The organism is Pseudomonas sp. P1_C12 (assembly GCF_056406435.1).
In genome coordinates this window covers 173,014-230,684 of sequence record NZ_JBFUAE010000011.1, presented here as the reverse complement: position 1 = coordinate 230,684, position 57,671 = coordinate 173,014, and the positions used below count along the sequence as shown (strand labels likewise).

54 protein-coding genes and 2 pseudogenes (2 of these 56 only partly in view) are annotated in these 57,671 nt (G+C 58.2%); 34 read left to right on the top strand and 22 right to left on the bottom strand.

Features of this window, described 5'->3' with window-relative positions; genetic code table 11:
• The 5 genes in view from AC1D19_RS19875 to AC1D19_RS19855 are tightly spaced (at most 49 nt apart) and all read right to left on the bottom strand, a layout consistent with a single transcriptional unit that may run on beyond the window.
• Positions 1–308: the 5' portion of a cytochrome C oxidase subunit IV family protein gene (locus AC1D19_RS19875; protein WP_477754581.1), read on the bottom strand. The gene continues 10 nt to the left of window position 1, outside the view; only the first 308 of its 318 coding nucleotides appear in the window; it begins with the start codon at positions 306–308; its stop codon lies off the left edge, out of view.
• Positions 309–321: 13 nt separating this feature from the next.
• Entirely contained in the window at positions 322–1,035 is a 714-nt protein-coding gene (locus AC1D19_RS19870; RefSeq protein ID WP_477764255.1) for a heme-copper oxidase subunit III family protein, read from the bottom strand.
• Between the two features lie 6 nt (positions 1,036–1,041).
• The gene (locus AC1D19_RS19865; RefSeq protein WP_477764254.1) at positions 1,042–1,734 is read right to left on the bottom strand and encodes a cytochrome c oxidase subunit 3; all 693 of its coding nucleotides are present in this window, start codon (positions 1,732–1,734) and stop codon (positions 1,042–1,044) included.
• Positions 1,731–3,506 (bottom strand): cytochrome c oxidase subunit I, encoded by a 1,776-nt coding sequence (gene ctaD / locus AC1D19_RS19860; protein WP_477754588.1) that lies wholly within the window; start codon positions 3,504–3,506, stop codon positions 1,731–1,733. Before ctaD ends, AC1D19_RS19865 begins: the two co-directional genes overlap by 4 nt.
• A gap of 49 nt (positions 3,507–3,555) precedes the next feature.
• Positions 3,556–5,028, bottom strand: coding sequence for a c-type cytochrome (locus AC1D19_RS19855; protein WP_477764253.1), 1,473 nt, complete (start codon positions 5,026–5,028; stop codon positions 3,556–3,558).
• Between the two features lie 315 nt (positions 5,029–5,343).
• On the opposite strand from AC1D19_RS19855, the gene AC1D19_RS19850 reads away from it, so the two are divergent.
• The gene (locus AC1D19_RS19850; protein WP_477760782.1) at positions 5,344–5,682 is read left to right on the top strand and encodes a hypothetical protein; all 339 of its coding nucleotides are present in this window, start codon (positions 5,344–5,346) and stop codon (positions 5,680–5,682) included.
• Between the two features lie 30 nt (positions 5,683–5,712).
• Here the strand turns inward: AC1D19_RS19850 and AC1D19_RS19845 are convergent, their stop codons facing one another.
• Positions 5,713–6,669: an AraC family transcriptional regulator gene (locus AC1D19_RS19845; RefSeq protein WP_477764252.1), complete on the bottom strand. Its 957-nt coding sequence runs from the start codon at positions 6,667–6,669 to the stop codon at positions 5,713–5,715.
• Positions 6,670–6,868: 199 nt separating this feature from the next.
• Between AC1D19_RS19845 and AC1D19_RS19840 the strand changes: the two genes are divergently transcribed.
• From AC1D19_RS19840 to AC1D19_RS19825, 4 genes are all read left to right on the top strand, one after another.
• Positions 6,869–7,762 carry a diiron oxygenase gene (locus AC1D19_RS19840; protein WP_477764251.1) on the top strand — a complete coding sequence of 298 codons (894 nt, stop codon included), beginning with the start codon at positions 6,869–6,871 and terminating at the stop codon, positions 7,760–7,762.
• A gap of 25 nt (positions 7,763–7,787) precedes the next feature.
• Positions 7,788–8,210, top strand: a complete 423-nt coding sequence (locus AC1D19_RS19835; protein WP_477764250.1) for an MAPEG family protein — start codon at positions 7,788–7,790, stop codon at positions 8,208–8,210.
• A 193-nt stretch (positions 8,211–8,403) separates the two neighbouring features.
• Complete coding sequence (locus tag AC1D19_RS19830; RefSeq protein WP_477764249.1) at positions 8,404–9,816, top strand: NAD(P)-binding protein; 1,413 nt, start codon at positions 8,404–8,406, stop codon at positions 9,814–9,816.
• A gap of 16 nt (positions 9,817–9,832) precedes the next feature.
• Entirely contained in the window at positions 9,833–10,792 is a 960-nt protein-coding gene (locus tag AC1D19_RS19825; RefSeq protein ID WP_477764248.1) for an alpha/beta fold hydrolase, read from the top strand.
• A 57-nt stretch (positions 10,793–10,849) separates the two neighbouring features.
• Here the strand turns inward: AC1D19_RS19825 and AC1D19_RS19820 are convergent, their stop codons facing one another.
• On the bottom strand, positions 10,850–11,341 hold the full coding sequence (locus tag AC1D19_RS19820) for a metallophosphoesterase family protein (RefSeq protein WP_477764247.1): 492 nt from the start codon (positions 11,339–11,341) through the stop codon (positions 10,850–10,852).
• A 312-nt stretch (positions 11,342–11,653) separates the two neighbouring features.
• Between AC1D19_RS19820 and AC1D19_RS19815 the strand changes: the two genes are divergently transcribed.
• The 6 genes from AC1D19_RS19815 (at position 11,654) to AC1D19_RS19790 (ending at position 15,532) form a co-directional block, all read left to right on the top strand.
• Positions 11,654–12,136 (top strand): eCIS core domain-containing protein, encoded by a 483-nt coding sequence (locus tag AC1D19_RS19815; protein WP_477764246.1) that lies wholly within the window; start codon positions 11,654–11,656, stop codon positions 12,134–12,136.
• 57 nt (positions 12,137–12,193) lie between these two features.
• Complete coding sequence (locus AC1D19_RS19810; protein ID WP_477764245.1) at positions 12,194–12,679, top strand: adenosine-specific kinase; 486 nt, start codon at positions 12,194–12,196, stop codon at positions 12,677–12,679.
• 210 nt (positions 12,680–12,889) lie between these two features.
• Positions 12,890–13,288, top strand: a complete 399-nt coding sequence (locus tag AC1D19_RS19805; RefSeq protein ID WP_477764244.1) for a hypothetical protein — start codon at positions 12,890–12,892, stop codon at positions 13,286–13,288.
• Positions 13,289–13,312: 24 nt separating this feature from the next.
• The gene (locus tag AC1D19_RS19800; RefSeq protein ID WP_477764280.1) at positions 13,313–13,558 is read left to right on the top strand and encodes a helix-turn-helix domain-containing protein; all 246 of its coding nucleotides are present in this window, start codon (positions 13,313–13,315) and stop codon (positions 13,556–13,558) included.
• Between the two features lie 277 nt (positions 13,559–13,835).
• The gene (locus tag AC1D19_RS19795) at positions 13,836–14,645 is read left to right on the top strand and encodes a glycosyltransferase (protein WP_477764243.1); all 810 of its coding nucleotides are present in this window, start codon (positions 13,836–13,838) and stop codon (positions 14,643–14,645) included.
• A gap of 83 nt (positions 14,646–14,728) precedes the next feature.
• Entirely contained in the window at positions 14,729–15,532 is an 804-nt protein-coding gene (locus tag AC1D19_RS19790; RefSeq protein ID WP_477764242.1) for a 2OG-Fe(II) oxygenase, read from the top strand.
• 147 nt (positions 15,533–15,679) lie between these two features.
• On the opposite strand, the pseudogene AC1D19_RS19785 reads toward AC1D19_RS19790, so the two are convergent.
• The 3 genes and pseudogenes from AC1D19_RS19785 to AC1D19_RS19775 all read right to left on the bottom strand — a co-directional run.
• Positions 15,680–15,790: pseudogene (locus tag AC1D19_RS19785) on the bottom strand (LysR family transcriptional regulator); the annotation flags it as partial.
• Positions 15,791–15,865: 75 nt separating this feature from the next.
• Complete coding sequence (locus AC1D19_RS19780) at positions 15,866–16,258, bottom strand: GFA family protein (RefSeq protein WP_477764241.1); 393 nt, start codon at positions 16,256–16,258, stop codon at positions 15,866–15,868.
• Between the two features lie 34 nt (positions 16,259–16,292).
• Complete coding sequence (locus AC1D19_RS19775; protein ID WP_477764279.1) at positions 16,293–17,093, bottom strand: transporter; 801 nt, start codon at positions 17,091–17,093, stop codon at positions 16,293–16,295.
• Between the two features lie 307 nt (positions 17,094–17,400).
• On the opposite strand from AC1D19_RS19775, the gene AC1D19_RS19770 reads away from it, so the two are divergent.
• The 23 genes and pseudogenes from AC1D19_RS19770 (at position 17,401) to AC1D19_RS19660 (ending at position 41,577) form a co-directional block, all read left to right on the top strand.
• On the top strand, positions 17,401–18,081 hold the full coding sequence (locus AC1D19_RS19770) for a DUF3313 domain-containing protein (protein ID WP_477764240.1): 681 nt from the start codon (positions 17,401–17,403) through the stop codon (positions 18,079–18,081).
• Between the two features lie 115 nt (positions 18,082–18,196).
• Complete coding sequence (locus AC1D19_RS19765) at positions 18,197–18,658, top strand: hypothetical protein (protein ID WP_477764278.1); 462 nt, start codon at positions 18,197–18,199, stop codon at positions 18,656–18,658.
• Between the two features lie 665 nt (positions 18,659–19,323).
• On the top strand, positions 19,324–20,145 hold the full coding sequence (locus AC1D19_RS19760) for a winged helix-turn-helix domain-containing protein (RefSeq protein WP_477764239.1): 822 nt from the start codon (positions 19,324–19,326) through the stop codon (positions 20,143–20,145).
• A complete protein-coding gene (locus AC1D19_RS19755; protein ID WP_477764238.1) occupies positions 20,142–20,624 on the top strand; it encodes a hypothetical protein in 483 nt (160 codons plus the stop codon). Before AC1D19_RS19760 ends, AC1D19_RS19755 begins: the two co-directional genes overlap by 4 nt.
• A gap of 184 nt (positions 20,625–20,808) precedes the next feature.
• Positions 20,809–21,108, top strand: a complete 300-nt coding sequence (locus AC1D19_RS19750; RefSeq protein ID WP_477764237.1) for a hypothetical protein — start codon at positions 20,809–20,811, stop codon at positions 21,106–21,108.
• A gap of 178 nt (positions 21,109–21,286) precedes the next feature.
• Positions 21,287–21,619: a hypothetical protein gene (locus AC1D19_RS19745; RefSeq protein WP_477764236.1), complete on the top strand. Its 333-nt coding sequence runs from the start codon at positions 21,287–21,289 to the stop codon at positions 21,617–21,619.
• Positions 21,620–21,746: 127 nt separating this feature from the next.
• Complete coding sequence (locus AC1D19_RS19740; protein ID WP_477764235.1) at positions 21,747–22,712, top strand: AraC family transcriptional regulator; 966 nt, start codon at positions 21,747–21,749, stop codon at positions 22,710–22,712.
• A 235-nt stretch (positions 22,713–22,947) separates the two neighbouring features.
• A complete protein-coding gene (locus tag AC1D19_RS19735; protein WP_477764234.1) occupies positions 22,948–24,543 on the top strand; it encodes an EAL domain-containing protein in 1,596 nt (531 codons plus the stop codon).
• A 70-nt stretch (positions 24,544–24,613) separates the two neighbouring features.
• Positions 24,614–25,114: an outer membrane beta-barrel protein gene (locus AC1D19_RS19730; protein ID WP_477764233.1), complete on the top strand. Its 501-nt coding sequence runs from the start codon at positions 24,614–24,616 to the stop codon at positions 25,112–25,114.
• A 901-nt stretch (positions 25,115–26,015) separates the two neighbouring features.
• The gene (rfaH, locus tag AC1D19_RS19725) at positions 26,016–26,537 is read left to right on the top strand and encodes a transcription/translation regulatory transformer protein RfaH (RefSeq protein WP_477764232.1); all 522 of its coding nucleotides are present in this window, start codon (positions 26,016–26,018) and stop codon (positions 26,535–26,537) included.
• Positions 26,538–26,586: 49 nt separating this feature from the next.
• A complete protein-coding gene (locus tag AC1D19_RS19720; RefSeq protein ID WP_477764231.1) occupies positions 26,587–27,747 on the top strand; it encodes an outer membrane beta-barrel protein in 1,161 nt (386 codons plus the stop codon).
• 12 nt (positions 27,748–27,759) lie between these two features.
• Entirely contained in the window at positions 27,760–28,293 is a 534-nt protein-coding gene (locus AC1D19_RS19715) for a polysaccharide biosynthesis/export family protein (protein ID WP_477764230.1), read from the top strand.
• Positions 28,294–28,295: 2 nt separating this feature from the next.
• Entirely contained in the window at positions 28,296–30,611 is a 2,316-nt protein-coding gene (locus tag AC1D19_RS19710; protein WP_477764229.1) for a GumC family protein, read from the top strand.
• Between the two features lie 124 nt (positions 30,612–30,735).
• Entirely contained in the window at positions 30,736–32,127 is a 1,392-nt protein-coding gene (locus AC1D19_RS19705) for an undecaprenyl-phosphate glucose phosphotransferase (RefSeq protein WP_477755840.1), read from the top strand.
• Positions 32,128–32,174: 47 nt separating this feature from the next.
• A pseudogene (locus AC1D19_RS19700) lies at positions 32,175–32,273 on the top strand (hypothetical protein); the annotation flags it as partial.
• A 107-nt stretch (positions 32,274–32,380) separates the two neighbouring features.
• Positions 32,381–33,088, top strand: a complete 708-nt coding sequence (locus tag AC1D19_RS19695; RefSeq protein WP_477764228.1) for a WecB/TagA/CpsF family glycosyltransferase — start codon at positions 32,381–32,383, stop codon at positions 33,086–33,088.
• A 10-nt stretch (positions 33,089–33,098) separates the two neighbouring features.
• Positions 33,099–34,175, top strand: coding sequence for a glycosyltransferase (locus tag AC1D19_RS19690; RefSeq protein WP_477760505.1), 1,077 nt, complete (start codon positions 33,099–33,101; stop codon positions 34,173–34,175).
• The gene (locus AC1D19_RS19685; RefSeq protein ID WP_477764227.1) at positions 34,172–35,284 is read left to right on the top strand and encodes a glycosyltransferase; all 1,113 of its coding nucleotides are present in this window, start codon (positions 34,172–34,174) and stop codon (positions 35,282–35,284) included. The genes AC1D19_RS19690 and AC1D19_RS19685 overlap by 4 nt, the downstream gene beginning before the upstream one ends.
• Positions 35,281–36,600 (top strand): O-antigen ligase family protein, encoded by a 1,320-nt coding sequence (locus AC1D19_RS19680; protein ID WP_477764226.1) that lies wholly within the window; start codon positions 35,281–35,283, stop codon positions 36,598–36,600. Before AC1D19_RS19685 ends, AC1D19_RS19680 begins: the two co-directional genes overlap by 4 nt.
• Positions 36,594–37,547: a glycosyltransferase family 2 protein gene (locus AC1D19_RS19675; RefSeq protein WP_477755835.1), complete on the top strand. Its 954-nt coding sequence runs from the start codon at positions 36,594–36,596 to the stop codon at positions 37,545–37,547. Before AC1D19_RS19680 ends, AC1D19_RS19675 begins: the two co-directional genes overlap by 7 nt.
• A 13-nt stretch (positions 37,548–37,560) precedes the next feature.
• Positions 37,561–38,979, top strand: a complete 1,419-nt coding sequence (locus AC1D19_RS19670; RefSeq protein ID WP_477764225.1) for an oligosaccharide flippase family protein — start codon at positions 37,561–37,563, stop codon at positions 38,977–38,979.
• A 30-nt stretch (positions 38,980–39,009) separates the two neighbouring features.
• Positions 39,010–40,062 carry a UDP-glucose 4-epimerase GalE gene (gene galE, locus AC1D19_RS19665; RefSeq protein WP_477764224.1) on the top strand — a complete coding sequence of 351 codons (1,053 nt, stop codon included), beginning with the start codon at positions 39,010–39,012 and terminating at the stop codon, positions 40,060–40,062.
• A gap of 39 nt (positions 40,063–40,101) precedes the next feature.
• Positions 40,102–41,577 carry a family 16 glycosylhydrolase gene (locus AC1D19_RS19660; protein WP_477764223.1) on the top strand — a complete coding sequence of 492 codons (1,476 nt, stop codon included), beginning with the start codon at positions 40,102–40,104 and terminating at the stop codon, positions 41,575–41,577.
• Positions 41,578–41,627: 50 nt separating this feature from the next.
• Here the strand turns inward: AC1D19_RS19660 and AC1D19_RS19655 are convergent, their stop codons facing one another.
• From AC1D19_RS19655 to AC1D19_RS19600, 12 genes are all read right to left on the bottom strand, one after another.
• Positions 41,628–43,238 carry a mechanosensitive ion channel family protein gene (locus tag AC1D19_RS19655; protein WP_477764222.1) on the bottom strand — a complete coding sequence of 537 codons (1,611 nt, stop codon included), beginning with the start codon at positions 43,236–43,238 and terminating at the stop codon, positions 41,628–41,630.
• Between the two features lie 256 nt (positions 43,239–43,494).
• Positions 43,495–43,950 carry a hypothetical protein gene (locus tag AC1D19_RS19650; protein WP_477753776.1) on the bottom strand — a complete coding sequence of 152 codons (456 nt, stop codon included), beginning with the start codon at positions 43,948–43,950 and terminating at the stop codon, positions 43,495–43,497.
• A 274-nt stretch (positions 43,951–44,224) separates the two neighbouring features.
• Complete coding sequence (locus AC1D19_RS19645; RefSeq protein WP_477764221.1) at positions 44,225–44,587, bottom strand: DUF6124 family protein; 363 nt, start codon at positions 44,585–44,587, stop codon at positions 44,225–44,227.
• A 488-nt stretch (positions 44,588–45,075) separates the two neighbouring features.
• The gene (locus AC1D19_RS19640; protein ID WP_477764220.1) at positions 45,076–45,777 is read right to left on the bottom strand and encodes an NAD(P)H-dependent oxidoreductase; all 702 of its coding nucleotides are present in this window, start codon (positions 45,775–45,777) and stop codon (positions 45,076–45,078) included.
• Positions 45,778–45,864: 87 nt separating this feature from the next.
• Positions 45,865–47,271, bottom strand: coding sequence for an aldehyde dehydrogenase family protein (locus AC1D19_RS19635; RefSeq protein WP_477764219.1), 1,407 nt, complete (start codon positions 47,269–47,271; stop codon positions 45,865–45,867).
• Positions 47,264–48,454: a pyridoxal phosphate-dependent aminotransferase gene (locus AC1D19_RS19630; RefSeq protein ID WP_477764218.1), complete on the bottom strand. Its 1,191-nt coding sequence runs from the start codon at positions 48,452–48,454 to the stop codon at positions 47,264–47,266. Before AC1D19_RS19630 ends, AC1D19_RS19635 begins: the two co-directional genes overlap by 8 nt.
• 24 nt (positions 48,455–48,478) lie before the next feature.
• Positions 48,479–50,086: a 5-guanidino-2-oxopentanoate decarboxylase gene (locus AC1D19_RS19625; protein ID WP_477764277.1), complete on the bottom strand. Its 1,608-nt coding sequence runs from the start codon at positions 50,084–50,086 to the stop codon at positions 48,479–48,481.
• A 10-nt stretch (positions 50,087–50,096) separates the two neighbouring features.
• On the bottom strand, positions 50,097–52,196 hold the full coding sequence (locus AC1D19_RS19620; RefSeq protein WP_477764217.1) for an acetate--CoA ligase family protein: 2,100 nt from the start codon (positions 52,194–52,196) through the stop codon (positions 50,097–50,099).
• An 18-nt stretch (positions 52,197–52,214) separates the two neighbouring features.
• Positions 52,215–53,375 carry an acyl-CoA dehydrogenase family protein gene (locus AC1D19_RS19615; RefSeq protein ID WP_414918358.1) on the bottom strand — a complete coding sequence of 387 codons (1,161 nt, stop codon included), beginning with the start codon at positions 53,373–53,375 and terminating at the stop codon, positions 52,215–52,217.
• A 40-nt stretch (positions 53,376–53,415) separates the two neighbouring features.
• A complete protein-coding gene (locus tag AC1D19_RS19610; RefSeq protein ID WP_477764216.1) occupies positions 53,416–54,207 on the bottom strand; it encodes an enoyl-CoA hydratase/isomerase family protein in 792 nt (263 codons plus the stop codon).
• A 356-nt stretch (positions 54,208–54,563) separates the two neighbouring features.
• Complete coding sequence (locus AC1D19_RS19605; RefSeq protein WP_477764215.1) at positions 54,564–55,988, bottom strand: amino acid permease; 1,425 nt, start codon at positions 55,986–55,988, stop codon at positions 54,564–54,566.
• A gap of 208 nt (positions 55,989–56,196) precedes the next feature.
• Positions 56,197–57,671, bottom strand: partial view of an ATP-binding protein gene (locus tag AC1D19_RS19600; protein ID WP_477764214.1) — the 3' portion only. 781 nt of this gene lie beyond the right edge of the window; 1,475 of the gene's 2,256 nt are visible here — the last part of the coding sequence; the start codon falls outside the window, past its right edge — the gene reads right to left on this strand; it ends in the stop codon at positions 56,197–56,199.

The following is a 57,671-nucleotide window of genomic DNA, read 5'->3' as shown; positions in this document are numbered from 1 at the left end:
AAGGAAATGACCCGGCTGAGGAAAACATAGTCTGCCTCGGTGGCCATGAGTCCGACGAGCACCAGTAAACACAAAGGTGGCACCAATATGGCGTAGACCATGGCCAACCGCTCCCATGCCATATGCATGAAGATGGAGACAATTAAACCTGCCTTCAACAACATGAAAGTGATAATCAGCGTCCACCGAAGGTAGCCATGGAAGTGGAAATAGTCGACAAGGTACGACAGCGTGCTGAGGACGAATAACAACCCCCAGATTTTAAGGTACAAACTGATTGGATGTTGCTGACCCTGAGCATGTGCCATCACCCGCACTCCTCTACCACAAATAGAAGAAAGCAAAAATAAACACCCACACCAAATCCACGAAGTGCCAGTAAAGCCCGGCTATCTCAACGTTCTGATAGTTTCCGGAGCGCTCATAATCTCCCCGCAAAACTTTCAGCGCCACAATGCTGAGGTAGATGGCGCCGATTGACACATGCAGTCCGTGAAAACCGGTAATCATGAAAAAGCTGGCACCAAATTGCGCCGCCCCCATGGGGTTCCCCCAGGGACGCACCCCTTCTGCGATGAGTTTGGTCCATTCAAATGCCTGCATGCCGACGAAAATCACCCCCAAGGCAGCGGTCGCCAGCATCAGGGCCGTGGTTTTCGCACGATCACGGCGATAGGCGAAATTCACGGCCATGGCCATGGTGCCGCTGCTACTGATCAGCACAAAGGTCATGATGGCGATCAGAATAAGCGGGATTTCCCTACCGCCGATCGTCAATGCGAACACTTCACTGGGGTTCGGCCAGGCGGTGGTGATAGTCATGCGTACCGACATGTAGCCGGTCAGAAAACAGGTGAATATAAAAGTGTCGCTGAGCAGGAATATCCACATCATCGCCTTGCCCCAGGGGACCTGCTTGAAGGCCTCTTTATCCGAGGACCAATCGTTGGCGATGCCCTGCCATCCCGGCGCAGGTGGCGAACCTGTTGGATTGGATGAACTGGTCTCGACTTGGGCTTGCGGGTGCAATGCCATGGCTGTTCACCTCAGGCCGCAGAATCTGGCGATGGCTTCATAGGTTTGCGGGGTGCTGGCCAGCAGCGCGAATAGCACGAACCAAAGGCCCAGCAAGTAATGCCAATAGATGGCACAGAGCTCTACGCTGGCGCTGAGTTGTGCCAGTGGCACATGACGCAGAAATTTAGCGACGATCCAACACCAGGCGATCAGCCCGCCCAGCAGGTGGAGCCCATGCAGGCCGGTCAACAGGTAGAAGAAACTGTTGGCCGGATTGCTGGCGACAAAGTAGCCCCAGGCGACAAACTGCTGCCAGACCCAGAGTTGCCCCGCCAGAAAGGCAATGGCAAAGACTCCCCCCAATGCAAAACCAATGACAGCTGCGCCCGGCAGAGCCTTTCGGGCGGCCATACGCGAGCACTGCAGTGCGATGCAACTCAATACCAGAAAAGCCGAATTCAGCCAGAGCGGTCGGAGATTGCCTAACGGCGCCAAAGGCTCTGTCAGGGGTAGCCAGTCGGCCATTTGTGAACGGGCGACAAAGGCGATCAGGAAGAGGAAGAATAACGAACTCACCACCACCAGAAACAAGCGCAGGCCTACCCTTGCGATTTGCCTTCTATCGGCACCCTCGGCGGCCTGAATACCCTCAGGGTCGCGACTCCAACTGCCGCCGGGGTCAGCGCCATCGGCGTTTCTCAATAGCAGTCTGTTCATGTTTTAACGTCCGCTGTCCTGGTTCCGGCACTGAGTTGCCGCATTTGCTCCAACTCCTCGGCCGAGACTGTTTGCGGCACGAAATCCTGCTCTATCCCCGGCACACTGTAGTCATAGGCCCAGCGATGCACGACCGGCAGCTTCTCTCCCCAGTTACCGTGTATCGGCGGGGTGTTCGGCGTTTGCCATTCCAGACTGGCCGCGCCCCAGGGATTACTGCCTGCGGGTTTGCCCTTGAACGCACTCCAGGTCAGGTTGAACAGGAACAGCAACTGGGAAACGCCGACAGTCAATGCGACTACCGTAATGAAGGCATTCAAGTCTTGAGCGGACTGCGGGATGAACGCGTAGTTTTCATAGGCGTAGTAGCGACGTGGCATGCCCTGGAAACCCAGGTAGTGCATGGGGAAGAAGATGGCGTAGGTGCCCAGAAAGGTAATCCAGAAATGCAGCTTGCCCAGGGTGTCGTTCCACATCCGCCCGGTGATTTTCGGGAACCAGTGATAAATGCCGCCGAACACCACCAGGACCGGTGCAACCCCCATGACCATATGAAAATGGGCTACGACGAAATAGGTGTCCGAGAGCGGAATATCCACGATCACATTGCCGAGAAACAACCCGGTCAGACCGCCGACCAGGAAGGTGACGATAAAGGCCAGGGCAAACAGCATCGGCACGGTCAGATGGATGTCGCCCTGCCACAGGGTCAGCACCCAGTTGTAGACTTTCAGCGCAGTCGGCACCGCGATGATCAAAGTGGTGACGGCGAAGAAAAAGCCGAAGTACGGGTTCATTCCGCTGACATACATATGGTGCGCCCAGACCACAAAGCTGAGTACGCCAATCGCAATAATGGCCCACACCATCATTCGGTAGCCGAAGATGTTTTTACGTGCATGGGTGCTGATCAAGTCGGAGACCAGGCCAAACGCAGGGAGAGCAACGATGTAGACCTCCGGGTGGCCGAAGAACCAGAACAGGTGCTGGAACAGTATCGGGCTGCCACCCTGGTGATCGAGGTGCTGCCCCAGCGAGACCATCGCCGGCATGAAGAAGCTGGTGCCCAACAGCTTGTCGAACAGCATCATGACCGCACTGACAAACAACGCCGGGAAGGCCAGCAAGGCCATGATCGAGGCCATGAAGATGCCCCATACCGAGAGTGGCATGCGAAACAATGTCATGCCGTGCGTGCGCGCCTGCAACACCGTGGTGACGTAGTTCAACCCGCCCATGGTGGCCGCGACAATGAAAATCGCCAGTGAGACGAGCATCAGGACAATGCCCCACTCGACCCCCGGTGTCCCCTGGGAAATGGACTGTGGCGGATAGAGCGTCCAGCCGGAACCTGTGGGGCCGCCAGGGACAAAAAAACTGCTGAGCAACACCAGTACCGCCACCAGGTAAAACCAGTAGCTGAGCATGTTGACGTAGGGGAAGACCATGTCGCGGGCGCCCACCATCAGCGGGATCAGATAGTTGCCGAAGCCGCCTAGAAACAAGGCCGTCAGCAAGTAAATGACCATGATCATGCCGTGCATGGTCATCGCCTGATAATAAGTACTGGCATCCATGAACGCCAAACTACCGGGGAAGCCTATCTGCATGCGCATCAAGCCGGACAACACCAGAGCGATAAGCCCCACGAAGATGGCCGTCAACGAATATTGAATGGCTATGACCTTGTGGTCCTGACTCCAGATGTATTTGGTCAGGAAACTTTTGGGCTCGTGCAGTGCTTCTGTTTCGGCTTGCTCCGCATAGGCCATCACGTCATCCTCCTGCCGAAGTTTCAGTGTATTCCTGGCTGTTTCACGGCTACTTCCCTGGCTCCGCCTTGTTCGCATCAGCGTCAGCATTCGCTTTGGATTTGATGAAAGCGATCAGTGCATTCAGCTCCTCGTCACTCGGAGCCAATACCGGCATGACGGCTGCATAGCCCTTGACGATTTTGGCATTGGGATGAAGAACCGAATCTCTGATATAGCTCTCATCGACCTTTACGCTCGAATCGTCGGCAAGGGTTTCCGTCTTGCCGTACAGGCCCAGCCAGCTGGGGCCGACGCCCTTGTTGCCATCGACACTGTGGCAGGCCAGACAGCCGAGCGACCCGGCCAGTCGCTGTCCCTGCGCCACCAGGTCTTCACCCGAGCTCGAGGCTTCGCCGGTAGAAGGTTCATCGACTTGCCCCGCAGCACCCAGTGATTTGATCAGGGCGATGACAGCACCCAGCTCATCGTCTTTGAGAGTATAGGCCACCATGACCGGCGGGTAGCCCTGTACCAATCGGGCCTTCGGATCGAGAATCGACTCTTTCAGGTAGGCCTCGTCGACCTGCACACTGGTGCCATCGGCAAGCTGTTCAGTGCGGCCGTACAACCCCTTCCATCCCGGTCCGAGACTGGCACCGCCATCCTGGCTATGGCAGGCCTTGCAGCCGAGTTGTTCGACCAACTGGCGGCCTTTTTCCAGCACGCTGTCTCGACCGGGTTTGGCAGCTGTCGTCAATGTCTGCGCAAAAGTCGGCTGGCCTTTCAGCCATTGATCGAAGACGCCCTGCTCTTCCACGATCATATGGCCGCGCATGTTGTAATGACCCACGCCACAATATTCAGCGCAAAGGACGTCATATTTTCCGGTTTTAGTCGGCGTAAACCAAAAGTACGACACCATCCCTGGCACCATGTCCATCTTGCTGCGAATTTGCGGTACATAGAAATCGTGCAGAACATCTTTAGCGCGCAGTAAAACTTTCACCGGCCGATCGAGCGGAAGACGAACTTCATTATTGATTACAAGCACATCGTCCTGCCCTGCAGGATCCTTGGGATCAAGGCCCAGGGGATTGGCGGAATCAATAAACCTGATATCCGATCTGCCCAGCTTTGCGTCTTGACCGGGAAAACGAAAGGCCCACTGCCACTGCTGGGCGACCACTTCAAGTTCGTAAGCATTTTTCGGCACCCGGACGAAGTCGTTGTAAACAACCAGACCTGGCGCCAACATCCCGGCAATACCTACCGAGGTAACGATAATCAACCATAATTCCAGTTTTTTATTTTCTGGCTGGTAGGCCGCCCTGGCACCCTCCTTGTGACGATAGCGCATCACCGCTACCGCCATAAATATCGTGATGGCGATGAAAAACACCCCGCAAATGATCAGGGTGATGAACAGGGTGGTGTCTATGGAGCCCCAGTTGGAAGCTGCCGGTGTCGCCTGCCAAGGCGCTAGTATGTGGAATAGCACTGATGCAATAACGATTAGTATCAAGACAATTGCTATTGCCATTTCCTCTTCATCCTATTCCTGTTGTTCATTGGTTATGCAAAAGCATCGCCACTTACGTCCAGGCAGGGCAGACAAATACCACCCGTCCGGGCGGTAAAGTCAGTAAGGAGTATAGAGCCATCGGCTTGTACCGTGAGGTGGGTAAAGGAGGTTCGGTTGCCAGCTATACTCAATTTCTGATGACGGACGGCAGAGATCGACCGGAAGCGGCCCCAAAGGATGAACCCTGCCCTTGTGCAGTCATCAAACATAAGTGATGGCATTGAGCAGGAACGATAGCTACAGAGTCCAGCAATCCACATGGGAGGTTTCCTCATGAGTGCCCTGACGATTGAAGGCTGGTGCAAAACCAGCGGCGCCCCAAAGTCCACCCCGATGGGGGAAGTCCATTTCTACGTCGACGGACCTCTGCATCGCCGTCTGGAAGATGCCGAAGAGCGCTTGCAGAAGACCCACGAGACTGAAGCCATGGTCGATGTCGATATGGACTCGATGGATTTGATCATGCCTGAGGGATACGCCCCCTTGTCCGACTGCCAAATGCGTGTCTATTTGCAACACGACCGCGGTCAGTTTCACCTGGTCGGGCACCGTGCAAGCGATGACAGCTTGATCTATACCAATGCGGTGTTGATCGATCAGCTGCTTGATTAACGGCTACGTGATTCTCGGCACCGGACTTTCTCATGCTGATTGTCTGCGCCAAGTGCCGGGGGAAGTGCCGAACTGGCGTTTGAATGCGCGACTGAACGCAGCTTCGGATTCGTAGCCGACTGCAAAACCGATTTGCGCCACATTGCCGCGACCTTCGCGCAAGTGTTGAGCCGCCACGTGCATACGCCAGAGCGTCAGGTATTGCATCGGTGGCTGTCCGACCAATGCGGTGAATCGCTCCGCGAATACCGAGCGCGACATGCCCACTTCAAGCGCCAGTGCTTCTGCCGTCCAGCCTTCGGTTGGACGCGCATGGAGCAGCGCCAGTGCGCGCCCGATATGCGGATCCCGCAAACCCGCCAGCCACCCGCGTCGCTCAGCGGGAAGGCTGCTGACATACTGGCCGACGGCTTCGACGAAGAGCAATTCCGATAGCTTGGCGATGACCGTTGCCGAGCCGACGCGTCCCGCCGCGATTTCACTGACCGCAAAACGGAACGAGCTTTCGATCCAGACACCCGAAGCCGTCGCACGCAGGTCCAGTTTCAATAAGGAAGGCAGCGACGAAAGCAACGGACTGAAAGGTGTTTCAGAGCCGAGGAAGCCGCACAACAACTGCGTGGCCTCCCCGCCCCCGCCGTATTTGATCCGTGAAATTGCGCCGACTTCTGGCGGCTGAATAACTTCGCTCGCCGGCATGGGCGCAATGCTCAGGTCGCTGCCAAACGAATGAGCGTCGTTGCGAGGCAGCAGAACAAGTTCGCCTGCCCCCACGTCCATGGCGACACCACCGTCGACGCGTATTTGCATGTGCCCCGCGGCGACAAAATGCGACGCAATGATATGTCGGGGCGCCGCCAGGAACGGTCTGCAATCATCCGCCGAGATTCTGCCGTTGATGCACCAGGGCGCAGTGAGTTCCGCCTCGAGGAAGACCCCTCCAGACAGCCGGATCACACGCAAGACATCAGAAAGCGCATCCAACACTTGACCGCCCTCTTTTCCGGAGTCCGGAGCAGGTATTCAGGCGCACCGGTCATTCACCGCCTGAACTGCGATGCCTAGATTAGCACCAACGCGGACTCAGAGATCGAGACTGTTCCCAGAGGCTTCACCACGGGTCTATGGCTCCGACGTCAACCGAAATTGCCCCATTCCAACTCAACCAGGGCAGCAGGAGTTCCATATGAACAGCGTCGTTACCCTACCCGGCTCAGAGCCGGGCAACATCGCCCGTTATGCGCAAATTGTCAGATCATCGAAAAACACCGAATGGCAGATCGATCGCGATTTGCTACAGGACCGGAGTTTCGACTTCTCGCGCAAGTTCTTGCCCGATGGACTCTCGCAGGTCGACCACCTACCCTTTCTCGCCGCGGCCGAGGCTCGCCTGCTCAGTCAGATTCAGGGCCGAACCTATGCGTATATCTTTGGCCTGGTCGAACGTTTCATCAGTGCCAAAATGCTCGATCAAGGTCGAGCCCATGTATTTGACAATCAACTCGCACTCGAAGCGCTGGTGCGCTTTTCCAACGACGAGATCAAACACCAGGAACTGTTCCGGCGCATGGAGACGATGATGGGTTCGCAATTACCAGCGGGATATCGTCAAGTGGCCGATCCAAACGATGTGGCGCGCGCGGTACTTGCGGCGAGCACCTGGTCGGTGCTGGCGCTGACCTGTCATATCGAGCTGTTTGTTCAGGCGCATTACATACAGAGCATCGCCCCGCGCGAGGAGTTGTGCCCGTTATTCAAGGATGTTTTCAAATTTCACTGGAAGGATGAAAGCCGGCACGTCGTACTCGATGAACTGGAGTGGCAGGCGGAGCACGCGAAACTCTCGCCAGCCGAGTGCGACCAGGCGGTGAATGATCTGATTGCGCTGGTGGCGGCCGTCGACGCAATCCTGCAGGCACAATCGGCAGCCGATGCCGACTACTTCATTGGTATTGTCTCACGATCGTTGAGTGCCGATGAGTCAGCGCAAATCAAGGCCTGTGTGCTGGGCGCCTACCGCTGGCAATACATTATCTCGGGCGTGCGTCCCCGGCGGCCCCGCTACGGGATGACGTGCTGATAATGAACTATCGAGGATGGCGGCCATGACGATACCGATGTGGATGCTGCTTGGGTTTGCGACCTGGACTTTGCTGCTGTTGATGGCAACCGTCGGGGTTTATCGCTGGGTCGGAATTCTATTCTCGAGTGTACCGATTGCCTCTTTCCGAAGTGATCAGCTCGAAGGTGAGGATTGGTATCGGCGCGGGACAAGGGCACACGCCAACTGTGTGGAAAATCTGCCTGTCTTTGGCATCATCGTGTTCGTGATTTCAGTACTCGATATCAACGGCCCTGCAGTGAACTGCTTGTCCACACTTGTCCTGATCGCTCGCGTGTGCCAGTCGCTGGTTCACGTATCCCATGAGCAAACCAATACATTCGTGGCGGTTCGATTTACCTTCTTTTGCGTTCAGTTGGTGTGTTTTCTCGCGCTCATCGTCATAGCCGCTTGTTACGGCGTATGAATGCGGCAGAGGTCCACTCGGAGCCGAGACTGGATCGAAACAACAACACCAGGAACGACTGGTGAGTCGTAACTCAGGCTGCAACCATTAATTCCATCGGTTATGTGTGTGAGGAGCATTCGTTCTATTGGGCTCGGTACAGGTAGCTAATCTTCTGGGGTTGAGGGTGGAACCTTCAGAAAGGCGAAAGCATATGGACGCAAATCTGATCGAAACCGACTACCTGATCATCGGTGCTGGCGCGACGGCCATGGCTTTCGTCGATACGCTACTCAAGGAAACGAATGCACGCATCATAATGGTGGATCGACACGACCGACCTGGCGGGCACTGGAATGATGCCTACCCGTTCGTCCGATTGCACCAGCCCTCGGCCTTCTATGGCGTCAACTCACGGGAACTGGGCAGCGGAACGAAAGACCGGGCGGAACTCAACGAGGGCCTATATGAGCTAGCCTCCGGCGCCGAGGTGGCGAGCTACTTCGACCAGGTGATGAATCAGCAGTTTCTGCCATCAGGTCAAGTCCGTTACTTCCCCATGTGCAACTACACCGGCGACCGCATTGACGACCACCGGTTTACCTCGCTGGTCAGCGGCGTAAACCACCAGGTCCAGGTGCACAAAAAGGTGGTAGACGCCACCCATGCCCAGACGGCAGTTCCCTCGACCCACCCGCCCAGGTACCGGGTGGACCCCGGCGTGCAATGCGTGCCACTGAACGACCTGCCGAAGATCCGGCACCCTCACTCTGGCTACGTAGTGGTCGGATCGGGCAAGACCGGGATCGACGCTTGCCTGTGGTGTCTGCAAAACGGTGTTGCACCCGCAAAAATCTGCTGGATCATGCCGAACGATCCGTGGTTGATCGACCGGGCCAACCTGCAACCCGGCCCCGACAGCTTCGAACGAACAATCGGCGGCCTCATGGCGCAATTCGAGGCCATCGCAGCCGCAGACTCGATCCCGGACCTGTTCGCAAGACTTGAGGCCGCGGGCCAACTCCTGCGCCTGGACAAGTCCGTCGAACCCACTGCTTACCGCTGCGCCACCGTCACACAGGCGGAATTACGCGAGCTTCGACGCATCGGCAACATTGTGCGCCTGGGCAGGGTGCGAGCTATCGAGCCAACGCGCATAGTGCTCGACCGGGGCAGCATCGCCACGAGCCCAGGTACTCTGCACATTGATTGCAGCGCCAGTGCCATCCCGTCACTGCCTGAAATGAAGGTGTTCGACGGCGGCAAGATTAACCTGTTGATGGTAAGCAGTTGCCAACCCGTGTTCAGCGCGGCCTTGATCGCTTATGTGGAAAGCCACCTGACCGATCGAGCGCAAATGAACGCGCTTTGCACGATGGTCCCCCCGCCTCACGTCCCCACGGACTGGATCAGAATGTGGGCGGTCTACCTGGGTAACCAACTACGCTGGGGAGAGCATGAAGGCCTGTCGCGCTGGATCAGGCAGTCGCGCTTATTCTTTCTGACTGCGGTGCTCAGGGGACTGCAAGAAACCGACACCGGGAAAGTGGCACAACTGTATCGGCTCTCTGTCAGCAGGCAGAAGGCTCAGGCGAATCTGCCGCGGTTGCTGGAGTCCATCGCTTGAATGGCAGGAAGCGCACATGAACGAGCCACACCTTGAAATGCTCGACATCAATGGCATCCGCATGCGGGTAGCAACGCAAGGTTGCGGCCCGTTGGTCTTGCTATGCCACGGCTTCCCGGAGCTGTGGTACTCCTGGCGCAATCAGCTTGCTGCGCTGGCGGCCGCCGGCTATAGAGCGGTCGCGCCCGACATGCGTGGCTATGGCGGCACCGATGCGCCGGCCGAACCCGACGCCTACACCACACTCCACCTGGTAGGCGACATGGTGGAGTTGGTCAACGCACTCGGCGAACAACAAGCCGTGATCGTCGGTCATGACTGGGGTGCGCTGGTGGCATGGAGCGCAGCAATGATGCGACCCGATCTGTTCCGCGCAGTGGTCGGCATGAGCGTTCCCTTCTCGCCACCGGGTCGCGTGGAGCTCCTGAGCGCGCTTGCCTCGCTGGGTATCAGCGACTTTTATATCCAGTACTTCCAGACGCCGGGTGTGGCCGAGGCCGAGCTGGAAAGAGATGTCGAGTCGTCGATCCGGCGCATCTACTTCAGTGGCTCGGGTGACGGGCCCGATTGGCCGGTGTTTGGCCGGTTGCAGCCGGGACAAGGCTTGCTGGGAGGGATGATCGAGCCCGAAACCCTGCCAGCCTGGCTAAGCCTCGAGGATATCGCCTACTACACCGGCGAATTCAACCGCAGCGGATTTCGCGGCGGCTTGAACTGGTACCGCAACATGACGCGCTCATGGGCACTGCTGGCACCCTGGCGCGATTGCATTATCCGGCAGCCGTCGATGTTCATTGCCGGGAGCCGCGACGACGTGCTGAAGTTTCCGGGTTCCCCACGGCAGATCGAAGCCTTCGCGCAGACACTGCCGGAACTGCGCGGGTGTCATATCCTCGAAGGTGCCGGCCACTGGATACAGCGAGAGCGCGCGACAGAGGTCAATGAGCTGCTACTGGGTTTCCTGAAACAACTCTGAGGACATATCACCAGCATTTAATACATATTCTCTTTTGTATTTTTTAATACTGCCGTTTCAAATCGTCGAGGGTTCAATCAATCCGGGGGGCTGCTCCAACAGGTCAAGCAACCGAGGCTCAATCGAAGTCGCCGTTACCTCGAGCAGCGCCAGCGTGACAGGCAGCTTGAAGCGTCGTCGCCCCGCGCTGCCTGGATTGACAAACAATCGCTCCCCACGCCATTCCATGCATGGCTTGTGGGAGTGGCCGGTGATCACCAGCTTTATGCCTGGGTCCAGATCGACCGGAACATCGGCAATGTCATGCACCAACAGCGTCTGCCAACCGTTGAGGTCCAATCGCAGAAAATCAGGGAGATTTCCTGCCCATGCCTGGTTTTGATCATTGTTCCCGCGCACGACGTGCAGCGCAGCGATAGACGCCAGTCGCTCAAGAATTTCCGGGCTACCGATGTCGCCGGCATGAATGATCTGCTCGCACCCCGCCAGGGCGGCAAGCGCTTCGGGACGGAGCAAGCCGTGGGTATCGGAAATCACGCCAACTTTCATGCAAGCTCCAGAACGATATGGGCAATGGCCTGAATAATATGTGGACCCCAGGGAATCGAACGGTACCCAAAGCGGTCCAACACGTGGCAGGACAACCTGCCCGAATGATCGCCTGCCGACCGCCATTGCCTCTGGGAGAACCAATTGTCACCTGCCTTTATGCGTCAACTTGTCCACTTGGCGATAGCGCTTTTCTGCGTGGTTACTTCGTCCTCTGCTTTCGCCTGCCCGCAAGGACAGTACCAGGTCTGCGTGGTCGCTTGTTTTTGTGCTCCCGGCTCCAAAGGGGACGTTGGGGAGATCTTCGATAACATGAACCAGATGGCGGCCGCCGGTTTACAGAGCTGGATCGTGCAATCGCGCAATACCGTGGCAACGGGTGATATCCAGACAGTCCCGCTGAATATCCGGGCCCAGCTCGAACCCTACTATGACATTCGAGTGCTCGATTCGGCTCGCTACAAGGTTGGCGACGATGCGCAACTGAACGCCGCAAACACCATACTGCAGAATCCCGATGTAAATGCAGTCACCCTTGTCGACATCATCGTTTTTCGCAGTCCCGATGATGCACTGAACAATGTCGCGCTGTGGGCGCACGAACTGAAGCACGTGCAGCAGTACCAGCAATGGGGCGTCAGCGAGTTTGCCACTCGCTATACCCGTGATTACTCAGCCGTCGAAACGCCTGCCTACGAGATCCAGACCCAGGTAGCCAGAGCGCTGAGAGCCAGCGTGGCCCAGTCAGGGTCTCCTCGGGTTCCTTCAGAGGACGGAGCGATAACCAACGAGTAGCTATGCTTGGTTTATTGACAGACTCTGGTAGCAACATCGTGAAAGGAGGCGTTTGAGATGCAACTCATCACGTGGAAAATCGATAAACCGGATGTGACGAATTTCATTTTGGGTCAGACGCACTTCATCAAGTCCGTCGAGGACATCCACGAAGCGCTGGTTAATGCCGTGCCAGGTATCCAGTTTGGCGTGGCCTTTTGTGAAGCCTCTGGCAAGTGCCTGGTGCGATGGTCTGGCACCGATACCTCAATGATTGAACTTGCACAGAAGAATGCGAAAGCCATCGCCGCAGGCCATAGCTTCATCATTTTCCTGGGCGACGGCTTCTATCCGCTGAACGTGTTGAACACCATCAAAATGGTTCCAGAGGTATGCCGTATTTTTTGTGCAACCGCCAATCCAGTCGAAGTGATTCTCGCTGAGACGCAACAAGGGCGAGCAATCCTGGGCGTAGTGGATGGCTTCTGTGCCCATGACATTGAAGGCGATGAAGACATCCAGTGGCGCAAGAACCTGTTGCGGCAGATTGGCTACAAGCTGTGAATTGCAGAGCGAGCATTTCGTGAGAAAGGGACTGGTCTGATTTCGTCTGGCTTTACATCTGCGACGTGTCGTTTGCAGCGGGTCCCTAGAACTTTTCCTTATTTATCGGTCTATGTGGGTAGGCACATCCGCTCGGTAAGCTCGAGCTCGCAGGCTTCCCGCAACCAGATGGCCATACCCCCAAATGTCAATCAGAGGTTTTCTTCGCTCATGAAATTCCATGACCCACGGATGGTGCTCTTCGGCCTGTTCGCGTTCGCGGCAATGGGCTCGGCATCAGCAACACAGATGAAGGCCTCAACCTCTGTTTTCGCAACTGAAGTCGCAGCCGTCCAGGTTCCGGTCCAGGCTGCCGGCAACCCTTGGCCGACCTTGGCCAGTATGGCCGGCAAGCAGCCAGGGCCGTTGCTTGCCCATGACGACCGATACTGGCATGACGGCCGTTGGCATGATCGTAGAGACGATTGGCGCCGAGACGACTGGCGTAGAGAACAGTGGCGTAGAGAACAAGCCCGGCGAGAAGCCGAGCGCCATCGTGATTGGGAATACCACCAGGATCGGGCCATGCGGCACCGCTACGAGGACGATCACCGCTACTATCGTCGCTAGTGCGACGCCACGAGATCACCCCGCCTGCACGATGAAGGCACCACCTTCCGAGCCTTGCTGGCCAAGCCCCGCAGCCGCAGCCGCAGCGCCATCGAGATGCTCAATGACGAACGCTTGAGCCTCACCGAGATTGCCGAGCGACTGGGTTTGAGTGACCTGTCGAGCTTTTCCCAGGCACTCAAGCGCTGGTATGGGGTAGCTCCAAGTCATTTCTCGCTGCGAAAAAGTAGCGGTGGCATGTGCTGGATGACGAACTGGAGTGATCAATGAGCTCAGTTCACACCTCCCCAAGACGCTCGCCTGAGCAGCCTCCTGATTCAACGAATCAAGTCACGGATATTTACCTATAGAGCAGATCCTTATACGATGAAGTCCGCTCTACTGCGCTCCATCAGGTCTGAGTAAGCTATGGTTGTTATGCATAACAAAGCGATCTAACAAAATGTGCTCTATAGCCACGAAAATTTTGCGTAGAAAAACAAGCGGAATCTGCATGCAGATTCAACTACTTCTACAACTAAATACAACACCATTGAGCACTTGAACAATGAACAATCCTGGTTCTCCGCCCGAAAGCTCTAAAGCTTTCAGCATCGTCATAGTGAATTACAAAACACCGGAAATTACCAAGATATGCCTGGACTTATTGCACCAGCATGTGGGCAACGACAACGTCCCAATATGGGTAGTTGACAACTATTCCGCCGATGAAAGCACTGAGTATTTACGAACGCTTGACTGGATCAATTTAATCGAGCGCTCTGTTACCGAACCAGAACCGGGCCACATCGCGCATGGCAAGGCACTTGACCTGGTTTTGGAGCGAATTGAAACTGATTATTTATTCTTGATGCACACTGATACGTTTGTTTTCGATAAAAATGTTTTTCCGATGATGCTGAATAAATGTTTAAAAAACCCGAACGTCGTGGCCGTCGGTTGTGTTGAGCAATTAAACCGCGGCGCCACCAGAACTTTTTGGCGTTTTAGCTCGCGACTATTCAAACATCATTTCCGGCGTCTGAAAATCTCGATGGGATTGCGCTCCAGAGAGCCAAAACCGTACAAAGAAGTCTACTTGAAAAGTTTCTGCACATTGTGGAACTGCAAACTTATCAAGCAGCACGACTTGCATTTTTCGATGGATGACCGTGTACCAGGCTATACTCTCCAAGACCGCATGACCGAGCTTGGCTATGTCGTTGAAATGTTATCGCCGCGTAAAATCTTCAGTTATCTGGATCACATTCAGGCCGGCACTGTCGCAGCGGCTGGTGGCTATGACAAGACTCATAGACGAACCAAAATGTACAACAACATCCTTAAGCGTCTGAACAAGGACGACAAAAAAAATTAAGCTACGAATAGACGCAACGAGCCGTGCGCTCAACGCTGTTTGACGTCACCTATCAGTCTTTATATCAAGTTATTGGAGCGGTAATGGCCCCCATCACTCAAGCACTACCTATCACCCTGTCCCCGGAGCTTGATTTCGACCAAAACGCCGCCAGCGCCTTTGGTGAGTCATTGACCAGTCGCTATACTCAGGCTACGCCATTTCCGCACATCGTCATCGACAACTTTTTGCACGAAGACCTGATTGCAAGTATCTGTTCGCACTTCCCAACCGAGCCAACCAACAACGAAATGCTCTACGAGCGAGGCTATAAAGGTCAACGAAAACGTCAAATCAGTCCCAACGAATGCGTGCCCCATTTGAAGACTGTTTTCAACATCTTTAACTCGGCCCCCATGTTGCAATTTCTTGAAAAGCTCACAGGCATCGAAGGTTTGATACCCGACCCCTACTTTGTCGGTGGCGGCCTGCATGAAACCAAAAGCGGTGGTTTCCTGGGGGTGCACTCGGACTTCAGGCTCAACAAAAAGCTTAATGTCGAGCGCCGACTGAATATCATAATTTATCTGACTGAAGACTGGCGAGAGGAATACGGCGGCAACCTGGAACTTTGGGATGTCGACATGAAAACCTGCCTTAAAAAAATCCTGCCGATTTACAATCGTTGTGTCATTTTTAATACGGACAAAGACAGTAATCATGGGCACCCAGAGCCTTTAACGACTCCAGAGCACATCACCCGTAGGTCTATAGCACTATATTACTACACCGCAGGAACCATGGTGATCGATCCTGCACAAAGAAACAAAACCCACTACAAACCAAGGCCAAAAGATCGTTTTAGCCTAAAGTACTACATGAATAAACTAATCAAGAAGAAAAACTAAGCGGTATCGCCAGACGATCGAGTTCGTGCTTTTTTGAGCGTTAGCTCGCCAATCAGGATATGCCCCCATGCTCAGTTACAGCGTCGATCAAATGGCCCATGGGGGCGCAGGGATAAACTTTGACTCGATCCATTGTTTGAAAGCGACAACCACAGCAGGCGAGGCGCACAGAATCCGGCGATGGTCACTTGGTTTTCTGGCTATCAACCGGTTGTCTTCCAATTCTCCAATCCGAATGGCTGCGTCAAAACCTTCATCTTCGACACTGGCCTGCTTTGATACCACGCAGGATGCTGGTCCTGGCAATTATGGAGACGCCAAAGGTTATCGCCGCTAGTCCTCAAGACGCCCCGTGGCATCCCGATCGCGTTCGTAGTGTCGTGTGAGCGCAAACGGCGGCAACCAGGCCTCGCGACGCACGATCCAGCTCTCGTAGGTTGGGGTCAGTTGGTCTGGGGCATCTAGGGATCCGAGGTTCACTTCGATTTCGTCTGCGCTGCGCGAGAATACGGACGAACCGCAGTGCGCACAGAAATGCCGCCCGGCGTAGGCACGTGTTTCGCCTTCGATCGTCACCGCATCCTGATGAAATATCGCGGACGCATGAAACAGCGCCCCATGATGTTTGCGGCAGTCAAGACAGTGACAAACGCCAACCCGGAACGGGCGCCCCGATGCGACAAGGCGTACGTTGCCGCACAAACAACCACCGGTGAATCGGTCCATGCGGTGTCTCCTCCAAGCTGTCCGAAACGGCGTATCAGCGTGGAAACAGGAACGTCACGGCAGCGCGAAAGCCCCAGCCTTGCGGGCCGTCCTCCGGGCTGTCGAGCCAGTAGCGCGGGCCGGCCTGCACCGTCAGCGGTTGGCCGCCGATTCTCAACAGTTGGGTGACCGTCAGGTTGATCGGTACCGACCATTCGCGCGATTGCCAATTGTAGGTCGACTCGGTGTTCACCCCGTAGGTCGTGTACGTATGAGTGGTGTACGAGAGGAAGGGTTGCAGGAAGGTCTGGTTGACCTTTTCCTTGTCGTCCGGCGGGCTGCCGTCCAGGCCCCAGATATGGTTGGCCAGAATGCCTCGGGTCCAGCCATTGGACTGTTTCAACGCCACCGCCGTCGGGCCGAGGCCCCATTGCTCGCTGCTGAGCAATTCGTCACTGCCGGTCGGTATCAACAACGCCGGGCCGCCGCCGAGTATCCAGCCACTGTCCGTGGGCTTGGTCGGCGAGAAGAAAAAACTCTGGGTGATATCGCCGGTGCCGGATTTGTCCGCCGCGCCATTGGGGGCCAGGCCGTGCTGGTCGATGACCGGCAGAATGGTGCGAGAGATGAGGTTCCAGTCTTCGTTCAAGGCAAACGGCAGCACAGGCTGGATATTGGTGACGCTGTGCATGCCCTCCCCGGTCGGCCCCATCTTCTGGTCCCAGTTGTACTGCACCGGCAGGCTGTACATCGCCGCGACCGGGTTGAGGGCTTTCTTCGCCAGCTCTGCCGAATCTTCGGCCTGAGCCAGCGGGATGAAGCCCAACGCAACGACGAGTGTCGACGCGGTACACATCCATCGTTCTTTCAAATCCATCTCACTCACCTGTAGACGCCAAAACCGGCGTTGCAAAGGGTTAGCGTAGGCAACTGTGATCGATGTGCAATTTTTCCTGGCCGCGTGTTTAAAAGTTTTTGAGAGTTATTGATTCGGATTATCCCGCTGCTACAGGCAGCATTCGGCCCGCATTGGACGGCGTGCAAGCACCTGCTTTGCGTAACCGACTGGCAAGTACCAATGCCTGAATACAAGGCACCCGGACCAATGCCCGGGGCCAGGTCGGAACCCGAATGACAACTTTCATCACTTGAGAACCAAATACATGGGCATGTCGAATAAATGGATTGCGGGTATAGCTTTGAGTTGTGTATTTCAGGTCGGCTGTGTCTCGAAAGTGGCGCAGCAAGAGCAATACTCGGGCTTCCTGGGCAATTACCAAGGCCTGGAGGAGCAAACTACGCCGAGTGAGCAGAAAGTATTGCGCTGGGTATCGCCAGGGTTCGATCCTCGCGCGTACTCCACTGTTGTGTTCAGGCAGATGGAGCTGTATCCCGCGCCGCAGCCGACCGCGCGCGTCAGCCTGAAGACGCTGCAAGACCTGCAATTGATGGCCAGCAACAGCGTCAAGACCGCCTTTGCCCAGCGCTACACGATCGTCCCCTATGCGCAGTTGGTACCGACCGATTCGCGATCGCTGATCCTGCAGGCGGCGATCACTCACGTCAGTGCCAACAACGAAGGCATGCACTGGTATGAGGCTGTTCCAATCGGGGCCATTGTCGGGGCGACACAAGCAGCCACCGGGCATCGGGATCAGACTGCCGAGATGTACATCGAAGCCAACCTGATCGATGCCAAAACCGGTATGCCGGTCGCGAAGATCGTGCGCAAGGTATTCGGCGAGACCATCAAGAATGCCGAACAGCCGATTGTTGCCAATGACTTCAAGGTTGCACTCAAAGGCATGACCGACGATATGCAGGCCCTCCTCCTCAAGCGTTGACGCTCATGTAAACCCCATCGCAAGCAGACCGGCATGGGGTTTCAATGTGATGCCCCGCCGTGTTTTCCCTCTGACAAACCGTTAGCCGTGCCGACGCCTGACGTGAGACTCAATGATGAAAATAATGGCCCATACCTTAGCGCTCGTTACGATGTTGCTGAGCACCAGCGCCCTGGCGGTGACGGTGGTTCCCCTCAAAGGTCAGACTTCCCAGACCATCCGGCAGGACACCAGTGCCTGCCAGTCCCAGGCCAACGCGCAACATCCGGTACAAAGCACCGTGCCCTCCGGTGGTCGAGCCAAGGGTGCCGCAACCGCCGCGGTAGCCGGGGCGACCGCGGCGCAAGTTCGGGGTCGCCAACATGAAAACGTCTATGACCAGATCGACGACGATACCAGGCAAGACTATCGCCAGAACCGTGCACGCAGTGCCGCGGCTGCCGGCGCCGTCGTGGGGGCTTCCAGGCAACGTCAGGAGCGGCGGCAGAATCTGAGTGCGAGCGAACAAAGCATCACCGCCAACAACTCCGTCTACAGCAGCTGCCTGCAACAACGTGGCTACGATGTCTTGCCTTGATCGGCGACGACAATGGCCTGAAGTGTTTGTGTATGTGTTTCCCGGGATTGCGTGAAGAACCAAAAAAAAGCCCCGGGCCCTTCATGAAAGGACTCGGGGCAAAGCCGTAGAACGAGAGGTGAGGATCGTTTACGCCGCGACAAACAAACCCTTTACGCGATGTGCGTCAACGCTCCTCGAGATCCATTTAAATCGGTAAAAACCCTGGTTCAAAGCTAATAAGAATCAAAAATAATTTTTCACAAACCTGGCGCACAAAAAAACAATCATTGATTTGTATCCTGATAGTTCAGGCTGAAATAGAAGCCTGTCGCAACAGCGAGGTTAGTTCATTCATGCGTGGCTCCGCGCAAACCCACCCGCCCGAGCTTGCAGTTTTCGGATAGCGCAGATAATCCATTCCAAGCATTATTCACGGTGTCCAAATCGAAAACCGTGGGTCATCCAGCAATGCTTTTCCTTTGTTTGATTGAACTGATACCTCTGACAGGCCGGGCTGCTTGCCGCACTGCACACCTCTGAAACGAGCCAGTCCGGCATTGTAAATGTGACACACAGTGCACCTTCCGCCTGGCCCTCATCTTCGTTCACCTCCCGGACCAGAATGCACCGAGCCAAATCCGGCCCCTATACTCAGGCCAGTACCGCCTGAACGGAAGATTTCTATGAGCTACACCTTCAAGTTGAAAAATGGCGCCGTGGCGGTATTCGACCCGGACAGCGCCATGCTTTCCATTACAACACCCCATGGAGATGTACAAAACTCCACGCTAGGTAGAGCTGAGTCGCGCCTGTTGGACCTGCTGCTCATGGAGCCAGGTGTCACTAAAAGCCGCGATGAAATCATCGACTACACCTGGAATGACCGCGTGGTTGCCTCCGGCAGTTTGAACCAAACGGTTTTCTCGCTACGCAATATTCTCAATGACAGTCGGGATCACGAGATCCTGATGACCGTTCCTCGACGCGGATACTGCTTCAACCGGCACTGTGTAGTCGATGCAGCAGCAGATGTACCAGCACCCTCAGAGCAAACAGCGCAGCCACCCGCCCCCATCCCTGGACAACTACCGCCACCTGGTAGTGATGGGCTGCTTGCACCCTCAGGTAAAACCAATAAATCCACTCGCATTACAAAGGCCCATCTGATCGCTTATATGGTTACGCTGGCAGTCGTTGCCTTTACTATTTTTAAATTCGACTTCGACGCGCCAAAAATTGAAATTTCCAGCGTCGACAAGAATGGACTGGTCATACACGCCGTGGGCAGCGATCTTGCCGAGGCTCAAGCCCTGATGAACTTGTCGGCCAAACAAACTGAACAATTACCGCCAAACCTGAAGGGTCAAGTCTGGATCAACCTGTATAAAGCCAATTATTCCGTTTCGTGCATTCGCCCGGATCTAAGCACTGCAAATCTACAATTGAACAGCAGCGAAAGAGACCTCGCCTTGATGATCCGTCAATGTTTGGAAGTCACCCTATGAAGTTTGAAATTCCGCAAGCCATTCACTGGCCGGTCATAGCCTTGATCAATGCACTCTGCATTTTTTCGCTTGTTTACTCCCCTTCGCACTACATGGAAAACACCAGTTATCAAACAAAAGCCCGACAATGGCTGGAAGATCTTGATCAACTGAACACCGAAGAGTACCTCACTATCGGACATGGCCGACTCACGGGGACCACGCTGGAAAGCCTGAATGGAAAAATCCGCAATGCGACCATTTCAGCGAATATAATCGACGAAAGCAAAACTCACGTCGAAATCAAAGTCAGCAACATAAAACTCAGCCAGGACAATGAACTTTTTGCCATTGAAAAGACCCCTGACCTGTTTTTCAGACGTCAATACGTCTTGCAAGAAGGCGCCATTCTAAACTACGAATTGATTCCGACGCCGGATAAAAACGCCGTGTGTTTTTACGTACATGAACTTGGTCGCTTGCGTTGCATGAACCATTAATCGGCCTCCCGAATCGACTCAACACCCGCCTGGCACAGCTTCACATCAAAGAACTTCTCAAACAAAAATAACACTTATTGATTTGAATCAAACGTCTCTCCCGCCAAAAATTCCTCGCCGATAATCCTTGGAGTCGAGCCTGCTTGATTCTCGTCCGGGACAATGCCCTATACAGGAGAATCAAGTGAAAGTCCTGCATTTCCTGCGAACCCATAATTCGACGACTTTCGGATTTCTGGCGGTTGTATTTTTGTCTGCCATGCCACTTTATTCGTTGGCTCACGACGAGCACTCCGTCGAAAGCACGACCATTGAATATTATGAAATTGAAACAAGCCCGGATGATCGCCAGAAACTATCGCATCTGAAAATCCAAAGTGAGAATGAGTATCACTCGGACGATCAGGACAGTGATTTTCCTCTCTCCACCCCACCACAAGGTGATACAGGCACGAGTTACGCCAGCTCGCTCATATTACTCTGACGTGTAGGGTGTAACCCGGTGCAAACGGTGTTTTGACCATTCTGACGACCTCATAAATATGAGTTATTGACTTTGGCAGACACCATCGAGGTGAGATTATTTTCAGGCCAGGTCGTGGCAGAGATGCAGCTGACATTCTGCTCTGCCTGAATAAACTGTTTATAAGGAAATCGCCTCGATGCTACTGAAAAACTTCGTCACCGTGTCGTTTGGCTTATTGCTTTCTCTCAAGGCCATGGCCGACGACAAGAGCGTCTACAGTGCCAAATTGACGAGTGTCGAAACCAACAAGAAGGTCCCAAGTGCAGTGAAAACCAGCTATCAGGTAAAAAACGGTTATCGTATTGACGACTTTTACACCTTTACAGCTGCAGCCATTGACCCGATGAAACCCCAATCGCAGATCTTCAGTTCGAAAATTGACCCGCGCAACGTCCAACACATGGATGATTCACCGTTGGACAGCAAGTACGCATTTTCGGCGGAGCTGGAACTGATCCGGGGACTCTGACAACCCGTTCAAAGCCAATGGCAATGGGGTCGAACTCACCGACAGCAAGGACGCCGAATTACGTATCCTCTCCATGACTGCCCGTCAGGCTTGACCCTAATCATTTAACAGATGAGCCTTCAATTTCATGAGTATCGCACCGCCCGACGAGATCTTTCATTTGTCTTCTGCCTTGCCGAGCCAACTGAACAGAACAATAGGCAAATGGGAAATGAGCCTTATTCCAACCGAGCAAGAGGCACGCATTCGGCAACATAAACTCTTTCACAGCCCGGAACTGCAGTGCAGTCGCCTTGAGTTCGACTCATCCGTGACGCTGGTCAGTTCTGTTCCTGCCGGATTCGTGACATTCGCCATCTCGCAGCCTCCGATTGGACGCCCCGTCGTAAACAATCACAAACTACGGCCTGACGAAATCATCGTACTGCACAGCGATGAATCGGTGCATTACACCTGCGAACCGAATGAAACACTTTTCAGCATAACCACAACACTGGAAAACTATGACCGGTGCCGCCAACATCACGCGGTCATGGATATACTTGCCAACAGAACACAACATAGCTTCCAGGCTGAAAACTATCAATTCATACAATCTGCCGTTCAAGCCATCAGCGCTTGCTGTGTCGACATCAACGACTCTGATTCTTCACAGCACAGCGAAGCACAGGGTTCAGCGATTGAAAGTGCGGTGCTTGCTTCTCTATTGCAGTCGTTGACACCCGCTGGTGGCTTCAGCCGTAAAGTCCCGACAAGAAGAAAGGTGGCGATAGAAGCTATAGAGTACATTCATGAAAACACAAAAAAAACGCTCACTATAAAATCGCTGGTAAGGCAACTTGATACCACCACTCGCACCCTGCATTTTGGCTTTATTGAAACGTTCGGGATGTCGCCAATCGCTTACATCAGAAACCTGAGACTCGCCAGTGCCCGCCGCGATCTGATCAATAAAACGTGGCCCACCGTGACAGAAACCGCGATGTACTGGAATTTCCACCATCTGGGTCGGTTTTCCAAGGCGTATCAGGTTGCTTACGGAGAGACTCCGTCAGAAACGGCCAGGCGCAACTCAGCCAAGCCCTGCAAATGATGATTAATAATTTCCTTTGATTAACCATAGGGACCCACCATTGCCTATTTGCCCATTCAAGGAAATAAGCATGCATCATCGAATAAACACACTGCGACTCAAGCAGAAAATCATTCTGTGCATTACCGCCTATGCCAGCGGCATCTTATTGGCCTGGGTTATTGACGGGTACTGAAGACGTTCAATCCGTGACTACAGGGTGCACAGTGAAATAATGATACCTCGAGGTTTTTCGATGGTTGCCGCATATAAAGCGTTACTTGGAAGGCACGCAGTCACTGTATGTCTGATTGCTGCAGCGGGCTGGGCCGCATGGTTTTGTGCCGGGGGACTGGCTGAGCAATTCATTGAACGGAAGTTGAATAACGTTTACGCCGATCTGCGCGCTGCTCAAGTGGAGCCCAATGCGCAGATCGACAAAGCACTGGAAAACCTCGGCGATCTTGATCGTTCGGGTCAGGAATGCTCCGTCGATCAATATTCACAACTGGCTAACCTGGTCAAGAACCTGCGATTTGTCGATCAAGCGGCAATCCGTTTGCCCAACGGCAAGATCTGCTCCTCCTACGGACAAGAACTCCCTTCAGTACTGGCAGGCAATGAGAAGCGCAAGTTCTCAATTGGAAGACGCACTTATTGGGTAGGTTCCGGCCACACAGCTTCTGCGGACACCGACTTCATCATTGTGTCGGAACAGTCAACCTACGTCTGGGCAAACAAGAAGATCCTGCTCGACAATTTGAAGTTTCCAGAGGACCTGCAACTGGACCTCATCGGCCCCGGCGGCGCTGTGCCCATTGCTTCCACGGGCCCTCAGCCGCTGAAGATGCAGAAGCCGTTCCACCTGGACGAACTGGTTACCTCGCCAGACAAGGTCCTGATCGCCTTTGCGGGCAACCGAAATGAACTGATCGCCGTCATTTCTCTTCCGTTGAGTTACCTGACAAGTCTCAAATTCAAATTATTCATTGGCCTTGTGTGCGTGTTCGCAGCGCTGCTCTTGCTCGCAAGGTGTGCCCAACGGTATTACACCTCTATCGCCGTACGACTTCGCAATGCCATAAAAACCAACACGCTGGGTGTTCACTACCAGCCTATCGTTAACTTGACGACGGGCTATCTGGTGGGCGCCGAAGCACTTTCTCACTGGAGCGACAACGGCACCCACGTGCCTGCGGATGTTTTCATTCCAGTGGCGGAGAAGTCTGACTTGATCCGCAAACTGACGCGCTCGGTGATTCGACAAGTGGCGGAGGATTACAGCACCTGCCTTTGGGCGTGCAAGGACTTCTACATTTCGGTCAATCTATGCGCCCGGGATATTCAGGACCCGAGCTTCCCAGACTATGTGGCCAGCGTGCTGGCAACCTACAACATGCCTGTGTCCGCCATGGCCTTTGAAATCACCGAAAGGACCCTGCTCGATCAGAAGCCTGCCGCTCGGCAATTGCAACGGCTTCGTGCGTGTGGACATCGCATTGCCGTGGACGACTTCGGTATCGGCTATTCCAACCTCTCGCTTCTTGATTCGGTGCCTTTCGACATTCTGAAAATAGATCGCTCATTGATCGCAGACGACAAGATCGCTGCCGAGGATGCCTTGTGGCGACACATTGCCCGGTTGGCCAAGTCGCTGAGACTCAAGGTCGTGGCCGAAGGTGTCGAGACTCAGGAGCAACTGCCGCATCTGGTTTCGGAGGGGGTTCTATTGGCGCAAGGCTGGTCGTTCTGCAAAGCGCTGCCTGTTCAAGCGTTGGCAAGACGCTACTTTCAATGCCCGGCAAACATCCCGCCTTACGACGCAAAAATATCAATCAATGACTTCTATTAACCCCTCACGGCCCCTCAAATGCTCGCCGAACCCTAACACCTGACAAACCTGTACAAGGACTCCACCACACATGCGACTTCGAAACCTTGGCTTCGCTTCACTGCTATCGTTGTTGTCTTTTCAGGCGCTCGCTGATGACAAAGGTTTATATCTTGGAGCTGGCGTAAGCAGCATTCAGACCGACGAATCCAGACTGGACGACGACGACACCAGCTACAAGGTTTATGCCGGGTATCGCGTCAATAGTTACCTGGCCTTCGAGGGGGCCTACGTCGATCTCGGTCAATTCAAGGACAAGAATGTCGATTTCGAAGGCAAATCGGCTCAGGCTGCCGCCCATCTCGGCTTTCCGCTGGGCGATCGGATGCGGGTATTCGGCAGTGTCGGTGCTCACGCCTGGGACGCCGACGGCAATGCCACCGACGACGATACCGGGGTTGATCTGACCTACGGTGTCGGCCTGGAGGTCGATGTCTTTCGCAACATCGGCCTGCGTGCTGAATACGAAGTTCTGGAGGTCGGAGAGATCGACCTGAACCAGACGACCGCATCCGCCTATATTCTTTTTTAACACCACTACAACCGAGCGGCCTCCCCCGGTCGCTCATCGTGCTCTGTGCGACCCTCGTCCCTCGCCCTGCCTGCCCCCGCGATTACTTCGCACATTAAGTCCGACTGCTAACGTATTGAGAGTCTTGTAACTACAACGTGTAAAGAAACAGCGACACACTCAAATTCTGGCACATTTCAAATTGCCATCAAACAGCAACGCCCCTTGAATGAACGAAGCATTATTGGGCTCTGCGCATTCCAACCATAAGTTGTGCACCAAAAGCGCGCCAAATGTACGCGAAAATGGCATATAGCACGTGCAGAATAGAATGATTAACAAATACACCGGCACCACCTCAGCTCAATAGTGCACTAGCTCCGAGAGACTATCGCCATCACAGAAAGTTTAATTTTTCCGATAGAACACTATTTTTCAACAAAAACAATCTATTACGAGCAATACATCACACAAGTAGATAAAAGGTATGCCTTTTGACTTCTTATGTTTGACAGACCGCTTAGAGTGGCCGATAACTATATAACTCAGGCGGATATTCCAAGAGTGCAGCAGCATCTGATATCCTGGGCAACACGTGAAACACCGTTGTTTATCGGGCGCCAAGTGCGAACCGTGCGGTAGCTTTAACCCTGATAAAGTTGTAGCGCTTTCATTACATATACAAATATCCATATACACTGCCGAACTGCTTCACACTTGAAACACATATAAGATCATTTCTGAAACACATATAAGCTCATTCCTGAAACACCTGCAACTGCCAATAATAAACATGACGCTTCTGGGATCATTTTTTTAAGGTCTCGTTGGCCTACTACCTACTAGCGAGCACGACGGTGTCTCCCCCCGACTAATCAGGCCCGCCGTGCTTAAAAACAAGCTATGTACGGAGCTCTCCAGAATGCTGACCGATACCCCCAATGGCGCTCATTGGTATCTACTGCAATGCAAACCCCGACAGGACGAAAGGGCTCAGCTCAACCTGCAGCAACAAGACTACATCACGTATCGCCCTCTACACGTGAGCGAACGCCTGATTCGCGGCAAGCGGCACCGGGTGCTGGAGTCCCTGTTTCCAGGGTATCTCTTCGTCCAGCTGAGTTGCAGTGACCACTGGGCGCCCATACGCTCTACCCGCGGCGTGAGCCGTATCGTTGAATTCAACCATGTCCCCGCAGAAGTGGCCGACGAGGTCATCGAGCACTTGCGTTTGCGCAGTATTCAATCGCTGGATAAATTGCATGACTGCAAGGCAATCGAGCCCGGGGAAATGCTGCAAATCGTCCACGGCCCGCTGGCGCCGCTCGAAGGTGTGTTTATGTCAATGCTGGGGGCTGAACGGGTCATGCTCCTGCTACAGTTCTTGAACCGGCAGCAGCAAGTCTGCGTCCCGCTCAGTGATCTGGAGCGACAACGTTCGTAACGACACAAGCAAAAACAGCCGGGCTTATTCACTTCTAGGGAATAACGATATGCCCCTCAAGCCGCACCGCCCTTTTGCATTGCTCGTGGTCTCCCTGTATCCCGGCATTGCCTGGAGTATTGACCCGCAATCCATTGATATTTACGGATTCCAGTTCATTCCCACTTTCGGCTTGTCGGAAAGTTACGACGACAACATTCGAGAGGTCGAGCATAACGTCCAGTCCTCTATGGTGACCAGGATTGCACCTTCCTTCGAGCTCAAGGCTGAAGACCGCAACAGCGCCACCCGGCTTACCTGGCAACCGACCCGCAACATCTATCATTCGCAGTCCGATGCATCGAGCACCGGGCAGCGCCTGCGGGCCGACAGCATCATGGAGTTCACCGACCGCCACCGCCTGAAACTCGACGCCGAATACCATAAGTTCGAGCGAACGACTTCAACCGCGGTCGAAGGTATCAACGACAAACTCAACGACAAGCGCGTGGGGGGCGTCTACACCTACGGTGCCAAAACCGCCGACAACCAGATAGACATCGGCGCCAATTACGCGCAACGGCGCTACGACAATAGCGACGGCATAAATGACGACAAAGAACGCAACACCACCGGCCTCACCACGACCTGGTACCACCGGATCGGCAGCAATACCCGCGGCTTGATTGAATACGATCACACTCGCTTCGATTACCTGCAGTCCAACAGTCCGCGCAGTAGTAAATCCGATGCCGTACTGACCGGTGCCCAATGGGACTTTACCGCGCGCACCTCCGGCAAGGTTCGGGTCGGGTATGAGCGCAAGAACTTCGATGAAAGCACTTCCAGCGATCTGAGTAATCCGACCTGGCAAATTGACCTTCAATGGAAACCCCGCACCTATTCGACCTTCACCTTCCTGGCCCGCCAGGCACTGGCTGAAGGTGACGATGGTTCAGACGCCGTCAAGGCGACCTTCACCCAGATCGGCTGGCGCCATGGCTGGACCGAACGGATCACCACCGTCGCGCAGGCCGGTTATGGGCACTACGTCTACGAAGGTGAAAACCGCACCGACAAGCTTCAAGACTACAACCTTGCGGTGATCTACCAGATGCGTCGCTGGCTGGACATCGATCTGAGTTATCGATTGCGCGATAACAACTCCGATGCCGACAACGAAAGCTTCTTGCGCAATGTGTTTCAGCTCGGTTTCAACGTCAGCCTGTAAGAGGACATGCATATGAACCGGCGCCTGTTTGGTTTGTTGATATGGCTGTTGCTCGCTCCCGCTACCCAGGCAGCAGATCCCTCCACCGAATACAAACTGGCCGCTGGTGATGTGTTGCGCATCACCGTGTTCGGGGAGCCGGGATTGAGCATCAAGAAAGTCCGACTCAACGATGCCGGGACGTTTTCCTACCCGTTCCTGGGCGAAATCGTCGCCAAGGGGCTGACCCCGAACCAGGTCGAGAGAAAGATCGTCGACGGGCTCAAGCAAGGCTACCTGATCGACCCGAAAGTCAGCATCAGCCAAATCGAATACCGGCCCTTCTACATCAACGGCGAGGTGAAAAAGCCTGGCAGCTACGCCTTCGTGCCGGGCCTGACCCTGGAAAAAGCTATTGCCTTGGGTGGCGGCCTGACCGAACGCGCTTCGATGAAACGCGTGACCATCCTGCGTGGCGACGGCGGCCCGCCGCTTGAAGACAACATTTCCAAGACCACCGTAATTTCCCCCGGTGACACCATTTCCATTGCACAAGGCTTTTTCTAATCATGGACAATAGCCCTAGCACCTACGTCGAACGTCCGCTCCAGGCGCATCTGCGCCCGCAGCACAGCGAAGAGTCGGACACCCTTGATCTGCTCGAACTGTGGAGGGTCCTCTGGCTCGCCAAATGGAACATCGCCTGGTTTGTGGTGCTTTGTTGCGCCCTTGCGGTGGCGGCATTGTCCTTCATCACGCCACAGTACCTGGGCAGCACCACGATGTTGATCAAGGAAAAAACGCCGCCAGTGCTGACCTTCCAGCAAGTCTCCGACTCTGGCGCGTCGTCCACCGCAGACTATCTGCAGACCCAGCAGGCGCTCCTGCAATCTCGGGACCTGGCGGAACGGGTGGTGAGGAAACTCGGGCTCACCACCAACCCGATCACCGATCCGCGCCAGCATACGCAAACCTGGTTCAAACCTCGTCAATGGTTAAACGATCTCAATGCCGGCCAATGGCTGCCCTGGCTGGCTTTTTTGCCCCCGGAGAAACCCGCGCCCACTGAAGCGGACGTGTTCAATGAAGTCACGCAAAACCTCATGCTGCAGACCACCGTCAAGTTTGTCGGCAAGAGCCAACTGATCGAAATTGCCGTCGAGTTACCCGACCCTGATCTCGCGGCGGCAGCAGCCAACGCGCTGGCCCAGAGCTACATCGACAGCCAGCTCGACACCAGCCTGAAGTCCTCGCAAAACACCACCAGCTGGATGAACACCCGCCTGGTGGAGTTGCGCAACAACCTGCGCGCCGCCGAGGACAAGCTGCAAGGCTATCGGGAAGAGCAAGGGTTGGTGGATGTCGACGGCGTGGCAACGATCAGTGCCAACGAACTGCAAATGACCGGCAATCGCATGATCGACGCCCGGCGCAATCGGGCGGAAGCCGAAAGCCAGTACCGTCAGGCCCAGTCATTGACCAACGGCGACATGAGCCGGCTGTCCAGTGTACCGGCGGTGTTGAGCAACCCGTTGATCCAGCAATTTCAGGCGGAGGTGGCCAAGGCGCAAGCCAAGGTCGAGCAGCTGTCCGGACGCTATGGTTCGAAACACCCGGCGCTGATCTCCGCTCAATCGGAATTGCATACAGCGCAAACCAGCTTGCGCCTGCAAGTACAGCAAGTGGTGGCTGGCATCGAGCGCCAATATCAATTGGCGGTGGCCAGCGAAGGTGCCCTGCAGAAATCCTTCAACACCAACAAGGCGCAGATCCAGAACATTTCACGTAAAGAGTTCCAGCTGCGCGAGTACCAACGGGAAGTCGACAGCTCCCGTGCGCTGTACGAAACGTTCGTCACCCGCCTGAAGGAAACCGCCGCCACCTCCGACATGGACTCTGCCAAGGCCCGCGTCGTCGATCCGGCGATCACACCGATGGAACCCAGCAAGCCGCACAAAACCTTGATTGTGGCGATTGTCGCGGTGGTCGCATCGATCATCGGCGTCGCGCTGGCCTTCCTGTTCGATACTTTGAGCAATACCTTCAGGACTGAGGACCGCATCGAAAGCATTCTCAATGTGCCATTGCTCAGCGTGGTTCCGCTGGTCATGAAGAAAAGTCGCCGGCAACTGGCGCGTCTGTTCGAAGACAACGACAACCCGCGATTCTCCGAGACAATCCGCAATCTGCGGACCTGGCTGATGCTGCAGAGCACAGAAGAACCTTCGCAGGTGGTGCTGATTACCTCGACCGCACCGGGCGAGGGAAAAAGCACCATCGCCAATAACCTCGCCTCCTCGCTGGCACCACTGGAACGGGTGCTGTTGATCGATGCCGATTTGCGCCAGCCGACGTTGTCGTTGAACTTCGACTTTCCGCCGGACAGCCCGGGGTTCGCCGATGTGATCGCCGGCACCGCACTCCTTGAAGACTGCATCTGCACCGTGGGCAATCTCGACATGCTGCCGGCCGGGAGTGTCTCGCGGCCCTCGATGGACATGTTCAACACCCCTCGCCTGCCTTCGCCAAACAATCCGCTCGACTCGCTGCGCCAACCACCGGCGCAGGACCTGCTCAGTTCGCCGCGGGTGGCGCGCATGCTCGAAGTGCTCAAATTGCGCTACCGGCACATCATCATCGATTCACCACCCGCCGAGATGGTCAGTGATGCGCTGTTGCTGGCCCAGCATTGCAATGCGGTGATCTATGTGGTGAAAGCCGACAGCACACCGGTCGAGCAGGTGCAAAAAAGCCTGGCGATGCTGCAGCAGAGCCATGCGCCGGTGTTTGGGGTGGTGCTCAACCAGGTCGACCTGCGCAAGGCGCGCAAGTACGGCCACAACCACTTAAAATCCCTCTACGACTATGACTTCGCCCCCCGGTAACAACGTGCAGCGGCCTTAGCTGCATTACCTCACCACCAGCATTACCTCACTACCAGCGCGCGTATCAAAGCCGTGACGTTCACAAACGGCTTCGAATGACTACCCATGCCTGGAGATTGAGCCGATGACTTCGCTATATACCGCTCAAATGGCACATCGCCGTGGCGTGACCTTCTGGTGCCAATGGTTGAGTGCGATCACTCTGGTCAACCTGTTGCTGATACTGCTGGTACAGATGCGCGTCGGCACCCTGACCCCCGAGTACCGCGTCCTGATCATTCTGACTGTCCTCGGTTCGGTGCCGATCTACAGCCTCATGCAGGTCTACCACAAGCGTCATGGCCTGTTGGTCGGGCTCAGTCGGTTGTTGGCCGGCTGGCTGATCCTGCTGGCGGTGCTGATCAGCATTGCCTTCCTCACCCAGACCAGCGCCCTGTTTTCGCGACAGGTGATCATCGTCTGGGCCTTCGCCGGGTTCCTCGTCCAGGCAGCCAGTTTCCTGCCCTTGCACTACTTTGCCCGGCTGTATTCGCGGATGATCTTCAACGAACGTCGCTCGGTGATCATTGGCACCTGTCCTACCGCCCATGAGCTGGCCAAGAAACTGAGCAGACCCAATCGCGCGCTACTGTTGGGGTTCATCGCCGCGAAAGACCATCATGGCCCTGCCCCCAGCATTCTGCCGCTGCTGGGTCACGTCGAAGACATACGGGAACTCATCACGCGCATGGAAGTGCGCCGGGTCTACATCGTGTTGCCGATGGCGGAGGCCGCGACCATCGAAGCGCTGTACATCGACTTGCTGGACATGAACGTCGACGTGGTCTGGATTCCCGATTTCGGCAGCATGGTGCTACTCAACCACTCGATCTCGGAGATCGAGCGGATGCCCGCCATCTACCTCAACGAAAGCCTGATCAACTCCCACCCCGGCAGCCTGTTTTGCAAAGACCTGTTCGAGCGCAGCCTGTCCGCCGTGGCCCTGATGCTGCTCAGCCCGTTACTGCTGAGTGTGGCGCTGGCGGTCAAGCTGACATCGCCGGGCCCGGTGTTGTTCAAGCAGAACCGCCACGGCTGCGACGGCCAGGTGTTCAAGGTGTGGAAGTTCCGTTCGATGCGCGTTCACGATGAGGGCGAGGTCCGCCAGGCCACCCGGGACGATGACCGCGTCACACCGTTGGGGCGCTTTCTGCGCCGCAGCTCCATCGATGAACTGCCGCAACTGTTCAACGTGCTGTTCGGGCAAATGGCCCTGGTCGGCCCGCGTCCGCACGCGGTCACGCACAACATCTATTACACCGGCAAAGTCCGCGCCTACATGGCCCGTCACCGCCTCAAGCCAGGCATCACGGGGCTGGCGCAGATCACCGGCCATCGGGGCGAAACCGAAACCCTGGAGAAGATGCAGCTACGGGTTGCCCAGGACCTCAACTACATCAACCAGTGGTCACTGTGGCTGGACATCAAGATTCTGCTCAAGACGCCCTTCACCTTGTTCTCGAAAAACATCTACTGACTTCGTGGCCGATCCTGGATCGGCCCCACGAAAACGGAGGTTTTCCCATGAATGTGAGTGTATTTGGCATTGGTTATGCTGGGCTTGTACAAGGCGCCGCGACGGCCGAGGTCGGTCACACCGTGATGTGCGTGGACGTCGACGCCGTTGACGGACGCAACCTGTACAACCCGCAGCGCCTGAGCAAACGCGGCTTCACCTATGTGTCGGTGGGCCGCCCGCCTCGACCGCTGGTGGCACCGGGAGACGGGCCATGATCCGGCTGGATTTGATCGGCCAGTATTCGCCGGCCCTGCTCGAGGCCAACAAAGCGTTTTCCTTTATCAACTTCGCGTCGATCGGCAGTTTTTTCCAGCACCCGCCTGATGCCATCGCCTACTTTTGCGACGGCATGCTGATGTCGAGTTTCATGTCGCAAGTCACCGGGCGATCCATCGCGCGGGTCAGTTTCGACTTCACCTCGATTGCCGGACCGGTATTCAGCGACGCTGAACAACAGGGCAAGCGGGTGTACATCGTCGGCGCCACGCAATCCGAGCTGGAGCGGTTCATCCGCAAACTGCAGACACGCTACCCACGGCTGCCGATTGCCGGTTATCACAATGGTTACTTCGATGCGCCTCAGGCGGCGGCCATCCAGGCGGACATTCGCCTGGGTCGGGCCAACATCCTGATCGTGGGCCTGGGCGCCGGGTTGCAAGAGCGCTTCGTGCTAAGCGCACTGAATGCCGGCTTCACCGGTGTGGCGTTTACCTGCGGCGGTTTCATTCGTCAGGAAGCGATGACCAACGGTGTCTATTACCCCGAAGCAATCAATCACCTGCACTTGCGGGCGTTCTATCGCATGTACCGCGAGCCGCACACGATCAGGCGTTACCTGGTCGACTACCCCGGCAACTTTCTGCAACTGGCGGCGATGATCCTGTGCCACAAAGTCGCGATCAACATCACTACGCCCTGAGCGCCGGAGAATGGCCGTGCACATTATGTTCACTCTCAAGGATTTCAAGCTCGGCGGTGGCATCGAGTGCGTCCAGCAACGCCTGGCCGGGCAGTTTCTCAAGGATGGGCAGCGTGTGAGCTTTTTCGTCATGAACGGCGAAACACCGGATGTAGCAGGGGCGCGAATCCTCGACGGCGGCGGTAATGGTCTCCTGGGCCTGATCAAGTCTATTGTGCTGCTGCGCCGGATCATTCGCCGTGAAAGCGTGACTCACCTGATCAGCGCCAAGGAACAAGCCAACCTGTGTACTTGGGTGGCCACCCTCGGCAGCCGTTGCCAGGTCATCTACACCCGGCACACGGCCCTGGATTGCACGGAACAGAAAACCGGTGTCCACAGCCTGCGCCTGCTCTATGCCCTGTACCTTTGCGGCAGCGGCAAGGTGGTGGCCGTGTCCCATGACCTGCAACAGACCATTGCCCGTCTGATGCCCTGGGGGCGTGAACGCATCCGCTATTGCCCCAACGCGGTGGTCACCGAACAACTGCACAACGCCTCCCGGGCGCCACTGCCCAACGGCTTGCCCCACGAATACTGGATCGGCGTGGGCCGGCTGGTCGAGGTCAAGGGCTTTCATTTGATGCTCCAGGCCTATGCCCTGGTGATCCACAACCCGGACGTACCCGACCTGGTGATTGCCGGTGACGGCCCGTTGCGCGAAGAACTGATCGCTCAGGCGCGGAAACTGGGCATTGCCAACCGGGTGCACTTTACCGGCCACGTGAACAACCCCTACCCGCTGATCCGCCATGCACGCCTGTTGATCCTCAGTTCTTTTTTCGAAGGCCAGCCCACCGTGTTGATCGAGGCACTGGCGCTCGGTACACCCGTGCTCGCCAGCGACTGTCCCACCGGCCCTCGAGAGCTGCTCGACAACGGGCGCCTTGGCCAACTGGTGAGAGTCAACGATGTGCCCGACCTGGCGCAAGCGCTGCAGCAAAGCCTGTGTTTCAAGGCACACAGCGCAAGATCAATGGCCAAAACCGTGCGCCCCTACACCAGCGAGCACGCCGCACGGGCTTACTACGAGGTGTGGGATCGATGAAACGGTTGCTGATCATCCTGCACGACCTCAGCGCAGGCGGGACCGAAAAAATGATGGCACGCCTGGCCGGTGCGCTGGTTGACGCCGGCAATGACGTGACGTTGCTGATGCTCACCGGCGGCGGTGTCAACGTGGCGCTGGTCGATCCTCGGGTCAAACAGGTGGAATTGCACAGTGCCCGCAGTGCCAGCGCGGTGCCGGCGCTGGCCAGTTTTCTGCGCCAGAACCGCTTCGACGCACAACTGGCCGCCCTTACCCACGTCAACGTGGTGGCCATTGCCGCCGCTACGCTGTCGGGGACACTGGCACAATTGCATGTCAGCGAGCGCAATGCGTTTTCCCGGGATAAACACGTCAATCCTTCATTGCGTGTACGCCTGGCTTACTGGTTGGCGCCGTTGCTGTACCGGCTGATTCCCAACCCGGTGATCTGCGTCTCGCGCGGCGTGGCCGAGGACCTCGTCGAGACCACTGTCGCCCGCGCGCAGGACGTCACCATTGCCGACAATCCGGTACTGGATAATGACTTTCGCGACAAGCCACCGGGCAGTCCGACGCATCGCTGGCTTCAGGAAAAAACCACCCCGGTGATTGTCGCCGTGGGTCGCCTGGCACCGCAGAAGGGCTTTGACACCCTGGTCGAGGCGTTCGCCCGATTACCGTATCGCAACGCCCGGCTGATCATTTTCGGTGAGGGCGGGCTCAGGGCCGAGCTGCTTGAACTGGCCACCCGACTCGGCGTGGCGGACCGCTTCGATCTGCCGGGCTATGCCGATCGACCCATGGCACAAGTCGCCGCCGCCGATTGTTTTGTCCTGTCGTCACGCTTCGAGGGCAGCCCCAACGTCCTGGTCGAAGCGCTGTCGACCGGCACACCGGTGGTCTCGACTCGCTGCCATTACGGCCCGCAGGACATTCTCGAAGATGGCGTGGTGGCTCCGCTGGTGAACGTTGATGACCCCCAAGCACTGGCCCAGGCCATCGGTATTGAATTGACCCGGCCCAGGGACCGGCATCGCCAGGTCCGCATCGATGCCGCCGCCCGTTTCATGAGCGGCCGCGCCGTACAGACTTACCTCGCTGCACTGCTTGGGAGCCAGTCGTCATGAACAAACTGGAAATCAGGTATTCCACGCTGCGCGATGCCTTCACGCTGTTTGGCCTGTTGTTTTATTTCCAGGTGACGTCGTTCTTTCTCGGCCTGGGCAATGTGGCGACCCTGGACGGTGTCGGAAAAGACCTCGAAGGCAACGTGCTCAATCAGGTGTGCGGCCTGATCACCTTGCTGGTGCCGTTGTTCCTGTTCGTGCGCCACAAGGTGTTCCTGAGCAAGAGCTTTTACCGCGGCAACTTCTTTTTGCTGGTGTTCCTGGTCTGCGTGGCGGCATCGATCAGTTGGTCCGACGATCCGATACTGAGCTTCAAGCGTTATATCGCGATGATCAGTGTGGTGTGCTTCGCAGGGTTCATTGCCTATAACTACAGCATCGAAAGAATCGCCCTCATGCTCGGCTGCGTCATCGGTGCCGTGGCGTTGATGGGGCTGATCTTTGCCGTGATCAACCCCGATATCGCGTTCATTACCGGCGGTATTCGCGACGGCGCCTTCAAAGGGATCTTTGCCGAGAAAAACGCCGGCGCCCGGCTCAATGCCATCGGCATCCTGTTGCTGCTGCCGGCGATCAGGCAACGCAACCTGCTGGCCATCCTGTGTGCACTGTTCTCGCTGATTGCCATCGGGCTGGCCCAGTCCGCCACCGCCATTGCCCTGATCGTGGCTGGCGCGGCGAGCTACGGGTATTTCCTCACGCTGGTGCGGTTGCGTGTCAACCGTTCGATGATGGCGTTCTTCGGCGCCACACTGGTTTATGCCCTGATCTGCTTGTTTTTGTACGGCAATTACACGTTGATGCTGAACCTGCTCGGGCGGGACTCGTCACTCACCGACCGCACGCTGATCTGGGAACTGCTCACGCCGCTCATCGACGACAGGTTCCTGAAGGGCTACGGCTATGGCGCGTTCTGGACCAGCAACGATGCCGAGGTCTTTATCAAGCGCTGGGGCTACATCGGCAATGCCCACAGCGGCTACCTGGAAACCCTGCTCAACGGCGGCGTGATTCAACTCGCGGCGCTGATGCTGCTGTTTGCCGAAGCCTTGATCAAACAGTACCGGGCGATCACCTCCGCGCAGTCGGCTCAGGTGCGCGCCTGTGCCCTGGTGATCATCGGACTGTTCATCGTCTCCAACTACGTGGCGTACGTGATTCCCAACTACCGCAGCGCCGAGTTCCTGGTGTTCTGCACCCTGGCCCTTTCGTTTCGGCACCATCACGCGACTCGTCCGCACCTGTCACCGACAACAGGCCGGGCCTACTACCGTGGGCCGGCGAAGATGTATCCCAAGGAGAAAACCTCGTGCTAGAGCCAAGCCCCTCTTCGGTGCATTCAGTGTGCGTCGTGATCCCGATGTACAACGGTGCCGACAGTATCGAACAGACGCTGGGCTCGTTGACCGACCAGACTCGACTGCCCGATCACGTCATTGTCATCGACGATGGGTCGAGTGATGACGGACCGCAACGGGTCAAGGATTTCGCCGCGCCGTTTCGCCTGACGTTGTTGCATCAGGCCAATGAAGGCCCGGCCAGCGCCCGCAACCATGGCTTGCGGCACACGGAAGAAAGCCTGGTGGCGTTTCTCGATGCCGATGACCAATGGCATCCGCAAAAGCTCGAAAAGCAACTGGCGCTGTATGACGACCTGCTTCGTCAGGGACGGCCCGTGGGGCTGATTGATTGCAACGTGCTGATTGAATACAGCGACGGCACCCGGTTTGTGGAAGATCGCTACAAGAGCGGCATGCACTTCCATGATTTCATCCGCTGCAACATCGTCAATGGCGTCTCCACCGTGCTGATCCGCCGCGATGTGCTCACACAACTCGGCGGCTTCGAAGCCAGCCTGCGCTATTCCGAGGACCGCATGATGTGGGCCCGGATCGCCGAACACTGGGAAATCCACACGGTGCCGCAAACCCTGGCGCGGCGGACGGTCAACGGCGGCAACATCACCGCCCAGCCGAAAAAGTACTTCTCGCACAAACTCAGGTTCATCGAGCTGTTCCTCGCCCGTTATGGTGCGCAGTTGAGCCAGCAACAACGGATCGATTTCGAGCTGGGCAACCTCGCGGATTTCCTCTGTGCCTTTTCCCGCTTCGGTGAACATGCCGAGGTGATCAACGTGTACCGGCGCATGCTGGCGTGTTCCTGGCAGGCACTGATTTTCGCCCGGGGTAAACCGACCTTGCGTTACCTCTATGCCCGCGCCAGAACCCTGGGCCGGACCGCCGAGTCAACCACCGCTCATTGAACCGGTGCCCGCCATGGCCAACCAGCGTCTGGTTACCCTGATCTGGATCTTCACCGAGAAATTCGGCCTGATTTTCCTGTCGATGATCACCTTTGTCGTCTACGCGAGGCTGCTCACGCCCACGGAGCTGGGGGTGGGCACGGTGATCATCGCGATTGTCGAAATGGTCGGACTGCTTTATTCGTCGGTACTGGAAGACCCGCTGGTACGGGCCGAGCGCCTGGAAGACAAGCACATCAGCACGGCGTTCTGGTTTGCCGTGCTGATCAGCCTCGTGTCCATCGGCGTCATCTCCCTGGCGGCCATGTTGTACACGCCCTCGCCGGCACTGCAATGGATGATGGCGGTGGCCTCGGTAAAGATTCTGTTCACCATGATAGCGCGTGTGTATGTCGTGGAAATGCGCCGCACCAGCAACTTCAAGAGGCTGGCGTCGCGTACGTTGCTGGGGAAAATCGTCGGCGGCGTCGGCGGGATTGTCGTGGCGCTCTGGGGGTTCGGCCCGTGGGCGGTGATCGCCCAGGCGCTGATCATGGAGTTTGTCTGCGTCGTGGTGCTGATGAACGGGGACCGGCGGCGCATCGCTTTGTACATTGACGGGCCTTTCCTGCGGGAACTGCTCAAGACCGGAACCCCGGTGGCGATCAATGCGCTGAGCGCACAAACCCTGCAACGTGGCGTCAACGTGGTGCTGGGCATGACCGCCGGGGCCCATGCGGTGGGCATGTTCAACCTGGCCATGCGCATCATCGATCTGCCGCGCTCGGCGATCTACAACGGACTGATGAGCTATGCCTTGCCGGTGTTCGCCCGGCGCAGCAGCGACCCGCCGCGACTGATCGGGATCATCAGCGACTCGACGGTGATCAGCGGTTTTCTGCTCACGCCGTTTTTCCTGGGGATTGCGCTGACGGCCGAGGATATCGTCCTGTTGATCTTCGGCGCCAAATGGGCCGACGCCATTCCCATGCTGCAAGTGCTGGCGATCACCGCAGCCATCGGCAACCTTGCCATGTACGCCACCACGGCGCTGGTGGCGGTCAACCACACCCGCGTCACCCTCAAGGCCGAGGTGAGCACCGCCCTGCTCGCCCTCGGGCTGGTTTATATGCTGGGCCCGACCTGCGGCGGCATGGGCGCTGCACTGGCCTTGCTGGTGCGCATGCTGCTCATCACGCCGTTGCAAATTCGCGGACTGAACACCGCCATCGGTTACGGCTGGGGCGTGTTCATCGAGTCCGGTTACCGCAGCGTGATCGCCTCGCTGGTCATGGCGGTTGTGGTGCTGACCGCTTCTGCGCACCTGGCCTTGCAAGGCGTCTTGCACTTGGCCTGCAACATCGCCATCGGTGCCCTGACCTATGCGCTGGCCTATAGCGTGTTGCACCCGCGCTGGCCGCAGGAATTCAAGTTGGTTTTCACCGCTCGCTGACCCTGACTTCTTGAAACAGGAACGCCCAAAATGCCTAAAACCACGCTGATCACGGGCGGGGCCGGCTACATAGGCTCCCACACCGCGTTGACCCTCATCGACGCCGGCCAACATGTGCTGGTGCTGGATAACCTGTGCAACAGTTGCCACGAGTCCATCGAGCGCCTGGAGCACCTGGCCCATGCCCGGGTCCGCTTCATTGAAGGCGACATCCGCGATACGGCCTTGCTCGAAAGCCTCTTCAGCCAATACGAAATTGACGCGGTGGTGCATTTTGCCGGCCTCAAGTCCGTGGCCAACAGCGTGTTTCATCCCCTGGAGTATTACGCCAACAACGTAGTGGGCACCCTTAACCTGTGTGAGGTCATGGCGCGCTTCAATGTGTTCAAACTGGTGTTCAGTTCCTCGGCGACGGTCTACGGCGAACCGGCGCACACGCCCATCGTCGAGGCTTCGGGCACCGGCATTCCGGCCAGCCCTTATGGGCGCTCAAAGCTCATGGTCGAGCAGTTGCTCACTGACCTTGCCCTCTCCGAACCGCGCTGGAGCATCGCCCTGTTGCGCTACTTCAACCCGATTGGCGCCCACCAAAGCGGCCTGATCGGCGAAGACCCCAACGGTCGGCCGAATAACCTGTTGCCCTGCCTGACCCAAGTGGCGATTGGCCGAATCCCCGAGCTGACGGTGTTTGGCAATGACTACCCCACCGTCGACGGCACCTGCGTGCGGGACTACATCCACGTGGTCGACCTCGCCGAAGGGCATCTCAAGGCATTGCAGGTGCTGCACGGTGCTGGCGGCATTCACATCTGGAACCTCGGCACCGGGATCGGCTATAGCGTGCTGCAGATGATCCACAGTTTCGAAGACGTCACCGGCGTCAGCATTCCGTTCCAGATCGCCCCGCGCCGGGCCGGCGATATTGCGCAGTGCTGGGCCGATGCCAGCAAGGCCCGGCACGAACTGGGCTGGTGCGCCCGGCGTGACCTCGCGCAGATGATCCAGGACAGCTGGCGTTGGCAATCGAGCAATCCCTACGGCTACCGCCCCGCTGTCGAGTTGTCGGCCGCCATTGCCAAGTGACCGGCGCGTCACTCCTCCACGCTCTTTCAGGGGGCTCACATGCTCAGGGAATGCTGGCTGGTTTTGCTGCTGGCTGCGATGGCCTGTTGTGCCCAGGCGACGCCCGCGCGTCCGGCGACCGATGGCCTGGTCCTGTGGCTGGACGGCGCCGATCAGTCAACAATGTCCCTCGACCGGCAAAACCGGGTCCTGCGCTGGCATGACAAGTCGGGCAAGTCCAACCATGCGAGCGTCGACAACCCGAACGCCACGTCACTGCCGCTGCGCGTCGACAACGCGCTCAACGGCAACGCCGTGGTGCGTTTCAGTGGCGTTTCGGCATTCGTCGGCAAACAAATTCGTGTGGCAAAGGGCCCGGCCACGGTGTTTCTGGTGTCCCGCCGGCTGCCCGAACAGGCCGGCGGCGACACCTGGCAGCGCCAGTTCAGCTCGCGCCCGCGGCTTGCCGATAACGACAACGTGGCGCCGAACTTTGCACTCAGCGTGGAAAAGAGCACAGCCTTCGCGCCAACCCTGGATTTTCTGGAACTCCATGATGTGCCCATCGGCCCCTATGCCGTGGCGCGCAACGTGGTGGGTACCACCGAAGTCTTGCGTGGCGACATCGCTGAAGTGCTGGTTTACGACCGCCCGCTGATCACCCAGAAAGAGCGCCGGGAGGTGTTCGAATACCTGGCGAACAAATGGGCGGTGACCATCCCCGGCCAAGCGGATGTCTGGACCCGGGCGGGCCCACTGGGCCCGGTGCCTCAGCAAACCCATGCCAGCCTGCCGCTGTCGGATCAGGCCAATGCCGGGCGTTGGGTGCTGGACGCGCAACTGTCCGACGACTTCAACGGCAACACCCTTGACCGTGATCGCTGGTACGTCAACAACGCCACGGGCAGCGACTCGCTGGGGCGCAGACCGGCCCTGTTCATGCCGGAAAATGCCAGCGTCGACAACGGCAATCTCGAAATCGTGTTCCGCAAGCAAACCTTGCCGCAGAAGTACACGAAACTGGGCTTCAAGGATTACAGCTCGGCGATGGTGCATACCAATGAGCGGAGGTTGTACGGTTACTACGAGGCCCGGGCCAAACCGATGAATTCCGCCGGTTCCAGCGCATTCTGGCTGGCCTGGACGGGGCTGCCCGAAAACGCCACCGAAATCGATATCTTCGAAATCGGCGGCAAAACCGGAAGCGGCGCTTTCGACCGACTGTACAACATGAACGCCCATGTATGGGCCACGCCGCAAAGCAGCGAACATCTGGCCAATGGCAGCACCTGGACCGCTCCCTGGCGCTTGGCCAGCACCTTTCATGTCTACGGGTTCGACTGGCAACCCGACACCCTGCGCTGGTACGTCGATGGCGTGCTGGTCAGGGAATCGAAAAACACCCACTGGCACTTCCCGATGCAAGTCGTGTTTGACAGTGAGGCCTTCTGGAAATGGTTCGGCGTCGTGGACGACGCTGACCTGCCCTCCACCTTCACAATCGATTACTTAAAGGTATGGCACCGAGGCCAGTAACCGGCGCTGATGTGTGCCTTTGCTCCCGCAGTACGCCCTTCCAGGCGGAATCAGGATTCCTTCGATTCTTGCACAGGAGCCGGGTACCACTTGTCCCTGGGCACCCACTTTTCCTGTTGCGGATCGCCCAGGTAGTGCGGCGACATGATCTGCACGCCGTACTCGTTGAATACATCCTGGATGTTGGCGTGCAGCATGCTCAGCAGCACCGCTCGCGGCCGAGGCTGGCTGGGAATGGCCTGGGCCACCAGCCGGTATTCCGGGTAGAAGTCCGACAATGCTGTCTGGAACACCTGGGCCGGCGGCACTTCGAGAATCCCCGGCGTGCGTTTTGCGGCCTCCAGCAACATCGCCTCCACCTGCCGCCACGGCGTGTCGTAGCCGATGGTCACGACGGTGTCGACCACGTAGCCAGGGCCTTGCACTACACGCGAGTAGTTCTTGGTGACGGTGCCGGTGATCATCGAATTGGGCAGGGTCAGCACCTCGCCCAAGCCGGTGCGAATGCTGGTGGTAAACATGCCCAGTTCGGTAACCGTGCCTTCGTAGTCGCCAATGCGCACAAATTCGCCGGGGCGCAGGGTACGGGTGTAGGTCAGGATCAACCCCGCCGCCGCCTGGCCAACCACGCTGGTGGCGCCCAGGGAAATCATCAGGCCGATCAGCACCGACAAGCCTTTGAATGCATCGGTGCCAGCACCCGGCAGGTACGGATAGGCCATGGCCAGAGCAAACAGCCAGATCGCCAGGGACGTCAGGCGTTGGGTCGGTTGCAGGGTTTCATGGTTCAGCCAGCTGACGGTTCCCGGTGCAGCCATGCGCCGCAGTATCCGCCGCATGAACGCGGTTGCGCCGCGGGCGATAAAGAAGATCGCCAGCGCCACGCCCAGCCCGGGTATGGCACCGACGATCCCTTGCAGCAGATAGCCGCCGAGTTCCAACAGATAGTTATTCAGGCTTTCGCCCCAGGGACGGGTATAGGGAAAGCGTGACAGGACAAAGCCCAGCCACTCGTACGTAAACAGCGCGACGACGATCCAGCGCACCAGCTCCAGCAGGCGGCTGACCAAGGGATACAGGTAATTGGCGTCGACCAGCGGAACTTTTCCGACTTTCAGGGCCTGGGTGTGCCGATGCATCAGTTCGGGCAGTTTCTTCAGCACTCTGCGCCGCAAAAACATCATGCCGTACAGCAGAGCGATGTAAATGCCGGTGGCGAGCAACGCGGCGACTACGGAACGCAGGATCAATTGCAGGCTACGGGCTTCCCGGGTTTCGGCCACGACCTGGCGCAGCCTGTCAGCCGCGGCTTCCGCGGCCTGCTGTACCGAATCGTATTCGGTCTCGTCGAAGTCCTTGGGCGAAACGATAAAGGCGCGCCGGCTACCCAGCAGCACCATGTAGCTTTTCATGATCGGGTCGAGGGTGACATTGAGGTCGTCGGCCTCGTCCAGCGCCTCACTGATCACCACTTTCGCCCGTTTGACCCGCGACGCTGGGGCTTCACCGAGGAGGGTCGCGCGAAATACCATGATGCTGCGGTTGGCCACTTTCAATTCGACGGGAGCATCAACTGCTTTAGGTGCATCCTCGGCCCACAGTTGCACCGACCAAAACATCCCGAAAACAGTAACCATTACAGCGAGCAGCCTGCTCCGCATGTGTCGGATCCTTACGTCACAAAATTCAGATCGAGGGTACGTATCGCAGCGTAGTTCACCGATGAACGGTTGTCAGATTAGAGCTACAGGCAGTTTCCTTATCCGCCTGCTTCCTTGAAACAGCGAGCTCGGGGATCCTGTAGGAGCGAGCTTGCTCGCGATAAACCGGAGAGCACCGCGGGGCACCTGCCAACCAGCGTTATCGTTGACGACCATCGCGAGCAAGCTCGCTCCTACAGTGTGTTCCGTACCTGACTCAAGGGTTGACCTGATAACCCTTGCCCTGCAAACAGCTGCTGTAGGCCGACGCGGTATTCGTCTGGGTGGTTTTCGCATCCGCCCGGCGTTCCTGGCGTTGACGTGAACCACCGACCACAGCGCCGGCCGCTGCCGTCGACTTGGCGCGGTTCTGGCGATAGTCCTGCTTCGTGTCATCGTCGACGCGGTCATAAGCCTCGTCATGCTGATTGCCGCGTACCTGGGCAGCCGTTGCGCCGGCGGCAGCCCCCACAGCGGCACCCTTGACCCTCCCGCCGGAAGGCGTGGAAGCCGTCGAGGCGCTTTGGCTGGCGGCGATGCTGTTGCATTCGTTGATGTCGGCCTGGGTTTGTTGCGAACTTTGCCCTTTCATCGGCACCACCGATTGCGCCCATCCCGGGGCACTGAGAACCGACAAGGCAAGGCACAGACTGATGGGTGACAACCTTTTCATGATGACCTCCGACAGGCTTGCCACAACGGGCAAGCCTTTGGGTCGACTGGCGGCGGCAAGCGACGCCATGCGTCGCCTGCCGATCGGGTGGAGCAACTGAAAAGTGTAGTTCAATGGCTCCGCTGAGAAGGACTTCCAAACAAGCGGTGGGTGTTGTGTAGGAGTGAGCCTGCTCGCGATAGCGGCGTGTCAGACAAAATAGACGTCGACTGACACACCGCTTTCGCTGGCAAGCCAGCTCCTACAGGTCTATCGGTGATCTGGAGATTTGTGGTTATTCAGGCGGATCGAGTTGATCCAGCGCCCGGTTCACCGCCAGTTCGCCGAGCATGATCACCTGCGCAATGCCGAGCAGCGCATTGCGGCTGGTTCCTTCCAGATGATCCACCAGATCGGTGGCCATGACATTGGCCGACGCCAGCGATTCACAGGCATGCACCAGCAAGGTCTCGATATTGAGTTCGGGATTGACGATGAACATGGAACTGGGTTTACGCGGCGTGGCCATGATGCCGGGACCGGGGTTGAGGTAATGATCGAGGGCGCGCTCTGCGGCTTCGTGGAGTTTTTGGGAGTCGAGGGTTTCGTACGGGGATGTCGGATCGGTGTCTGGGGGATTGGGTGTGACTTTGAACATAGTGAAACTCCAATACTTATTAAGTTGGAGCCATCACTTTCGCTACCAAACGAAGGGTGGTGGCCATGCACAGGTTGGTAGACCGGAGTACTGGAGCCGGCGCCTCCGAAGAGACCCTGCGCATGACCACCATAAAAAGCAGAAACCAAAATGAGCATCTGCATGATGTGTCGTTGCGCGCCAGACTCCGGGCTACCAAACCCGATCGCTGTTGTTTTCCAGCGACCGGCCTACGATAGAACCCGCCCCCAAGACGCACAAGCCGGCGGATTCTGGCGTAGCTGTAGGCAATGACGCAAGCCGTTGTAGCTTGCGGGAAGTAACGCTGACAGCCGTTAAACAACCCATAAACACCCCCGATTCAGACAGCCCATACAATCCCCTGTAGGAGCTGGCTTGCCAGCGAAGGCAGTGTGTCAGGCAAACACTTGTTGGCTGAAGGACCGCTTTCGCTGGCAAGCCAGCTCCTACAAGGTTCGGGGTGTTGATCAGGTCAGTGGATAGAGCTTGTCATCAAACTGCGCCAACTTCGGAAACACCAACGGCTGATCATCACTCAGATGCTGCAGCCGCTGGCCGTAATCAACCAGAAATTGCTGGCGCGCTTCGTCGCTGATGTACGGCACATGCCAGGCCACGAACGGTTCCAGCACATCGAACCCGACGTAAGCCAGGGTGCCACGCAGGATCGGCCGCAGCATGTCCTCTAGCGGGCCATGAATCGCGCCTTCGCCGAACATGTGTTCGCGCCCGCCCAGGGTCACGGTCACCAGTGCCTTCTTCCCAGCCAATCCGCCCTGATCGTAAAAGCGTTTGCCGCCGTAGCAGATGCCGGACACCAGCACCCGGTCGATCCAGCCCTTGAGCATCGCCGGGGCAGAGAACCAGAAGATCGGGAAGTTGAGGATCAGCAGGTCGGCCCACAGCAGTTTGTCCAGTTCGGCCTGGATGTCCGGCGCCAGCGACTGGCTCTTCACGCCCAGGCGTTGTTCCAGGGCATAGACCAGGTACTCGGGGTTTTCCCGATTCGAGAAGTCTGCGTCACTGGCCACCGGGTTCCAGTTCATTTTGTACAGGTCGCTGACCTGCACCTCGTGGCCCTGGGCTTCGAGGGTGGCGACAGCCTGGTCCCGCAGGGCGGCGGTGAAGGATTGCGGTTCCGGGTGAGCGTGGACGATCAGTACTTTCATGGTGGTTCCTTAGACTTTTTCCGGCGTATCGGTTGAAGGTGTGGAGTCGCAACATCGTGGGTGATGAACAGTTTGAGTCGCCAACCGTCACACCTGGATCGCCTTCACTTCGACGAACTCGTTCAGCCCCTCCTCACCCCATTCGCGACCGTTACCCGACTGTTTGTAGCCACCGAACGGCGCCTGATAATTGAACGCCGCACCGTTGAGGAAGCACTGACCGGCGCGCATCTGCCGTCCCAGGTGCAAGGCGCGCTCGGAACTGCCGGCCCAGACGCCACTGGACAAGCCGAACGGCGAGTCGTTGGCGATCTGGATCGCTTGCGCCTCATCGGTGTAGGGAATCAGGCACAGCACGGGGCCGAAGATTTCTTCCTGGGCAATGCGCATGCGGTTGTCGACATCGGCGAACAGCGTCGGGCTGACATGGAAGCCGCGCCCCGGCATGTCACCGCCGCACAGCAGGCGAGCGCCTTCCTGCTGGCCAACCTTGATGTAGTCGAGCACGGTGCGTTTTTGCCCGGCCGAACACATCGGGCCGAGGAAGCTTTGCGGGTCGAGGGGATCGCCCATGCGCAGGCTCAGGGTTTGCGCCAGCGCCACTTCCACAGCCTCGGCGTAGCGGCTGGCCGGCAGCAGCATGCGGGTCAACGCGGTGCAGGTCTGGCCGGAATTGATCATCACGTCCTGCACGCCGTAGCGCACGGCCGCTGCCAGATCCGCATCCTCGGCGATCAGCAGCGGCGACTTGCCGCCCAGTTCCAGGCACACGCGCTTGACCGAAGGTGCCGCCGCTTGCGCAACCCGAACCCCGGCGCCGGTGGATCCGGTGAACGACACCATGTCCACGTCCGGGTGCTTGGCCAGCGCTTCGCCGACTTTCGAGCCCGGACCGCTGACCAGGTTGAACACCCCGGCTGGCAGGCCGATGTCCTCGATCATTTGCGCCAACAGGAAGGCATGCAGCGGAGTTTCCTGGCTCGGTTTGACCACCACGGTGCAACCGGCGGCCAGTGCCGGGGCCAGTTTGCCGATCAATTGGTGCAGCGGGTAATTCCACGGGTTGATGAACGCGCAGACACCCACGGCCTCGCGGATCACCAGCGAATTGCCGACTTCACGCACCTCGTCCATGAGATGAGCCAGTTCGACGTATTGCTCAAGGCCAGTGATCGGCCCATCGACCTGCACCGAACGGCACCATTGCACCGGCATGCCCAGCTCCATGGTGATGACCGAGGCCATCTCATCGGCACGATTGCGCAGTTGATCGGCCAGTGCACGGATATAGCCCGCACGCACGCTGGACGGCGTGCGCGACCATGAATCGAAGGCCCGGCGTGCAGCCGCCACGGCGTTTTCGACATCGAGTTCATCACCCAGCGGCACGCTGCCGCACACTTGCCCGGTGGCCGGGTTGATCACCTCGGCGATGCCCTGCCCCGAAGGTTTCTGCCAGCGACCATCAATAAACAACGCCTTGTGGTTAAGCATATAGCTGAGCCTCCATCAGTTCTTGAGCACAACGGGCAATGCGCTGGCAGGCATCGCGCAGCGGTTCGGCGCCGACCACCAGACCGAGGCGAATATGCCCCGCCGCGCTCGGACCAAAGGCCTCGCCAGCCAGTACCGACACGCCGTGGCGATCCAGCAGACGGTCGGCAAACGCCTGGGCGCTGAGCCCGGTCTGGCGGATATCGAGCATCACGAACATCCCGCCATCGGGTTTCAACGGCCGCACGCCGGGGCAATCGGCCAGGCTGTCGCACACCAGATCACGACGCTGGCGATACGCTTCGCGCATGGCTTCGAGCTCTGGCAGGTTGCTTTCCAGGGCCACCACGGCGGCGTCCTGAATGAAATCCGGCGAGCCGTAGAGCATGCACAACGCGAGGTTTTCCAGGTGCGCGGCCAGGGATGGCGGCGCCACCACCCAGCCGACGCGCCAGCCGGTCATGGCGTGGGATTTCGACAGGCTGTTGAGGGTCGCGGTGCGCTCGGCCATGCCCGGCAGGCTCGCCGGGCTGACGTGCTCGCCTTCGAACAGCAATTCGCTGTAGACCTCATCGGAAATCAGCCACAGGTCGTGGCCGATGCACAACTCAGCCAAGGCGACCCAGGTGCTGCGCGGCAGACTTGCGCCGGACGGGTTGTGCGGGCTGTTCAGTGCCAGCGCCCGGGTGCGCGGAGTGATGCGCGCGGCGACGTCTTCGGGCAGCACGCGAAAACCGTTTTCCGAGCGCACGGGCACCGGCACCACCACGGCGCCGCAAGCCCCGAACACCGCTTCGTAGGTGACGTACATCGGTTCGGCGACGATCACCTCGTCACCGGGATTGAGCACGCATTGGGCCACGCTGAACAGCGCACATTGCGCCCCGGCCAGCACGGTGACCTGATCGGCCGAAACGGATTGGCCGCTGCGCTGCTGATGACGTTTGGCGATGGCTTCACGCAGGGCACGCTTGCCGCGCACCTCGGCGTAGTGAGTGTTGCCGCTCAGCAGGCTGTCGATGGCGCCCTGCACGATAGGCTGTGGCGTGTCGAAATCCGGATCGCCCACGGACAACAGCAGAATGTCTTCACCCTGCTCGCGCAGTGCCAAGGCGCGGTAGTGAATGTCCCACGCGGCGGCGCCGTCGCCGGCGATACGTTGAGTCAGATCGGAAAAGCGCATGGCTTCATCCCCTTGAAATGCAGATCAATGCGCACAGGCATGTTTGAGTTCGATCAGGGTCACGCCGTTACGCTTGAAGCCGTGGCGCAGGTCGGTCTGCAACTCGGCCAGGCTTTGCGGCTGAGTCACGGTGCAGCCGAAGGCACGAGCGAGGGCGGCGAAATCCGGGTTGCGTGGCAGCACGCCGATGGGCTCGATGTCGAGGCCCAGCATGTCGTCGCGAATCTGCCCCAGCGCGTCGTTGTTCCACAGCAGCACCACCAGCGGGCTGTCCAGTTCTTCAACAGCCGTGGCCAGTTCCTGGGCGGTGTAGAGGAAACCACCGTCGCCCACCAGCACCAGGCCCGGCCGCTGCGGCGCGCCGAACTTGGCGCCGATCCCGGCCGGCAGGCCATAACCCAAGGTGCCGTAGCCGGTGGGGTGCAGCCAACTGCGGATCGCCAGGCTGTCGAAGGCGTAGTTGCCGGTGTAGGCCAGTTGGGTCATGTCGGTGCTGATGAACGCGTTGTCCGGCAGCTCCGTGGCGATACGGTCGAGAATCGATTGATGAATGGACTGCAACGGTCCATGGCTGGCCTTGACCGCTTCGCGCAGGGCGACAACCGAGGCAATGGCGGCGCCAGCGTCGCGCACGTCGGTGGGCAAACGCTCAAGCAACCCACTGAGGGTTTGTTGTGCATCGCCATGCAACGCCACCGCGCACGGGTAGAAGTCGTTGAACTTGCGCGGGTCGATGTCGACGCGCAGCAGCTCGGCATTGAGCGGCAGGCGTTCACGCCAGTAGTCGGTGTCGGCCATTTCGGTGCCGACCGCCAGCACCACGTCGGCCTCGGCGATGAGGTTCCAGCCCGGCTCCACACACAGGGATGAGCCGGCGTTGAGTGGCGCATCCGGCGGCAGCAAGCCCTTGCCGGCGACGCTGGTGAACAGCGGCGCAGCGAGTCGGGTGCTGATGTCCTGTAGCTGCGAAGTGGCATTGAGCGCACCACCACCGGCGATGATCATCGGCCGCTTGGCAGCCTTCAGTTTGGCCACAGCTTGATCGATGGCGGTAACGGATGCCGGGCCACGACCCGGACGACGCACTACGTCGTTGCTCCAGTCACGAGCGATCGGCGCTGACAACACGTCCAGCGGCACCGAGATGTGCACCGGGCGCGGGCGCTCGCTGTCGAACACCGCGTAGGCACGGGCGATCAGTTCCGGCAGATCTTCGGCGGTCAGCGCCACTGCGGAGAACGCAGTAATCGGCGCGGTCATCGCACGCTGGTCCTGACATTCGTGCAGGCTGCCCCAGCCCTTGCCAAGGCTGGCGCTGTGGTTGACGCTGGAAATCACCAGCATCGGAATCGAGTCAGCGTAAGCCTGGCCAATGCCGGTGGCGGCGTTGGTCACGCCGGGGCCGGTGATGACGAAGCACACGCCGGGTTTGCCGCTGACCCGGGCATAGCCGTCGGCCATGAAGCTGGCGCCCTGCTCATGACGGGTCAAGACGTGGCGGATGCCGCTGCCGGGCAAGCCGCGATACAGCTCCAGGGTGTGTACGCCGGGGATGCCGAACACGGTATCGACGCCGTAGTTGGCCAACAGACGCACCAGGGCCTGGCCACCGGTCAAGGATTTGCTTTGCATATTCATGTCCTCACTCGTGGCCGAGGCGAATCAACGCATCGACCGCAGTCGTGCCTTGGGCACCGACCAACAATGGGTTCACATCGAGTTCCAGCAGGTGTGCGGAGCTCTCGCAGGCGTAATCGGCCACGGCGCGGATCGCGGTCACCAAGGCGTCCAGGTCAGCAGACTCGCGTCCACGGAAACCTTGCAGCAACGGCGCGCTGCGCAGGCTGAGCAAGGCGTTGCGGATCGCGCCGTCGGTGGTCGGCAGCAACAGGCTGCGACTGTCCTTGAGCAACTCCACCAGAATGCCGCCGGCACCGATCACCAGCGCGAGGCCGAAATCGTTTTCGCGTTTGATGCCGACAATCAGTTCAGCCAGTGGCGGTTTGGCCATGGGCTCGAGCAATAGTTGATCGAACACTACGCCCGGGGCGTAGGCGGCAATGCTGGCGCGCATCTTCTCCAGTGCAGCGCTCAATGCCGCGCCGTCCTTGAGGTTCAGCGCCACGGCACCGGCCTCGGTCTTGTGTGGCAGTTGAGCGCTGACCGCTTTGAGTACCAGCGGATAGCCCAGGGTTTCGGCGTCTTTCAGTGCCTTGTCCGGGGTGCTCAATACGCCGTTGGGCGTTGGCAGGCCAAAGGCTTTCAACGCCTGTTTGGAGTTCCACTCATTGAGCAAACACCCCTCACCTTCCAGCGCTTGCGGGCATAACGGCACCAATGCTGATTCGCCCAAGGCCAGCAAGGCCTGGCGGTTGCGCTGATAACCGGCGATGCGACCCCACGCGGCCAGGCCATCTTCAACGCCTTGCAACGCCGCGACACCCTGCGCGTGCAAACGCTCGCGGGCATGGGGCGGCAGCAACTCGGGGAAGGCCGAAGTAACAAAACCGGTCTTGCCGTGACGTTGCAGTGCCGCGCAGTACAACTCCAGCAGCAGGTCGCATTCCTTGCGCTCGCCGGTGAACTCCGACGGGTAGTCGAGCACCAGCATCGCCGCATCGGCTTCGGTGCGCAGCGCACTGTCGAGCATGCGGTTCAAGGCTTCGCCGTCACCCCAGATCGCCGTGGTGAAATCCAGCGGGTTGACCAGGTTGGCGTAGCTCGGCAGCACTTGCGCGAGTTCGCCGACCTGTCCTTGATCGAGTTTCGGCAGGCCCAGGTCGTTGCGTTCGGCGTAGTCGGCAATCAACCCGGCGTCGCCACCGGAGCAGGCCAGCGCGATCAGGCTGTTGCCCGCCGGCAGATTGCCGCAAGCCGCGGCTTTGAGGGTTTCGACAAAACTCACCGGGCCGCTGACGCGGATCACCCCGAGACGGTCGAACAACGCGTCGTACAGCGCATCAGAACCGGACAGCGAACTGGTGTGACTCAAGGCCAGTTCGGCGCCGATCTGCGACACGCCGGTTTTCAAGGCAATGATCGGGACGCCCTTCTCCAGTGCCTTGTGCGCGGCGCGGGCAAAACCCGGCACGTTCTTCAGGCCTTCCAGATGCAGGCCGATGGCGGTGACGCGCGGCTCGTCGAGCAACACGTCCATCAGTTCAGCGACACCCAGTTGCGCCTGATTGCCGACCGAGGCCATGTAGGCCACCGGCAGCGAACGGTCGCTCATGGACAGGTTGTAGGCGAAGTTGCCGCTCTGGGTCAGCACCGCCACGCCCTTCTCCACTGCCTTGCCGCCATGGGCCACCGGCCACAGCGCAGAGCTGTGCAGGTAGTCGAGCAGGCCGTAGCAGTTGGGGCCGAGCAAGGCCATGTCGCCAGCGGCCTTTAGCAGTCGCTGTTGCAGGGCCTGGCCTTCGGCGCCGGTTTCGGCGAAGCCCGAGGCGTAGCAGATCGCGCCGCCCGCGCCGATGGCGGCCAGTTCGGCGACGCAGGTCAGGGTCAGTTCGCGGTTGGTGGCAATGAAGACAGCATCCGGTCCACAGGGCAGATCAGCAATATTGCGCACACACGGCACACCTTCAAGGCTGTCGTGTTGCGGGTTGACCAGCCACATCTGCCCTTGGTAGCCACCCTCGGCACAGCGCTTGAGGGCGCGGGCCATATTGCGGCCGCCGACGAACGCCACGTGTTGCGGCGCGAGCATGCGTTTGAGGTTGTCACGAATGGTTTGGGACATGGGAATTCTCCGGGCCGATCAGCGCAACAGCGGCCGCAGCAGCTCGCGGGAAATGATGTGGCGCTGGATTTCCGAGGTGCCTTCCCAGATCCGCTCAATCCGCGCGTTACGCCAGATGCGCTCCACCGGACCTTCGTCCATCAGGCCCATGCCGCCGAAGATCTGCACCGCTTCATCGGCGGCACGACCGAGCACTTCACTGGCGAACAGCTTGGCCATGCCGGCCTCGCCATCGGTCATGGTGCCCTGGTCCATTTTCCACGCGGTGTGCAGGGTCAGCAGTTCGGCGGCACGGATTTGCGTGGCCATGTCCGCGAGCTTGAACGACACGCCCTGATAGGTGCCGATCGGCTGGCCGAATTGCTTGCGGTCCGCCGCCCATTGCAAGGACACGTCCAGTGCGCGCTGGGCCTGACCGACGCAGTTGGCCGCGACCATCACGCGCCCGGCGGTCAGCCAGGCGTTGGCCACGTCCCAACCCTTGCCGACTTCGCCCAGCACTTTGCTGGCCGGCACGCGGCAGTCGTCGAAGAACATTTCGAAGGTGTGATAACCCCGGTTGCTCACGCACTTCGGTCCACGGCGGATGGTCATGCCCGGGGTGTTGCGGTCGACCAGGAACGAGGTCACGGCGTTACGCTTTTTGCCGTTGTGTTCGTAGGTGTCGGTCACGGCGAAGACGATGGCGAAATCGGCATGCCCGGCGTGGCTGATGAAGTGCTTGCTGCCATTGAGAATGAAGTCGTCGCCTTCACGCACGGCGCGGGTCTTGATCGCGTTGGCGTCGGAGCCGGCACCCGGCTCGGTCAGGGCAAAGCAGTCGATCTTTTCACCTTGGATGCACGGCAACAGGTAGTCGTTGATCTGGTCGCCGGTGCAGGCCATGAGGATTTTCGACGGCCGCGCGACAAACACGTGCAGCGCCCAGGACACCTTGGACAGCTCACGTTCGATCAGCGCCTGGGACAGGTAGTCCAGGCCGCCACCGCCCACTTCTTCGGGCATGTTGAAGGCGTAGAAACCGGCGGCGATCGCCTTGCCGCGAATCTGTGCCGCCAGTTCCGGGGAGACCTCGTCGGCGCGGTCGACCTGCTCTTCATAGGGCAGCAGTTCCTTCTCAACGAAGCTGCGTACCGAGTCCACCAACATTTCTTGTTCTTGGGTCAGTTGGAAATTCATGCTGCTACCTGTTGTTCGTGTTCTGGGAGATGGAGAGGAATCAACGGCCGATGAAGCGTGCCGGGCGTTTTTCCATGGCGGCACGCAGGGCTTCGTTGCCGTCTTCACTGCGACCGCAGAGCAGGCCGGCGGCGAGTTCGGCTTGCAGCTGTTCCGGCAGGCTGCGTTCGGCGCCTTCGCGCATGAGTTTTTTGGTCTGGGCGAAGGCAAAGGTCGGGCCGGCGGCCAGGCGTGCGGCCAGTTCGTTGGTGACGGTCAGCAGTTGCTCGTCAGCGCAGACTTCGCTGACCAGTCCGGCGGCCAGGGCACGGTCGGCGCCCCACAATTCGTCGAGAAACAGCAGGCGCTTGGCCTGCTCGCTGCCGATCAACCGCGGCAGGTGCCAACTCGCGCCAGCATCCGGCGAATACGCCATGCTGGTGTAGCCGGCCTTGAAACGTGCCGATTGCCCGGCGATGCGCAGGTCGCAGCACAGGGTCAGGTCCATCCCGGCGCCGACGGCGGTGCCGTTGATGGCGGCGATGGTCGGTTTTTCCAGGCTGTGCAGGCGGGTCATCAAGGCATGGGCGGTTTCGGTCCAGCCGTAGGTTTCCAGGGCGCCCCGGGCTTCGGCATCGGCCCATTCATCGAGGTCGGCGCCGGCGCAGAAGCTGCGGCCACTGCCCGTCAATACCACCACGCGCACCGCCGGATCGGCATTGAAAGCGTCGAGCAAGCCGTGCAGGTTTTTCAGCGTCGGAATGTCCAGCGCATTGCGCTGGGCAGTGCGATTGAGGGTGATCCAGGCAACGCCTGCTTCGACCTGGCTGAGCAGCGACGATTGTGTGGTCATGGGAATCCTCGAATTATTGTGATGGGTCTGAGGTGATGCGACTTGAGGCCATACTAAACGAGTGTTCAGTAAGGCGGCAATTGGTGGGGGAATGGGCTGTAACAAGCCAATGAAATCGCTAAAGCATTGTTTTTATTAGATTATTTATCGATTGCGTTGAATGGGTCGCTGGCGCTGTTACAACTTCGAACAACTGCTGACAGCAGACAGGTCGCAAATCTTTTGCCCACCACAAAACCAATGTAGGAGCGAGCCTGCTCGCGATGAGGGAATCACATTCAACATCTCTGTTGGCTGATCAACCGCTATCGCGAGCAGGCTCGCTCCTACAGGGGGGATGTGTCTATTTTGAGGGATCAGGCAGTCGGCAAGCTCGGCGCCAATACACCCTGACGCTTGCGATGGATCAGGAAGTACGCGCCATAGCACAGCGCAATGAAGCCAAAGCCCCAATACAGCGACGGACGCTGGGTTTCATCCAGGGCCAGGAACACGAACAGCGAGCAGCACAGCGTGATGCACATCAGCGGCAATACCGGGAACCACGGTGCGCGGTACTTCAGGTCGCTGAGTTTGCCGCCGTCACGCAGATACGCCTTGCGGAACTTGTACTGCGCCAGCGCGATGACAATCCAGGTCACGGTGCCGGCCATGCCGCTCACCGCCATCAACACCATGAACAAGGTGTCGGCGGCGACGAAGCTGGTCATCAGCGACACCAGCGCGAAGCACAATGTGATGCTCAAGGCGCGCAGCGGCACGCCACGCTTGCTCAGCGGTGAAAGACTTTTCGGCGCCATGCCGGTTTTCGACATCGCCCACAGAATGCGCGTCGAGGCATACAGGCCGGAGTTGCCCACCGACAGGATCGCCGTGAGGATCACGAAGTTCATCAGGTCGGCGGCGTAGGGAATGCCGACCATGTCGAACACCTGCACGAACGGGCTTTCCATCAGGCCCGCTTGCTGCCACGGCACAATGGCCGACAGCACGATGATCGCCAGCACGTAGAAAATCAGCACGCGGAACACCACGTTGCGTACGGCGCGGGGAATGCTTTTTTCCGGTTGATCGGTTTCACCGGCGGCCACGCCCATGATCTCGCAACCCTGGAACGCGTAGACCACGGTCATCATCACCGCGAACACCGCCGACAGGCCGTTGGGGAACAACGAATCGCCGATCAGGTTGGTCGCCATCGGTGCCGGTGCGCCGCTGCTCAGGGGCATCACGCCGAAGATCACCAGTACGCCGACCACGATGAAACCGAGAATCGCCGCGACCTTGATCCCCGAGAACCAGTATTCCGCCTCACCGAAAGCGCGGGTGGCCATGGCATTGATGCCGAACAGCACCACCACGAACAGCGCCGACCAGTACCAGATCGGCACCGTCGGGAACCAGCGGGTCATCAGCATGCCGGCGGCGGTGAACTCCAGGCCCACAGTGGTGGCCCAACTCATCCAGTACACCCAGCCGATCATGAACCCGGTGGCCGGGCCAATGTATTTAGTGGCGTGGGTCTGGAACGAACCGGACACCGGCATCTGTACCGACAGTTCGCCCAGGCAGACCATCACCAGGTACATCAGGAAACCCGCGACCAGGTAAGCCAGAATCGCCCCCACCGGGCCGCCCTGATTGATGGTCACACCGGAGCCCATGAACAACCCGGTGCCGATGACGCCGCCCAGCGACAGCATGAAGATGTGACGGCTCTTGAGGGCACGGGTCAGCTGGATGCCTTTATGATCAGTGCTGCGATCAGTATTTTCGTTCATGTCGGCACCTCAGCAGTCAATGAGGTGTGCAGCGCGCGACAGGACGTCACGGCGCAGGGAGGGATCAGCTTTACGGCAATTCATTATTATTATCTCCAATAAGCTTCGAAGACCGCGCTGCGGCGGTTACGTCGATTATTGGAAAGCCATGTAAGTTCGCGTTGACCGTAAAGATCGAAGTTGTACAAAGTCGTAACAAACTTGTACGTCAGCTCTGCAACAGGCCTTTGAGGGTATCGAGCGAGTGCTGCAATTGCTCATCCAGCACCGGGCTCAGGCGCTGGATCGCCGATTCATCGTTTGCCAGCGCCAAGGTCTCCAGCGCCCTCAAGGTGCTGGCCAAGGCCCGAAAACCCAGGGAGTCGCAGCTACCGGCCAGGCGGTGAGCCAATTGCGCAACCTCAGTGCAGTCGTCGGCGGCCATGGCTTCATGCAGCGCGTCGCGGTGTTGCAGGATCGAGTCACGCAGCAGCGCCAGCAGACTCTGGACCTTTTGCTCGCCGAGCAGGCTGCGATGGGTCTGCAACAGCGGCCAGTCCATTGCCTCATCGCTCAGCAGCGACTCGGCCACAGGCGCATGCCCTTCCAGCACCTGGCGCAGGTTTTCCAGCTTCAAGGGCTTGGCCAGGACACCGTTCATGCCGGCCTCCAGATAACCGCGCACCAGCGCCGGCTGCACGCTGGCGGTCAGGGCGAAGATGCGGGTGTGGCGATTCGGCCCGTCGCTGTTGCGGATCTGCCGGCACAACTCGACCCCGCTGATGCCCGGCAGATGCACGTCCAGCAGCAGCAGATCGAAAACCCGCGCCGCGCAGTGTTCCAGCGCCTGTTCTGCCTCTTCGGCCAGCCATACCCGGTGACCGTCCCGCTGCAGCAAACCCTTGGCCACTTCGCGGTTGAGCACCACGTCTTCGACCACCAGGATGTTCAGGGCCGGCCCCACCGCCCGCACCGGTTCCGCCTCAACCACGCCGCTGGCCGGCTGCAAGGACAGCTCGAACCAGAAACAACTGCCGCGCCCCACTTCACTGTCCACACCGATGCAACCGCCCATCTGCTCCACCAGATGTTTGCAGATCGCCAATCCCAGCCCGGTGCCGCCAAACCGTTGCGCGACTTCTTCGCTGGCCTGGGTGAAACGCTCGAAAATCTTCGCCTGCATCAAAGGGGCAATGCCGATGCCGTCGTCCGTGACACTGACCCGCAGCCGCTGCCCCGCCTGTTTGCCGGTTCCGCTGAGAAGCGCCACCTCGACGCTGACTGCGCCGCCTTCGGTGAACTTGATCGCGTTGGCCAGCAGGTTGCTCAGCACCTGCCGCAGGAACTGCTCGGCACCGTGGTGATACTCGGCAATGCGCTGATCGACCCGGCAACTCAGGATCGTATCGTTGTTCAGCGCGCGCGGTTCCAACAGTGTCAGTACCTCATCGAGTAACTGGCGCAGCGAGAAATCCACCGGCTCGGGATGGCTGACGCCCTCCTCCAGCTTGGCGAAATACAGCACTTCATTGAGGATCGTCAGCAAGCCTTCACCGGCCTTGTGCAAGGCGTCCAGGCGTTTGCCGTCCTGGGCATCCAGGCGCGCGCCGCGCAGCAATTCGGCCATGCCGAGAATGCCATTGAGGGGCGTGCGCAGTTCGTGGCTCATGGTCGCCAGGAACCGCGACTTGGCGAGGTTGGCCG

Excerpts from the sequence above, each read along its gene's own strand:
- AC1D19_RS19870 (WP_477764255.1), bottom strand. The coding sequence starts at position 1,035 with ATGGCATTGCACCCGCAAGCCCAAGTCGAGACCAGTTCATCCAATCCA.
- AC1D19_RS19865 (WP_477764254.1), bottom strand. The coding sequence starts at position 1,734 with ATGAACAGACTGCTATTGAGAAACGCCGATGGCGCTGACCCCGGCGGC.
- ctaD (WP_477754588.1), bottom strand. The coding sequence starts at position 3,506 with ATGGCCTATGCGGAGCAAGCCGAAACAGAAGCACTGCACGAGCCCAAA.
- AC1D19_RS19855 (WP_477764253.1), bottom strand. The coding sequence starts at position 5,028 with ATGGCAATAGCAATTGTCTTGATACTAATCGTTATTGCATCAGTGCTA.
- AC1D19_RS19850 (WP_477760782.1), top strand. The coding sequence starts at position 5,344 with ATGAGTGCCCTGACGATTGAAGGCTGGTGCAAAACCAGCGGCGCCCCA.
- AC1D19_RS19840 (WP_477764251.1), top strand. The coding sequence starts at position 6,869 with ATGAACAGCGTCGTTACCCTACCCGGCTCAGAGCCGGGCAACATCGCC.
- AC1D19_RS19835 (WP_477764250.1), top strand. The coding sequence starts at position 7,788 with ATGACGATACCGATGTGGATGCTGCTTGGGTTTGCGACCTGGACTTTG.
- AC1D19_RS19830 (WP_477764249.1), top strand. The coding sequence starts at position 8,404 with ATGGACGCAAATCTGATCGAAACCGACTACCTGATCATCGGTGCTGGC.
- AC1D19_RS19825 (WP_477764248.1), top strand. The coding sequence starts at position 9,833 with ATGAACGAGCCACACCTTGAAATGCTCGACATCAATGGCATCCGCATG.
- AC1D19_RS19820 (WP_477764247.1), bottom strand. The coding sequence starts at position 11,341 with ATGAAAGTTGGCGTGATTTCCGATACCCACGGCTTGCTCCGTCCCGAA.
- AC1D19_RS19815 (WP_477764246.1), top strand. The coding sequence starts at position 11,654 with ATGAACCAGATGGCGGCCGCCGGTTTACAGAGCTGGATCGTGCAATCG.
- AC1D19_RS19810 (WP_477764245.1), top strand. The coding sequence starts at position 12,194 with ATGCAACTCATCACGTGGAAAATCGATAAACCGGATGTGACGAATTTC.
- AC1D19_RS19805 (WP_477764244.1), top strand. The coding sequence starts at position 12,890 with ATGAAATTCCATGACCCACGGATGGTGCTCTTCGGCCTGTTCGCGTTC.
- AC1D19_RS19795 (WP_477764243.1), top strand. The coding sequence starts at position 13,836 with ATGAACAATCCTGGTTCTCCGCCCGAAAGCTCTAAAGCTTTCAGCATC.
- AC1D19_RS19790 (WP_477764242.1), top strand. The coding sequence starts at position 14,729 with ATGGCCCCCATCACTCAAGCACTACCTATCACCCTGTCCCCGGAGCTT.
- AC1D19_RS19780 (WP_477764241.1), bottom strand. The coding sequence starts at position 16,258 with ATGGACCGATTCACCGGTGGTTGTTTGTGCGGCAACGTACGCCTTGTC.
- AC1D19_RS19775 (WP_477764279.1), bottom strand. The coding sequence starts at position 17,093 with ATGTGTACCGCGTCGACACTCGTCGTTGCGTTGGGCTTCATCCCGCTG.
- AC1D19_RS19770 (WP_477764240.1), top strand. The coding sequence starts at position 17,401 with ATGGGCATGTCGAATAAATGGATTGCGGGTATAGCTTTGAGTTGTGTA.
- AC1D19_RS19765 (WP_477764278.1), top strand. The coding sequence starts at position 18,197 with ATGAAAATAATGGCCCATACCTTAGCGCTCGTTACGATGTTGCTGAGC.
- AC1D19_RS19760 (WP_477764239.1), top strand. The coding sequence starts at position 19,324 with ATGAGCTACACCTTCAAGTTGAAAAATGGCGCCGTGGCGGTATTCGAC.
- AC1D19_RS19755 (WP_477764238.1), top strand. The coding sequence starts at position 20,142 with ATGAAGTTTGAAATTCCGCAAGCCATTCACTGGCCGGTCATAGCCTTG.
- AC1D19_RS19745 (WP_477764236.1), top strand. The coding sequence starts at position 21,287 with ATGCTACTGAAAAACTTCGTCACCGTGTCGTTTGGCTTATTGCTTTCT.
- AC1D19_RS19740 (WP_477764235.1), top strand. The coding sequence starts at position 21,747 with ATGAGTATCGCACCGCCCGACGAGATCTTTCATTTGTCTTCTGCCTTG.
- AC1D19_RS19735 (WP_477764234.1), top strand. The coding sequence starts at position 22,948 with ATGGTTGCCGCATATAAAGCGTTACTTGGAAGGCACGCAGTCACTGTA.
- AC1D19_RS19730 (WP_477764233.1), top strand. The coding sequence starts at position 24,614 with ATGCGACTTCGAAACCTTGGCTTCGCTTCACTGCTATCGTTGTTGTCT.
- rfaH (WP_477764232.1), top strand. The coding sequence starts at position 26,016 with ATGCTGACCGATACCCCCAATGGCGCTCATTGGTATCTACTGCAATGC.
- AC1D19_RS19720 (WP_477764231.1), top strand. The coding sequence starts at position 26,587 with ATGCCCCTCAAGCCGCACCGCCCTTTTGCATTGCTCGTGGTCTCCCTG.
- AC1D19_RS19715 (WP_477764230.1), top strand. The coding sequence starts at position 27,760 with ATGAACCGGCGCCTGTTTGGTTTGTTGATATGGCTGTTGCTCGCTCCC.
- AC1D19_RS19710 (WP_477764229.1), top strand. The coding sequence starts at position 28,296 with ATGGACAATAGCCCTAGCACCTACGTCGAACGTCCGCTCCAGGCGCAT.
- AC1D19_RS19705 (WP_477755840.1), top strand. The coding sequence starts at position 30,736 with ATGACTTCGCTATATACCGCTCAAATGGCACATCGCCGTGGCGTGACC.
- AC1D19_RS19695 (WP_477764228.1), top strand. The coding sequence starts at position 32,381 with ATGATCCGGCTGGATTTGATCGGCCAGTATTCGCCGGCCCTGCTCGAG.
- AC1D19_RS19690 (WP_477760505.1), top strand. The coding sequence starts at position 33,099 with ATGGCCGTGCACATTATGTTCACTCTCAAGGATTTCAAGCTCGGCGGT.
- AC1D19_RS19685 (WP_477764227.1), top strand. The coding sequence starts at position 34,172 with ATGAAACGGTTGCTGATCATCCTGCACGACCTCAGCGCAGGCGGGACC.
- AC1D19_RS19680 (WP_477764226.1), top strand. The coding sequence starts at position 35,281 with ATGAACAAACTGGAAATCAGGTATTCCACGCTGCGCGATGCCTTCACG.
- AC1D19_RS19670 (WP_477764225.1), top strand. The coding sequence starts at position 37,561 with ATGGCCAACCAGCGTCTGGTTACCCTGATCTGGATCTTCACCGAGAAA.
- galE (WP_477764224.1), top strand. The coding sequence starts at position 39,010 with ATGCCTAAAACCACGCTGATCACGGGCGGGGCCGGCTACATAGGCTCC.
- AC1D19_RS19660 (WP_477764223.1), top strand. The coding sequence starts at position 40,102 with ATGCTCAGGGAATGCTGGCTGGTTTTGCTGCTGGCTGCGATGGCCTGT.
- AC1D19_RS19655 (WP_477764222.1), bottom strand. The coding sequence starts at position 43,238 with ATGCGGAGCAGGCTGCTCGCTGTAATGGTTACTGTTTTCGGGATGTTT.
- AC1D19_RS19650 (WP_477753776.1), bottom strand. The coding sequence starts at position 43,950 with ATGAAAAGGTTGTCACCCATCAGTCTGTGCCTTGCCTTGTCGGTTCTC.
- AC1D19_RS19645 (WP_477764221.1), bottom strand. The coding sequence starts at position 44,587 with ATGTTCAAAGTCACACCCAATCCCCCAGACACCGATCCGACATCCCCG.
- AC1D19_RS19640 (WP_477764220.1), bottom strand. The coding sequence starts at position 45,777 with ATGAAAGTACTGATCGTCCACGCTCACCCGGAACCGCAATCCTTCACC.
- AC1D19_RS19635 (WP_477764219.1), bottom strand. The coding sequence starts at position 47,271 with ATGCTTAACCACAAGGCGTTGTTTATTGATGGTCGCTGGCAGAAACCT.
- AC1D19_RS19630 (WP_477764218.1), bottom strand. The coding sequence starts at position 48,454 with ATGCGCTTTTCCGATCTGACTCAACGTATCGCCGGCGACGGCGCCGCC.
- AC1D19_RS19625 (WP_477764277.1), bottom strand. The coding sequence starts at position 50,086 with ATGCAAAGCAAATCCTTGACCGGTGGCCAGGCCCTGGTGCGTCTGTTG.
- AC1D19_RS19620 (WP_477764217.1), bottom strand. The coding sequence starts at position 52,196 with ATGTCCCAAACCATTCGTGACAACCTCAAACGCATGCTCGCGCCGCAA.
- AC1D19_RS19615 (WP_414918358.1), bottom strand. The coding sequence starts at position 53,375 with ATGAATTTCCAACTGACCCAAGAACAAGAAATGTTGGTGGACTCGGTA.
- AC1D19_RS19610 (WP_477764216.1), bottom strand. The coding sequence starts at position 54,207 with ATGACCACACAATCGTCGCTGCTCAGCCAGGTCGAAGCAGGCGTTGCC.
- AC1D19_RS19605 (WP_477764215.1), bottom strand. The coding sequence starts at position 55,988 with ATGAACGAAAATACTGATCGCAGCACTGATCATAAAGGCATCCAGCTG.